We start from the raw sequence: 56,555 nt of genomic DNA, 5'->3' as shown, positions 1-56,555 counted from the left end.
GGGTCGCCGCCGGCCGGGCCCGCACCGCCAACGCGGCCCGCCGCCCGGCCCGCCGTTCCGCGGCCAAGGCGTCGAGCGGCTCGGCGGGGACCTCGCTGGCCTCCCCCATGCAGGGCACCATCGTGAAGGTGGCCGTCGAGGAGGGCGCCCAGGTGGCCGAGGGCGATCTCGTCGTGGTGCTGGAGGCGATGAAGATGGAGCAGCCGATCCTGGCGCACCGTGCCGGCACCGTCCGTTCCCTGACGGCGGCCCCGGGCGCCGGCGTGACCGCGGGTGCGGTGCTCTGCGAGATCGTCGACTGAGCAGGTGCTGAACCGGACGGTCGCAGACATCTCCCGGCCCGACCTGACAGACTGAGGCCGTGCCGAACCCGATCCTGCCCCCGCCCGACCTGCACCGGCACGACGGCGACGGGTGGGTCACCTGCGGGGACCACCGGCACTGGGGCCTGTTCGGGGCGGCGGGCCTGCTGCTCGCCCGCCGGGACGACGACGGGGTGCCGTCGCACCTGGTGCTCCAGCACCGGGCCCTGTGGTCCCACATGGGCGGCACCTGGGGCATCCCCGGCGGCGCGCTGGCACCGGACGAGGAGCCGTCGGCCGGTGCACTGCGCGAGGCCGCCGAGGAGGCCGCGATCGACCCGGCCGCCGTGCACGTCGTGGGTACGCACGTGCTGGAGCACCCGGCCTGGTCGTACACCACGGTGGTGGCCGACGTCGCCCCCGGGTACGGCGTCGAGCCGCGGGCGGCCGACCCCGAGAGCCTGGAGGTGCGCTGGGTGAGCCTCGCCGACCTGGACCGCCTGACCCTGCTGCCGGCGTTCGGCGAGTCCCTGCCGCGGCTGCTCGCGCTGCTGGGCTGACGACCGGTCCGGCCGGCCCAGACCCGGCTGACCTGCGGCAAGACATCTCGCCGTGACCGGACCGCAACCAGATTTCATCCGCTCCCCGCACCACGAGGTACCCCGGACGGCACAAGAATGTGACCCGTGCCCCCTCTCCCCGCCGGCACGGCTTCGCGCCCCGGCGTCCGGCTAGCCGAGATCCACGGGCTCCGCGGTCTCGCCCTGGTGCTCGTCGTCCTGTTCCACCTCTTCGGCGCAGGACGGGTCTCGGGCGGCGTCGACGTCTTCCTCGTGGTGTCCGGGTTCCTGGTGACGCGCTCGCTCGTGCGGCGGGCCGACGACGGGTCGCTCCGGCTCGGTGCCGTCTGGGCCCGCAACGCGGCACGGCTGGCGCCGTCGGCCCTCGTGGTGCTCGCTGCGGTCGCGGCCGCCACCTGGCTGCTCCTGCCCGAGTCGCACTGGGAGAGCATCCTGCGCCAGGTGGTGGCCTCCGCCCTGTACGTGGAGAACTGGGACCTCATCGCGAACGAGCTCAGCTACGGCGCGGCGGGCCCGGCCGCGAGCCCCCTGCAGCACTTCTGGTCGCTGTCGGTCCAGGGACAGTTCCTCCTGGTGTGGCCGCTGGTCGTCCTGCTGGTCGGCGTGGCGGTGCGGCGTGCCCGGCTGCGGGTGCGCACCGTGCTGCTGCCGCTGGTGGCGCTCGCGACGGCGGCCTCCTTCGCCTACGCCGTGCACCTGAGCGCCGTGCAGCAGCCCGTGGCCTACTTCCACACGGCCACCCGGTTCTGGGAGCTGGGTGCCGGAGCCCTGCTCGGGCTCGTCCCCCTCGGTACCCCCGGACGGGTGCGCGCCGTCGGCGCCTGGCTCGGCCTGGGCCTCGTGGTGGCCTCGGGCTTCGTGCTCGACGGCGGCACCCTGTTCCCCGGCCCGTGGACCCTCTGGCCGGTGGCCGGCGCCCTGCTCGTCATCGCGGGGGCCGGGACGCCGTCGTCCTGGGGGCCGCGCGGCACGCTCGCCTTCCGCCCGCTGCGGTTCCTCGCCGACATCTCCTACGAGCTGTACCTGTGGCACTGGCCGGTGCTGATCTTCCTCCTCGCGCTGACCGGGGCGCACGCCGTCGGCTGGCGCGAGGCCGCCCTCGTGCTCACGGCCTCGGTGGTCCTGGCGTGGCTCACCCGGCGTCTGGTGGCGCGGCCCGCGGCGCGCGCCGTCCCCCGCGTGCTCCCGGCCGGCCGGGCACTGGTGTCGCTCACGGCCGCGGTGGCCGCCACGGCGCTCGTCGTCGTACCGGTGCTGGGCCTGCAGGCCGACCTGCGGGAGCAGACGGCGGAGGCCGCCGAGGAGTTCGGCGTCGTCGACACGCGGCACCCCGGCGCGTCGGCGCTCGGCTCTGCCGAGGTGGTGCCCGCCGCGGACCTGCGGCCGGCGCTCGGGGCCGCCCAGGCGGACAAGGGGCAGTTCTTCACCGACGGCCGGTGCGTCCAGGAGCACGGCAGCGGACCGGGTCTCGACGAGGCCCTGTGGTGCGACCTGTACGCACCGGAGCAGCCGACGGCGACCGTGCTGCTCGCCGGCGGCTCCCACCTGTACCAGTGGTCCGAGACGTTCCTGGAGATCGCCCGGGAGCACGACTGGCGGCTCGTCCTCGCCGGCAAGGGGCAGTGCCGGGTCAAGCACGTCCCCGCGCCCGAGCACGGCTGCGTGCTGTGGGGCGACAACGTGATCGAGCTGGCGCGGGAGCTGCAGCCGGACGCGATGGTCGTCGACGGCACCCACACCCACTACGACGGCGAGCTGGAGACCGTCCCGCCCGAGCAGGTCGCCGCATGGCAGCTCCTGGACCAGGCCGGTGTCCGGCTGATCGGCCTCCGCGACAACCCGCGCGGCGGCCACGACCCCCTGGTGCTCAACTGCCTCGCCGAGCACGGCGTGGGCAGCGGTCTCTGCGACCTGACCCGGTCCGAGGTGTACCCCGAGGTCTCGCCCGCGCTGACCACGCCGGGGGTACCCACGTCGATGGTGCACGTCGACCTCACCCGGTGGTACTGCCGCGAGTCGGACGACCGCTGCCCGGCCGTGATCGGCAACGTGCTCGTCTACCGGGACGGCAGCCACCTCACCAACACGTTCCTGCGGTCGTTGCAGCCGATGCTCACCGAGGCGCTCCAGGCGGAGGCGCCGTGGCTCTTCCCGGCGGAGTCCGCCTCGCGGCCCTGAGCCCGGCCGCCTCCCGGACGAGGACCGCCCGCTGCTATAGGGTCGATTCGTGCACATCCGGATCGCTCCCGAAGAGGTGCTGGGCCTGGCGCGGATCGCCGGGCAGGCTCCGCCCGTCATCAGCTCCGTCGTCGGCGACCGGGACGTGATCCGCGTGGTCGCCGACCTGCGCCGCCTGGAGACGCTGCCCGGCCCGCTCAAGCTGGCCGTGAAGATCGCCCCGATCGTGCGGGCCGACGTGCGCCTGTCCGGGTTCGAGCGCGGCGTCGCCACGCTGACGGTCGAGGTGAACGCGGCCGGGCTCCCGGCGCACCGGCTGCTCAGCCTCGCGGCCGCGCCGATCGAGCAGGAGATCGCCAAGCAGGGTCTGCCGCCGGGCGTCGTCGACGTGCAGCCCGACGCGCGGATCGCCGTCGACGTCGAACGCCTTCTGGAGGTCAAGGTCCCGGGCCTCACCGTCTCGGGCGCGAAGGTGGAGGGCGGCCAGATCGTCCTCGACGCGTCCGTGGCCTGAGCCGCGGGCTCGGGCGGGCAACCGGCAGAGATGTAGCGCGGGGCACGAGCCGCGAGCCACGAGGCACGAGGCACGAGCCGCGGGGCACGAGGCACGAAGCACGAAGCACGAAGCACGAAGCACCCCAGGGAACCGCCCCGCGGAGGTGTGTTGCTCTCCGTAGAACATGTCTACTCAGAGCAACACACCCCCGAGGGGCAGGTGCACCCGGGCCGCGCAGGGAGGGCCCGCACACGCAGGGCCGGCACACGCAGGGCCCACACGCGCAGAGCAGGCACACGCAGAGCAGGCCCGCGCAGAGCAGGCACGCACGGAACGACGCCTACCGCACGAGGCCACGCGGAGAGGCCCGCCAGCGACGCCCTAGCTGCCCACCCGGGCGTCCAGCACGCGCGCACCCTCCGCGATCGACCCTGACAGCGACGGGTAGATCGTGAATGCCGACGCGACGTCCTCCACGGTGAGCCGGTGCTGGACCGCCAGGGTGATCGGGAAGATCAGCTCGGACGCCCGCGGCGCCACCACCACGCCCCCGAGCACCACGCCCGCCTCGGGGTGCGCGAACAGCTTCACGAACCCGTCCCGGATGCCGAGCATCTTGGCCCGGGGGTTGCGGGCCAGCGGCAGCGTCGTGGTGATGTACTTCGAGCTCTGGGCGCGCAGCTTCTCCTCGCTGTACCCGACCGTCGCGATCTCGGGCGCCGTGAAGATGTTCGACGCGACCGTGCGCAGCGCGAGCGGCTGGACGGCGTCGCCCAGGGCGTGGGCCACGGCGATGCGGCCCTGCATGGCCGCCACGGAGGCGAGCGGCAGCACACCCGTGCAGTCCCCCGAGGCGTAGATGCCGCGCACCGAGGTGCGCGAGACCCGGTCCACCACGACGTGCCCGGACTCCGACAGCCGCACCCCGGCCTCCTCGAGGCCCAGGCCGGACGTCGCCGGCACGCCGCCGACCGCCACCAGCACGTGCGAGCCGTGCACCACGCGACCGTCCGCCAGCGTGACCTCCACGCCGTCGTCGGTGCGCACGGCGCCCGCCGCCCGCGAGCGGGACAGCACCGTCATGCCGCGGGAGCGGAACACGCCCTCCAGGAGCTCGGCGGCGTCCTCGTCCTCGCCCGGCAGCACGCGGTCGCGGCTGGAGACGAGCACGACGTCGGACCCGAGCGCGTTGTACGCGCCCGCGAACTCCGCCCCGGTGACGCCCGAGCCCACCACGATCAGACGTTCGGGCAGCTCACGCAGGTTGTACATCTGCGTCCAGGTGAGGATGCGCTCGCCGTCGGGCACCGCGGTGGGCAGGGTGCGCGGGGTGGCGCCGAGCGCGAGGAGGATCGAGTCCGCCTCCAGCGCCTCGGTGCCGCCGCCGGGCAGCTCGGCGACCACGCGCGAGGGCCCGTCCAGCCGGCCCCTCCCCGCGATGATCCGGATGCCCTCGCGCTCCAGCCGGCCCCGGATGTCCGCGCTCTGCGCACGGGCCAGCGCGAGCACGCGCTTGTTCACGGCCTGCAGGTCCACGAGGTGCTTGCGCTTCTCGGCCGCCGACGCCGCGGCCTGCACCGCCGAGCCGCCCAGCGCGGGCACGCCGTAGGCGGACACCACGGGGATGCCGCCGGTGGCGAGCGAGACGTCGACGTCCGAGGCCGGGTCCACGACGTCGTCGGGCATCCGGATGCCGAGCTCGGGGGCACGGTCGGCGATCGTCATCCACTCGGCGGTGGCGATGAGGGTCTTGGACGGCACCACGTCGGTCAGGACTGCCGCGCCGCCCAGGCCCTGCTGCTCCACGACGGTCACCTGCGCACCGTGGCTGCGGGCCACGAGGGCCGCCTCGTACCCGCCGGGTCCGCCACCTACGACGACGACGTGGGGCGGGACTGCTGTGGGATCGAGGGGGGTCACGGCCCCATTCTCGCATCGCCGCCGGATGTCACGAAGTCGCCCGCCTCGTGGGCGCGTGCCACAGGGAAAGTGGCGATAACCTCGGACCATGAGCACGGAGCCAGACCTCGACGACCCGACCACCGACCCCTTCGACGTGGCCGCGGCCGCCGCGGAGTACATCGCCGCCAAGACCGGGGTCTCGGGGCACGACGTCGCGCTCGTGCTCGGCTCCGGGTGGGGCGGGGCGGCCGAGCTGATCGGTGACGTCGTCGCCGAGATCCCGACCGCCGAGATCCCCGGGTTCACCAAGCCCGCGGTCGAGGGCCACCGGTCCACCACGCGCTCGATCCGGATCGAGCGGCCCGACGGCGCCGTCCGGCACGCGCTCGTGCTCGGCTCCCGCACCCACCTCTACGAGGGCCGGGGCATCCGGCGCGTGGCCCACGGCGTGCGCACCGCGGCCGCCGCCGGCTGCGAGACGGTGATCCTGACCAACGGCTGCGGCAGCGTGCACATCGGCTGGCGCCCCGGGCAGGTCGTGCTCATCAAGGACCACCTGAACCTCACGGGGCAGACCCCGCTGGAGGGCGCCAAGTTCGCCGACATGACGAACATCTACACGCCGCGCCTGCGCGAGCTCGCCCGCAGCGTGGACCCGGACCTGCCCGAGGGCGTGTACGCACAGTTCCACGGGCCGCAGTACGAGACGCCGGCCGAGGTGAAGATGGCGGGCCTGCTGGGCGCCGACCTGGTCGGCATGTCGACCGCGGTCGAGGCCGTCGCCGCACGCCACTGCAGGATGGACGTGCTCGGGATCTCCCTGGCCACCAACCTCGCCGCCGGGATCAGCCCCAGCCCGCTCTCCCACGAAGAAGTGCTGGAGGCGGGCCGTGAGGCCGGCCCGCGGATCAGCGACCTGCTCGCCCGAGTGGTCAAGCAGCTCTGATGACCGAGCCCGCCACCCCGCCCACCGCGACCGGGACCCTCTCGGCGCCGGACCTGGTCGCGCGCGCCGAGGCCTGGATGGCGGCCGACGTCGACCAGGGCGACGTCGGCGAGCTGCACGCGCTGATCGCACGGACGTCGGACCCGCACTCGGGCCGCATCGCGCTCGCCGAGCTGGCCGACCGTTTCGCCGGCCCGCTCGAGTTCGGCACGGCCGGCCTGCGGGGCGCGATGGCCGCAGGCCCGAACCGCATGAACCGCGCCGTGGTGATCGCCGCCGCGGCGGGCCTGGGCAACTTCCTCGCCGCCGACGTGCAGGGCACCCCGCGCGTCGTGGTCGGGTTCGACGCCCGGCACCGCTCCGCGGACTTCGCCCGCGACACGGCGGCCGTGCTGGTCGCGGCCGGGGCCGAGGTGCTGCTGCTGCCGGAGCCCGGTCCGACGCCGGTGCTGGCCTTCGCCGTGCGTCACCTGTCGGCCGACGCCGGCGTGATGGTCACCGCGAGCCACAACCCCGCCGCCGACAACGGCTACAAGGTGTACCTGGGCGGCCGGGTGGTGACGGACGCGGGCCAGGGCGCGCAGATCGTGCCGCCCTACGACGCCCTCATCGCGGGCGAGATCGCCCTGGTCCGGGCCGCGAAGGACGTGCCGCGCGCCGAGTCCGGCTGGACCGTGCTCGGGCCGGAGATCACCGACGCCTACCACGCGGCCGTGGCCGGTCTGCACGACGGCGCCACGGGTCCCCGGCTGCGCATCGTCACCACGTCGCTGCACGGGGTGGGCGGCGAGGCGGTCGCCCGGGTGCTGGCCGAGGCGGGCTTCACCGACGTCGTCCCCGTGGAGGAGCAGGCCGAGCCCGACCCGGACTTCCCCACCGTCGCGTTCCCCAACCCGGAGGAGCCGGGCGCGATCGACATGGCCCTCGCCCTGGCGCAGGACTCCCACGCGGACCTCGTCATCGCCAACGACCCGGACGCGGACCGCTGCGCCGTCGCTGTGCTCGACCCGCAGTACGGCACCTATCAGGGTGCGGAGACGGCGTCGTCGCAGGGCTGGCGCATGCTGCACGGCGACGAGGTGGGCATGCTGCTCGGCTGGGACGCGGCCGAGCGGGCCGTGAGCGCCGGGACCGGCGGCACGCTGGCCTGCTCGATCGTGTCGTCGCGGGCGCTGGCGGCCATCGCCGCGGCCCACGGCCTGGAGCACGCGACCACCCTCACGGGCTTCAAGTGGATCTCCCGCACACCGGGCCTCGTGTTCGGGTACGAGGAGGCTCTGGGCTACTGCGTCGATCCTGAGCACGTCCGGGACAAGGACGGGCTGTCGGCCGCCGTCGCCGTCGCACAGCTCGCGCGCCGGCTGGCCGCGCAGGGCCGCACGCTCCTCGACCTGCTCGACGACGTGGCACGGGCCTGCGGTCTGCACGTGACCGGGCAGGTGTCGGCGCGGTTCGACGACCTGGACGGGATCGGGTCGACGATGGCGGCGCTGCGCACGTCCCCGCCGTCGGCGCTGGCGGGCTCGCCGGTGGACTCGGTGAGCGACCTCGCCGAGGGGATGGACGGCCTGCCGCCCACGGACGGCGTGGTGCTGCTGACCGCGGACGACACGCGCGTCATCGTGCGGCCGAGCGGTACGGAACCGAAGGTCAAGTGCTACATCGAGGTGGTCGCGCCGGTCGAGCCCGATGCCTCGGCGGCCGCGCTGTCCGAGGCGCGGGTCGCCGCACGGGACCGGCTGGCCCGGGTGGGTGCGGACGTGCGGGCGGCCCTGGGCCTGTGACCCGCCGGGTCACTCCACGACGTCGGACAGCATGTCGATGCCGTCCGGGGACTCGGCGAGGTACCCGGGCAGCCGGTCCTCGGCCACGGCCTGCATGAGCGGGTCGAACCGTTCCCGGTCGAGCACCACCGTCGACTGGCCGTCCGCGCTGCGCCCGGTGCCCGCGTAGGGGGCGGTCAGGAACGTCATGTCGCCCGTGGACAGGTCGCGGGCGCTGATCGCCAGCTCCAGCATCGTGTCGATGGTCAGGTTCTCGTCCACCGCGACGGACCGCAGCGCCACCTCGAGGAACCGGGACAGCTTGGGCAGGTCGTTCTTGTCGGCCGTGGCCTGGGTGACGATGGCCCGCATCCAGGCCTGCTGCCGCTGCACGCGCCCGAAGTCGCCGTTCGGCAGGGAGTACCGCTCACGCGTGAACTCCAGCGCCTCCTGGCCGGTCATCTCCTGGACCACGGAGCCGCCCGCGCCGTCGGGCACCGTGATCTCGACACCGCCGAGGGTGTCGGTCAGCGTCGTGAAGGACTCGAAGTCGCTGACCGCGAAGTGGTCGATGCGGACGCCCGTCAGGTCCTCGACGGTCTCGATCATGAGCGCGGGACCGCCGTAGGAGAACGCCGCGTTGATCTTCGCCTCGCCGTAGCCGGGGATCGGCACCCAGGAGTCGCGCGGGATGGAGATCGCGGCGGCCGACTTCCGGTCGGCGGACAGGTGGAACAGCAGGATGGCGTCGGTGCGCTGGGCGCCGAACTCCCACGCGGACGGGTCGCCGGCGGAGATCCGGCTGTCGGACCCGAGCACGAGGATGTTGACGGGGGCCGGCGCGCCCTGCGGTGCCGGGGCGGGCCGGTCGGCCTCGTCGAGGCCGGCGAACGGGTCGTCGATGCGCTCGATCTTCTCGTCGAGCGAGATCCGGTAGCCGAACCAGGCCGTGGCCCCGCTGGCGCCGACGAGCACGAGCGCGCCCGCGACGAGCGCCGCGACGAAGCCCTTGCCCCGGGGGCGGCGCTCGCTCGGGCGGACGCCGGGGGCCGGCTCGGCCGCGGTCAACAGGTCGTCGATCCGCTCAGGTGCATGCATACCCACGTACTTACCGCTGCGGGCAGGTCGGGCGCATCACCCCGAAAGAGACATCACCCCCGATTCACCCCCGCTCCCCGCGGGGCCGAGGAGACCTGCGCATGGCAAGATCCGCCCCATGCGCGGAATCATTCTCGCCGGCGGCTCCGGCACCCGCCTGCACCCGATCACCCAGGGCATCAGCAAGCAGCTCGTGCCGGTCTACGACAAGCCGATGATCTACTACCCGTTGTCCACCCTGATCCTGGCCGGGATCAGCGACGTCCTGGTCATCACCACCCCGCAGGACGCCGACCAGTTCCAGCGGCTGCTCGGCGACGGCTCGCAGTTCGGCATCTCGATCAGCTACACGGCTCAGCCGTCGCCCGACGGGCTCGCCCAGGCCTTCGTGCTGGGCGAGGAGTTCCTCGGTGACGACTCGGTGGCCCTCGTGCTCGGCGACAACATCTTCTACGGCCCCGGCCTGGGCACCCGGCTGACCCGCTTCGCGGACCTGGACGGCGGCGCCGTCTTCGCCTACCGCGTGGCCGACCCCTCCGCCTACGGGGTGGTCGAGTTCGACGACCAGGGCATGGCCCTGTCCCTGGAGGAGAAGCCGGCCCGGCCCCGGTCCCGGTACGCGGTGCCGGGGCTGTACTTCTACGACAACGACGTGGTCGCCATCGCCAAGGGGCTCAAGCCCTCGGCGCGCGGCGAGTACGAGATCACCGACGTCAACGCCGAGTACCTGCGCCAGGGCCGGCTCCAGGTCGAGGTGCTGCCGCGCGGCACGGCCTGGCTGGACACCGGCACGTTCGACTCGCTGCTCGAGGCGTCCGACTACGTCCGCACCGTCGAACGGCGCCAGGGCCTCAAGATCGGCGCCCCGGAGGAGGTCGCCTGGCGCCGGGGCTTCCTGTCGGACGACGACCTGCGGGTCCGCGCGGAGAAGCTCACCAAGTCGGGTTACGGCAGCTACCTGCTGAGTCTCCTGGAGCAGCAGTGACCTCGTAGCGCCGAACCGTCGCACGACACGCGACACGCGACACGCGACGCGGGACGCGGGACACGGGACACGCGACACGGGACACGGGACGCGGGCACCCGGTGCCCGGTGCCCGGTCCGGCTGGTGCCGCTGTCTCGTGCCGGGGGCCTCCGGGGGAAAGGTGCCCCGCGCAGTCGTGTTGCTGACCGTAGACAACGTCTACTCAGAGCAACCCGCCTCCGCGAGGCACCTTTCCCCGAGGCCGCCGTGGACGGCGCACCCGCACACGCTGCGCAGGCCCTACGGTGCGCAGGCCCTACGGTGCCCCCAGCACCTCCGGTGCCGCCGCCTTCCACCGCTCGGCCCAGTCGCCGATCGGCTCCACGCCGACCGCCCGGAGGCGGTCGTGCCCCAGCACCGAGTACGCCGGCCGCGGCGCCGGGAGCTGGTACTCGGCGCTCGTCGTCGTGTCGACGGGCGTGGCGTGCCCGGCCGACGCGACCACCTCCCGCGCGAAGCCCCACCACGTCACCCGGCCGGACGACGTGCCGTGGTAGATCCCGCCGGGCACCCGTGCGGCGACGAGCCGGACGATCAGGTCGGCCACGTCGGCGGTCCAGGTGGGCTGCCCGGTCTGGTCGTCCACGACGCTGAGCCGGTCCCGCTCGCCCGCGACGCGCGCGATGGTCCGGGGGAAGCACCTGCCGCCGGCCCCGTACAGCCACGCCGTGCGCACGACGACGGCGTCCGGCGCCTCCGCGCGCACCGCCCACTCGCCGGCGGCCTTGGTGCGGCCGTACGCCGAGCGAGGCACCACCGGCGCGTCCTCCGGGTAGGGCTCGGTCGCGACACCGTCGAACACGTAGTCGGTCGAGACGTGCACCAGCCGGGCACCCGCGGCGGCTGCGGCGCGCGCGAGGTGGGCGGCGGCCGTCGCGTTGACGGCGAACGCCTCGGCCTCGTGCTCCTCGGCGGCGTCCACGGCGGTCCACGCAGCGCAGTTGACCACCACGTCGTAGCCGGCCACCGCCGCGCGGACCGCCACCGCGTCCGTGACGTCCAGCTCGGCCCGCCCGGCGCCGGACACCTCGTGCCCCGCGCGGGTGGCCGCGGTCAGCACGTCCTGCCCGAGCATGCCCGCGGCCCCGACGACGAGCCACCGCTGCGCGGCTCCTGCGGGGTCGGTCGGTCCAGGTCCCTTGGTCACTCCGGCTCCAGCCACCCTAAGATCCTAGAGCCGCATCCGAACCCCGCGAGGAGAGCCATGAAGTACCGCGAGCTGGCCGTGCCCGGCGCGTTCGAGATCACCCCCCAGCAGCACGGAGACCCGCGGGGGCTGTTCCTGGAGGTGTTCCGGGCGGGCGCCTTCGCCGACGCCGTAGGGCACGCCTTCGACCTGCAGCAGGTCAACTGCTCGGTGTCGGCCGCCGGGGTGCTGCGCGGCATCCACTTCGCCGACGTGCCACCCAGCCAGGCCAAGTACGTGATGTGCGTCAGCGGCGCGGTGCTCGACGTCGTCGTCGACATCCGGGTGGGCTCGCCCACCTTCGGCGTGTGGGACGCCGTCCTGCTCGACGACGTGGACCGCCGCGCCGTCTACCTGCCTGAGGGGCTGGGCCACGCGTTCATGTCGCTGGAGGACGGCTCCACCGTGCTGTACCTGTGCTCGGCCGGGTACGCGCCGGGCCGTGAGCACGGCATCCACCCGCTGGACGAGGAGCTCGGCATCGAGTGGCCCGACACGGCCCGTGACGGCACTCCCCTGACCCCGCTCCTGTCGGAGAAGGACGAGGCCGCCCCGACGCTGGCCGAGGCCCGCGCCCAGAACCTCCTGCCCACGCTGGACGAGGTCCGCGCCTACGTCACGTCCCTGCCACCTCGTTGAGTGGGCTACTGGTTGGTGCGGGCGTACCTGGCCTCCGTCGCAGCCTTTGTCGGGCGCCACCAGGACTCGTGGGCGCGGTACCAGTCGACCGTGGCCTCCAGGCCCTCGCGGAAGTCCGTGTAGCGCGGGGACCAGCCCAGCTCGGTGCGCAGGCGGCTCGCGTCGATCGCGTACCGCAGGTCGTGCCCCGGGCGGTCGGTGACGTGGTCGAAGTCGTCGGCGTCGCGCCCGAAGATCTCCAGGAGCGTGCGCACCACGTCGAGGTTGCTCGTCTCGCCGTCGGCCCCGATCAGGTAGGTCTCCCCGGCCTGGCCCTTCTCGATGACGCTCCAGACGGCGGAGTTGTGGTCCTCGACGTGGATCCAGTCGCGCACGTTGCGGCCCGCGCCGTACAGCCGGGGCCGCACACCGTCGATCAGGTTGGTGATCTGGCGCGGGATGAACTTCTCGACGTGCTGGTACGGGCCGTAGTTGTTCGAGCAGTTCGAGATCGTGGCCCGGATGCCGAACGAGCGCACCCAGGCGCGGACCAGCAGGTCGGAGCCGGCCTTGGTCGACGAGTAGGGCGACGAGGGGTTGTACGGCGTCCCGGAGGTGAACCGTTCCGGGGTGTCGAGCGGGAGGTCGCCGTACACCTCGTCGGTCGAGATGTGGTGGAACCGGACGCCGTGCCGCCGCACCGCCTCCAGCAGCGTGAACGTGCCCACCAGGTTGGTCTGCACGAACGGCGTCGGGTCGTCCAGGGAGTTGTCGTTGTGGGACTCCGCGGCGAAGTGCACCACGAGGTCCGACTCCCCCACGAGGCGGTCCACGAGCGGACCGTCGGTGATCGAGCCCTCGACGAGCTCGACCCCCGTGCCGTCGAGCGAGGTCCGGTCGCCGGCGTAGGTCAGGGCGTCCAGCACCGTGACCCGTACGTCCGGCCGCTCGCGGACGGTCTGGCGGACGAAGTTCGCCCCGATGAAGCCGGCGCCGCCGGTGACCAGTACCCGCATCGTCAGTCCCGTCCGTAGATGTCGCGGGTGTAGACCTTGTCCGCCACGTCGTCCAGCGCCTCGGTGCGGCGGTTGGCGATGATGACGTCGGCCCGGGACTTGAGCTCGTCCAGGTCCCGCACCACCTCGGAGTGGAAGAACTCGTCCTCGGTCAGCGTGGGCTCGTACACGATGACCTCGACACCCTTGGCCTTGATGCGCTTCATGATGCCCTGGATGCTGGAGGCCCGGAAGTTGTCCGACCCCGACTTCATCACCAGGCGGTACACGCCCACGGTCCGCGGCCCGCGGCGCAGGATGTCGGCCGCGACGAAGTCCTTGCGCGTCGTGTTCGCGTCGACGACGGCGTTGATCAGGTTCTGCGGCACGTCGGCGTAGTTCGCCAGGAGCTGCTTGGTGTCCTTGGGCAGGCAGTACCCGCCGTAGCCGAACGACGGGTTGTTGTAGTGCGAGCCGATCCGGGGGTCCAGGCCCACGCCCTCGATGATCTGCGCCGTGTCCAGCCCACGGGTCACGGCGTAGGTGTCGAGCTCGTTGAAGTACGCCACCCGCAGCGCGAGGTAGGTGTTGGCGAACAGCTTGATCGCCTCGGCCTCGGTGGGGTCGGTCAGCAGCACCGGGACGTCCTTGGTGATCGCACCCTCCAGGAGCAGGTCCGCGAACCGCTTGCCCCGGTCGGTCCGGTCGCCCACCACGATCCGCGACGGGTGCAGGTTGTCGTACAGGGCCCGGCCCTCGCGCAGGAACTCCGGCGAGAACAGGACGGCCGCGTCGGGGTGCTCCGCGCGCAGACGCTCGGTGAACCCCACGGGGACCGTCGACTTGACCACGATCGTCGCCTCGGGGGCCCGCGCCAGCACGTCGCCGATCACCGACTCCACGGACGACGTGTCGAAGAAGTTGGTCTGCTCGTCGTAGTTGGTCGGCGTCGCCACGACCACGACCGAGGCGCCGGTGAACGCCTCGTCCCGGTCCAGCGTGGCGGTCAGGTCCAGCGGCTTGTCCCGCAGGTACTCCTCCAGCTCGGCATCGACGATCGGCGAACGGCGCGCGTTGACGAGCTCGACCTTGGCCGGGTCGATGTCCAGCGCCCACACCTCGTGGTTCTGCGCGAGCAGGACCGCGTTGGACAGGCCGACGTACCCCGTGCCGGCAACAGCGATCTTCACGACGGGACTCCTGACAGGAAAGGTCGATGACGGACCCCATGCTAGAGCGTGGGCGACCACGTGACGCACGCCACACCGGCGACCCGAGGCGCACGAGGTTAGGCTTGCCTCACCATGCCATTCACCCCGCCTCAGACCAGCCCCGCACCCGCCGAGAAGCCCCGCCGCGGAGTCCGCACCACGGCGACCGTGACGGCGGTCCGGCACGTCACCCCGCACATGATCCGGGTGACGATCGGCGGCACGGCGCTGACCGCCGTCGACCCGACGCCGTTCGCGGACCGCTACGTCAAGCTGGTCATGGCGGAGCCCACGGAACCCGAGGGCCGCCCCGTGCTGCGCACCTACACGGTCCGCGGCGTGACCGAGGCCGGCTGGGACATCGACGTCGTCACCCACGGCGACGTCGGCTACGGCGGCCCCTGGGCCCAGCGCGTGCGGCCCGGCGACGAGGTGGCCTTCGTCGGGCCGGGCGGCGACTACGCGCCGTCCCCCGACGCCCCGTGGCACCTCCTGGCCGGCGACGAGTCCGCCCTGCCGGCCATCGCGGCCGCCTGCGAGGCCCTGCCCGACGGCGCCGTGGCGCACGTCTTCGTCGAGGTCTCGGACGCCACTGAGGAGCAGGAGCTCGCGAGCGCCGCCGACCTGCACGTCACCTGGGTGCACCGGTCCGCCGGGGACGCCCTGGCCGACGCCGTGCAGGCCGCCGAGCTGCCCGACGGCGTACCGCACGCGTTCCTGCACGGGGAGGCGGGCTGCGTCCGCGACCTGCGTCGCTGGGCGCGGGCCACGCTGGGCGTCCCGCGCGACCTGCTCTCGGCGTCGGGCTACTGGCGCCGCGGTCGGGACGACGAGCACTGGCGCGCCGAGAAGGCCGAGTGGCGCGCGGCCGTGGAGCAGGACGACCTGGTCCTCAGCGCGCGGTAGGCCCGGCGCCCCGCGTCACAGCCCGTCGAGCACCGCGAACCAGCGTTTCGCCGTGGCGCCGTCGTAGGGCGGCTCACCGGCCCGCACGGCGGCGAGGAGGGCGTCGGCGTCGCTGCGCACCCGCTCGATCACGGACGGCGGGTACCCGTAGCGCACGCTGTGCTCGGCGAACTCGTCCTCGTCGTCGATGTACGTCTCGCCGTACCGGCGGGCGTCCCGGCTGCCCGGCTCCCGGGCGATCACGTCGAGGTCCATGTCGGCGGCGGTCACCACGAACTCCGGCCCGCCGTCGGCGTCCGGCACGGCGTGCCACTCGGGCACGGTCGTGAGGTCGATGTACAGGAGCGTGCCGCGCGGGTGGCCGCGGTGGAGCTCCGCGACCCAGCCGACGGGGCCGAAGACCACCAGGCCCGGGCTCTTCGCGTGGTAGGCCAGGCCGGGCCTGCTGAAGTACGTGCCGGGCCGGTAGCCGAGCCAGGTCCCGTGCTCGTCGCGGCCCAGGTACCTGGCGTCGAACCGCCAGTGGTCCCCGCCGTCCCACTTGTGCATCCGGCTGCCCACGAGGGTGCCGGGCACGGACGGCATCGACGACGATACGCCCTGGTCAGCAGGTTGTTGCGCAGACATGTCCGGCAGCCTACCGAGACGTCGCCGGGCCGTAACCCGGCACCACTACGCTCTGGCCACCGTCGGCCGGGCGTTGCACGCCGGACCGCTCACCGGGGCGACGGTACCCACCCTGACCGTCGACCCCCGAGGAGTCTTCATGTCCCCTGAAAGCCGCCGTCTCGCCGCGTCCGGTGAGGCTGCGCACCAGGTCCCGGCCGCTGACGAGATGATCGCCGAGGCGCTGCTCGCGGCCGCCGCGGACCCCCTGCACAACCCCCATCCCGACCACCCCGGTCCGCTCCCCGACGCCCGGCCGCTGCCGACGCCCGACCAGGAGACCTGGGCCGCGGCCAAGGAGGCGAACCGGCAGCCGCGCGGGGTCTGGTCCGCACCGGACCGCGCCGCGGACCGGCCGTTCCAGGAACGACCCGAGCCGCCCTCGGGCGATGCGGTGCTCACCGCGGCACTCCGCCGCGGCCTCCCCATCGACGAGGCCGTCACGACGTCGATCCGCGGCGCCCGCCGCCTCGACACCGCCCAGTGGCGGTCGCTGTGCCACGCGCTGATGACGCACCCCGGGACGCGCCGGGCCGGCGTCGCGGGGGCCGCGCTCGTCGCCCAGCGCGCGGGCCTGCGCGAGCTCGCGTGGGACCTGCTGCGGGAGCTCGGCCCCGACGACGCCGCCCGCCTCGCCCCGGCGGAGTACCTCCGGGCCGGCATCGCCATGGCGGACGACGACGTCTCCCGGACCGCGGCGGACTGGGTGCGGCACGGGGCCGTGACCGACGCCGCGACCCTGCTGGAGATCGCGCGGCTGCTGTTCGTGGCCGACGAGCCCGGACCGGCCGCCGAGGCCCTCGACGCGGCACGCCGTGGGCCCGGCCGCACCGACGAGGTCGAGGCCTCGATCGACCATCTGGCGCCCTGGATCGAGAAGGCCCTGCGGCCCGCCGCGCCGGCGCGGGTGCCGGCGGGGCACGTGTCGTTCGCCGTGCTCGACTACAAGGCGCCGGACGAGCACGTGTCGTCCAGCAACATCGGGGACACGGTGCAGACCGTGGCGAGCCTGGGCCACCTGCTGCGGCACGAGGGCCTGCGCCTGCACGGCGACGACGCCGTCGCCGAGCCGGTGCGCTACCTCGCCGGGCGCGTGCGCCCCGACCACGCCCTGCCCGGGCCGGGCGCCGACGTGCACCTCACGCTGGTGCAGCGCGACATGTCCCACCTGGATGCCGTGCCCCCGGGCACGTGGATGCTCGCGTTCGGCTGGTACATGCACAGCCAGTTCGACCTGCGCTTCGACTTCCCGTTCCACGAGAACCTGCTGCCGCTGTTCGTGTCGTTCCACGTGAACAAGCACGCGATCCTGACCCCCGCCGCCGTCGAGTACCTGCGGGCGCACGGTCCGATCGGCTGCCGGGACTGGACCACGGTGCACCTGCTGCTCAACGCGGGCGTGCCCGCCTTCTTCAGCGGCTGCCTGACGACGACGGTCGACACCCTGTTCCCGGACGCCCCGCCGCCCGCGGCCGGAGCTCCGGCCGTGTACGTGGACACCCCCGTGCCCGACCACGACACGGGCGCCGAGCTCGTCACCCACCTGCACCCCTCGGTGCGGCACGCCCCGTTCGACCGCAACGTGCGGCACGCCGTCGGTCTGCTGGACGCCTACCGCGGCCGGTACTCCCGGGTGGTCACCTCCCGTCTGCACGCGTTCCTGCCGTCGTGGGCCGTCGGGGCCGACGTGGACTTCCGGCCACGGAACGACGCCGACATCCGGTTCGCAGGCCTGCTCGACGCCGACGAGGCGGGCCGCCGCGCCATGCAGGAGCGGATCCGCTCCGTCGTCGCGCCGGCCATGGCCGCGATCCTCGCCGGCGCCTCCCGCGAGGAGGTGTACGCCACGTGGCGCCAGACCGTGGCCGACGAGGTCGCGCGGGCGAGGGCGGTGCACGACGCGCCGGTGCCGCCGCCGTCGGGCACGTGCTCGGTGGCCGAGATCGTGGCGGCCGTGCGGGCGACGCGGGTGGTGGTGGAGGCGTCCGCGCCCCGGCCGGGCCGCACAGCCGGCGCGACGGGACGGGGCCGAGGGGCCGTGAACGTCGCCGTCGCCCTCGACGGCAACCTGCGCACCCAGCTCGAGGTGGTCGTGGCCGGCGTGGTGCGGCACACGGACCGGCCGGTCCGGGTCGTGGCGCTCACCCGCGACCACACGCCCGCGGACCACGACCGGCTGGCCCGGCTGTTCCCCGAGGTGACGTTCGAGTGGTACGCGTGCGACGGGATCGGCTACGGGGCCGTGCTCGGCATGCTCAAGCACATCACGGTCGCCACGATGGACCGGCTGCTGCTGCCCGAGCTGCTGCCGCACCTCGACCGGGTCGTCTACCACGACCTGGACGCGCTGGCGGTGGCCGACCTGGCGGAGCTGTACGACACCGACCTGCGCGGGGCGCCCCTGGCGGCCCGGCCCTCGATCTCGTACAACTACCGGCACGGCATCGGGAACGTCATCCGTTCCACGCGCCTGCTGGGGCACGACGCCGGCGCCGCGCGGGACCTGGTGCGCGCCATGACGCAGCGCCACCGGTACGGGTACCACGGCTTCAACGCGGGCATCCTGGTGCTGGACCTGGCGGTCATGCGGGCCGACCGGTTCACCGAGGAGTTCGTGCCCTACGCCGAGCGGTACGGGCTCAACGACCAGGACGTGCTCAACGCGTACGCCGGGTCGCGCTACCAGCCCCTCGGACCGCGGTGGAACGCGTGGCCGACGCAGGAGGTCGTGACCGAACCGGGCCTGATCCACTGGGCGGGGCCGGTCAAGCCGTGGCACGAGGACCGCTACGTGCTCCTCAAGGAGCACTGGCAGGCCGCGGAGACCTGGCTGGCCACCCGCCGGTGACCCGTTGAGTGCTGGATGTTCGCCCTTTCTCGCCGGTCAGAAGGGCGAACATCCAGCACTCGACACCGGGGCTCAGTAGGTGTCGGACGGGGCGGGGGCGGCCCCGGACGCGTCGAAGCCCGCCAGGACCGATGCCGTGCCGGACAGGCCCAGGCGGGTGGCGCCCGCCTCGATCATCGCGAGCGCCGTGTCCAGGTCGCGGATGCCGCCGGAGGCCTTCACGCCGAGCCGGCCACCACCGGCCGCGCCCACCGTCTGCGCCATGAGCGACACGGCGTGCACCGAGGCGCCGCCCGCGGGGTGGAAGCCCGTGGAGGTCTTCACGAAGTCGGCGCCCGCCGCCTCCGCGGCCTTGCACGCGCCGACGATCTGCTCGTCGTCCAGCGCCGCCGACTCGATGATCACCTTGAGCACCCGGTCGGCCGGGACGGCCGCCCGGACGGCCGCGATGTCGGCCTGCACCACGTCGAACCGGCCGGACCGCGCGGTGCCGACGTCGATCACCATGTCCACCTCGTCGGCGTCGTCCGCGACGGAGCGGGCCGCCTCGAACGCCTTGACGTCGGTCATGTGCTTGCCCGACGGGAAGCCGCACACCGTCGCGACGGCGAGCCGCCCGGCGGCGACCTCGACGGCCAGCGAGACGAACGACGGCGAGACGCACACCGAGAACACCCCGAGCCGCGCGCCCTCCTCCACGAGGGTGGCGACGTCGGCGGCGGTGGCCTCCGGCTTGAGCAGCGTGTGGTCCACGTACGCGGCCAGGGCCGCCTTGTCGCGGGGCAGGTCAGCGGTCATACGAGGGCACCTTCGACTTTCTGGAATCCGGGCAGGATGACCTGCTCCACGAGGTCGCGCCGCTCGTCGTGGTGCATGAAGGCACCCCAGGCGGCCGTGACGGTCACGTCCACGAGGTCGTCGAGCGTCCAGCCCGCCTCGTCGACGAGGAGCTTCATCTCGTGCGTCATCGACGTGCGGGACATCAGGCGGTTGTCCGTGTTGAGCGTGACGGCGAAGTCCAGCTCCTTGAGCCGTGTGATCGGGTGCTTCGCGATCGACTCCGCCGCGCCGGTCTGCAGGTTCGACACCGGGCACAGCTCGAGCGGGATCTGGTGGTCGCGGACCCAGTGCGCGAGGCGCCCCAGGTCGGCCGCGCCACCGTGGCCGTCGCCCGAGAGACCGGCCTCGGCCGGGTCGCCGTCGACCACGAAGGCGATGTCGTCGATGATCCGGGCCCCGTGGCCGAGCCGGTCGGCCTGACCGAGGTGCACGGCCTGCCCGATGGAGTCCAGGCCGGCGGCCTCGCCCGCGTGGATGGTCACCGGGACGTCGTGCTCGGCCAGGAAGCGCCAGACCGCGAGGTGGCGCGACGGCAGGAACCCGTCCTCCGGCCCCGCGATGTCGAAGCCCACGACGCCGCGGTCCCGGTGCGCCACAGCGAGGTCGGCCACCTCCTGCCAGCGGTCCGCCTGCCGCATCGCGCCCACGAGCTGGCCCACCCGGATGAGGTGCCCGTCGGCCGCGGCGGCCGCGATGCCGTCGTCGATGCCGGCCTGCACGGCCTCGACCGCCTCGTCCAGCGACAGGCCGCCCGCCAGGTGCTGCTCGGGCGCCCAGCGCTGCTCGGCGTAGACGACGCCGTCCGCCGCCAGGTCGAGCACGGCCTCCCGGGCGACGCGCGCCAGGTTGTCCGCGGTCTGCATGACGGCGATCGTGTGCGTGAAGGTCTCGAGGTACCGGACGAGCGAGCCGGAGTCGGCGGCGTCCCGGAACCAGGCGGCGAGCGAGTCCGCGTCGGAGGCGGGCAGGGGGTGCCCCGCGGCGTCGGCGAGCTCGAGGACGGTCTGCGGGCGCAGGCCGCCGTCGAGGTGGTCGTGGAGCACCACCTTGGGCAGGGCGCGGATCAGCGCCTCGCCGGGGCGCGCCCCGGGGTCTTGCGTGGTCATGCTGACAACCTACCGTCCGCCACCGACACGTCGGACCCGGTCGGGCTCAGTCCGGTCCGGCCGCCTCGTCCTCGTCGGCCGAGGCGTCGAGCGCCTGCTCCACCACGTCCGCCTCGTCGGCGTCGCCGTCGTTGTCCGGGCGTGGGGCGTCCGGGACGTACTCGTCGGGTTCGTGCGTGCTGTCGACCTCGGCGTCCGCGGGCGGGTCCAGGCCTGCGTCACGCCAGGAGTCGGGGCCGGGGAGCGTGCTCATGGGGGCCTCCTCGTCAGTCGGCTTCCATCGTCACCCGGGCGGCGCCCGCCCGCCACCGGCCCGGACGTTCGGGCAGCAGCACCCAGGCGACGTGCGGCCAGCCGCCGAACGCGGCGGTCAGGGCCTTGCGCACGCGCGCCGCCGTGCGGTCCGCGGTGGACGGCGACACCGCGGAGGACGTCGCCGGCGGCGGGTCCAGGAGCGCCGACACCGGTACCGTGTGCAGCCCGGCGCCGGACGGCTCGTACAGGACCGCGCTGCCCTCGGCGCCCTCGCCGTCCGCCAGGGTGAGCAGCACCACGTGCCGTGGCACGGCCGACTCCCAGCCGCCGGTGACGTCGCCGCCCGTGTACAGCGGCACCGGGATCCCGGCGCGGGCGGCGGCGACCGCAGCCTCCACCAGGGCCCGCGGCCCGGCCACCCGGTGCGTGTACCGCACACCGCCGTAGCTGGCGAACCGCGCGGCGCCCCAGGGGGGCGTGCCGTACGTGCGCGGCCAGCCCGCCACCACCAGCCCACGCTTGTTGGTCGCGGCGTGCACGGCGTGCTGGAGCCGCGCGAACCGGGCAGCGGGGTCGTCGTCGCTCGCGAGCCGCAGGGCCGCGCGCGGGTCACCGGCCAGCCCCAGCATGGCCAGCACCGCGGCGCCGCAGGTGGTCTCGTCCACCTGCACGGCGGCCGCCGTCGCACCGTCGAGCGACGGCAGGTTCAGCCGCCGCGGGAACCCGACCGTCCCCGTGCCCCGCTCGCGCGCCAGCGGGTCCAGCACGGAGCGCCGCGCGCGGGTGGTCACGAGCTCCAGGCGACGCTCGACGTCGTCGGGCACCGCGGGCCGCTCGAAGCGACCGCGGGGCGGCGGGGCGGGCACCGGACCAGCGAACGCGCGCGCGGCACCGAGCAGGGACGAAAGGCGCAATGTCGACGGCACCTCGTCAGGCTATGCCGGGCCGGGCCGACTCGCCGGTGCGCCACGCTGAGCGGCGCGGGTGACCCAGCACCGCGAACACGCAGGTCAGACGATCCGGTCCAGGACCACCGGCCGGTCGTGCACCAGCCCGGCACCGGCGAGGGCGCCCGCGCCGCCGTCCATGCTCGCCAGCATGCCTGCGGCCCCGGCGAAGATGCCCTCCAGCACCGTCTCCGCGCTCTCGTGCTGCACGTCCCAGCCTCCCGCGAGCGCCTCGCGCGCCCGCTCGAACCGCTCGGGGGTGTCGGTGTGCATGGTCAGGACCGGCTGGCCCTCGGCCACGCGCTCGCCCGGCTTGACGTGGATCTCGATGCCGGCGGCGGCCTGCACCGCGTCCTCCTTGCGCGCCCGCCCGGCGCCCAGGCGCCGGACGGCCACGCCCACGGCGTACGCGTCCAGGGAGGTCAGCACGCCGGACCGCGGCGCCACGAGCGTCTCGGTCTCCTTGGCGACGGGCAGCGGCGCGTCGACGTCGCCGCCCTGGGCAGCGATCATGGCGCGCCAGCGGTCCATGGCCCGGCCGTCGGCCAGGGCCTCGCGCACGTCGGCCTCGGAGGTGGGGCGGCCCGCGGCGTCGAGCATCTCGACGGCCAGCGCGACGGTCAGGTCCACGACGTCGGCCGGCCCGCCGCCGGCCAGCACCTCCAGCGACTCACGGACCTCCAGGGCGTTGCCCGCCGTCAGGCCCAGGGGCACGGACATGTCCGTGACGAGGGCGACGGTGCGCACGCCGGCGTCGGTCCCGAGGTCGACCATGGTGCGGGCGAGCTCGCGCGCGCTGTCCAGGTCCTTCATGAAGGCGCCCGAGCCCACCTTGACGTCGAGCACCAGGGCGCCCGTGCCCTCGGCGATCTTCTTGGACATGATCGAGCTCGCGATGAGCGGGATCGCCTCGACGGTGCCGGTCACGTCGCGCAGGGCGTAGAGCTTCTTGTCGGCCGGGGCCAGGCCCGCGCCGGCGGCGCAGATCACGGCGCCCACGGACTCGAGCTGCGCCATCATCTCCTCGTTCGTCAGGTCGGCGCGCCAGCCGGGGATCGACTCCAGCTTGTCGAGCGTGCCGCCCGTGTGGCCCAGGCCGCGGCCGGAGAGCTGCGGCACGGCCACGTCGAACGTCGCCACCAGAGGTGCGAGCGGCAGCGTGATCTTGTCGCCCACGCCGCCGGTGGAGTGCTTGTCCGCGGTCGGCCGGGACAGGCCGGAGAACGACATGCGCTCGCCCGACTCGATCATCGCGTGGGTCCACCGCGAGATCTCCGGCCGCGACATGCCGTTCAGGAGGATCGCCATGGTCATGGCGGACATCTGCTCGTCGGCCACCACACCGCGTGTGTAGGCGTCGACGAGCCAGTCGATCTGCGCGTCGGTCAGCGACTCGGCGTTGTCGCGCTTGGTCCGGATGATGTCGACGGCGTCGAACGGCTCGGTCATGAGGTTGCCTCCCGCACGTGGTCCAGGTCGCCCGGCCCGAAGGCCTGGGGCAGTACTTCGGTCATCGGCAGCACGCCGCGCGGGGTGTCCACCAGCAGCTCCGGCCCGCCGTGCTCCCACAGGAGCTGACGGCACCGGCCGCACGGCATGATCGTCTCGCCGAGCGCGTTGACGCAGGTGAACGAGGCCAGCCGCCCGCCCCCCGACATCACCAGGGCGCTGACCAGCGAGCACTCGGCGCACAGGGTGACCCCGTACGCCGCGTTCTCGATGTTCGCGCCGGTCAGCAGGCGCCCGTCGGCGGCGTAGGCCGCCGCCCCGACCCGGAAGTCGGAGTACGGGGCGTACGCCTTGCCGACGGCCTCACGGGCGGCGGCGCGCAGGCCCGCCCAGTCCACAGAATCTGACACGGACCCTATCCTCAGCCCTTGACGTACGGTTCGCCCGACGCGGCCGGCGGCCGCGAGCGACCGACCAGGCCCGCCACGGCGAGCAGGGTGACGACGTACGGCACCATGAGCATGAACTGGCTGGGCACGGGCGAGCCCACGACGGACAGCACGTTCTGCAGGTTGGACGCGAAGCCGAACAGCAGACCGGCGAACGCCGCACGCACCGGGTCCCACTTGCCGAAGATCACGGCGGCCAGGGCGATGTACCCGGCGCCGCCGGTCATGTTCTCGCCGAACTGGCTGAGCTGGACGGTGGTGTAGAACGCGCCGCCGAGACCCGCCACGGCGCCCGCGACGAGCACCGCGTTGTACCGGGTGCGCACCACGTCGATGCCGACGGTGTCGGCGGCCTTGGGGTGCTCGCCCACCGCGCGCAGGCGCAGGCCCCAGCGGGTGCGGTTGAGCGCGTACCAGACGGCGGGGACGGCGAGGAACATCAGGTAGATGAGCAGCGGCTGCCGGAACAGGACCGGACCGAGCACCGGGATGTCCGACAGGACCGGGATCGCCACCGGCGAGAACCGCGTGGTGGAGTTGAGCGTCTCGGCGCCCGGGACGAGCACCTGCGAGTACAGGAAGCTCGTGAGCCCCACGACGAGCACGTTGAGCACCACACCGACGATCACCTGGTTCACGTGGTACGTGATCGCGAACAGGCCCAGCACCAGCGACACGAGCGCCCCGGCCAGGACGGCGGCCGCCAGGCCGATCAGGGCGCTGTTGGTGATCGACGAGACGATCGCCGCGGTGAACGCCGCGCCGAGGAGCTGCGCCTCGATGGCGATGTTGACCACGCCCGCGCGTTCGCCGATGACGCCGCCCAGCGCGCCGTACACGAACGGCACGGACCAGAGCACGGCACCGCCGAGCAGGCCGACGACCGACAGGTCGCGGGGGCTGCCGGCACCGGCCCAGGCCAGAAAGCCGAGCAGGCCCGCGAGGGAGAAGACGACGACCAGCCAGACCGACGTCCGGCGCCCCCGTGCCGTCAGCACGAAGGCCAGGGCGGTCACCACGAGCATGACCGCACCGCACACCCAGGCCACCGTGGCGGCGGGCACGACGATCACCGGGATCTGGAAGAAGTCGCTGCGCTGGGACAGCAGGAACCGGGTGTCGCCCGAGTGCGGCACCGCCACGAGCAGCAGCGCGTACAGGACGGTCACGGTGAGCAGCACGCCCGCCGTCTTCCACGACACGAGCGTGACCGTCCGCGTCGTCTCCGAGAGCGGCGCGTCCAGCTGGGTGGTCTTGTGGTCGGCGCTCACGCGGCCGCCTCCTTCCGGTTCCGGTTCGCCCGCGGCTTCCGCGCCGCCCGACGGCGGGCCGGGTCCGGCAGCCGGAAGATGGCGCGGACCAGTGGCGGTGCCGCGATGAACAGCACGATGAGGGACTGCACCACGAGCACGATGTCGCTGGGCACCCCCTCGGCGGCCTGCATGGTGGTGCCGCCCGCCTTGAAGGCACCGAACAGGATGCCGGCGGCGAGCACGCCCCACGGGCTGGAGCCGCCGAGCAGGGCGACCGTGATCGCGTCGAAGCCGATGCCGGCGTCGATGTCCGAGCTGAAGCCCGTGGTGACCGCGCCCAGCACCTGCGAGGCTCCGGCCAGGCCCACGAGGCCACCGGCGACGAGCATCGAGTTCACCGTGGCCCGGCTGGTGTCGATGCCGGCCACGCGGGCGGCACGCGGGTTCTCCCCGACCGCGCGGAACCCGAACCCGGTCGACGAGCGGTTGAGCAGCCACCACACGCCGACGACGGCGAGCAGCGCGAGCACGAAGCCCCACGTCAGGTTGAACCGGTCGCCCAGCAGGGTGGGCAGCTGCGCCGACTCGGGCGTCGGCGGGGTCTTCGGGTTGGACGACCCGGGCGCCTGGAGCAGGCCGGGCGTCGCCAGGAAGTACGAGATCAGGTAGAACGCGACGTAGTTGAGCATGATCGTGACGATCACCTCGTGGGCGCCGGTCCGGGCCTTGAGGAAGCCGGCGATCCCGGCCCACAGCGCACCCGCGGCGATCCCCGCGACGAGCGCGAGCAGCAGGTGCAGCGGGAACGGCACGCCGCTCACGCCGAAGCCGACCCAGCCGGCCGCCGCCGCGGCCACGAGCATCTGCCCCTGACCGCCGATGTTGAACAGGCCCGCGCGGAACGCGAGCGCCACGCCGAGACCGGCCGCGATGAGCGGCGTCGCATAGCTGAGCGTCTCCGTCAGCGGACGGATCGCCGTGACGAAGTCCGTCGCCTGGAGGTTCACGACCGAGCCGCGGAACAGCGCCGCGTAGGCACCGCCGACGGCCTGCCCGACCGCGACGAAGGTGTCGCTCGGCCGGGCGAAGAAGTAGCTCGACGCCTCCTTCACGGCGTCGTTCGTGAACACGATCATGACCGAACCGACCAGGACCGCGAGCACCACGGCGCCCACGGACACGGTCCAGGAGCTCGTCATCGCCTGCTGCAACGCCGTGGCCATGCGGCCGGCCGTGTCGGGACCTGGCTCGGCGGCCGGCGCGCCGGACACGCGTGCGCGCTCCTGCTCCAGCTCCTCCGCCTCGCCGGGCTCGAGGCCCGGCTCCTGCTCGGGGTTCGTCCCCGACTCGGGCGTGCTCACGCCGTCTCCTCTCCGCGCGAACCTGCGCTGCTCGTCCGGCTCACGCGACCTCTCCCTGGGCTTCCTGCGGCGAGATCCCCGCCATCATGAGTCCGAGCACGTCGCGGGGGGTGTCCGCGGGCACGATCCCGACGACCTTGCCGCGGTACATGACCATGATCCGGTCGGCCAGCGCCACGGCCTCGTCCAGCTCGGTGGAGACGACCATCACCGGCACGCCCGCGTCGCGGGTCTCCACGATCCGCTTGTGGATGAACTCGATGGAGCCAACGTCGACGCCGCGCGTCGGCTGCGCGGCGACGAACAGCCGCAGGTCGCGCGACAGCTCGCGGGCCAGGACGACCTTCTGCTGGTTACCGCCCGACAGGCGCCCGACGGGCGTGGTGATGCCCTGGGTGCGCACGTCGAACTCGGCCACCTTCTCCTGCGCGAACCGGTCGCGGTAGCCGAGCTGCAGCGCGCCGCCCTTGACGAACGGCGGGCCGTCGGAGCGGTCGAGCATGAGGTTCTCGGCGATGGTGAACTCGCCGATGAGCCCGTCGAGCGTGCGGTCCTCGGGCACGAAGCCCACACCCTCGTCGAGGATGCGGCGCACCGTGCGGCCGACGAGCTCCTTGCCGTCGAGCCGGATGCTGCCCGACACGTCGCCCTCCAGGCCGATGAGGGCCTCCGTGAGCTCGGTCTGGCCGTTGCCTTGCACTCCGGCCACGACGAGCACCTCGCCGCCCCGGATCTCGAAGCTCACGTCGTCCACCACGACGGCGCCCGACGGACTGGTGACCACCAGGTTGCTGACCTGCAGGCCGTTGTCACGCAGCACCGGCGCGCCCTTCTGGACGGTCAGCTCGACGGAACGGCCCACCATGAGCGAGGCGAGCTCGGCGTCCGACGCCGTCGGTGAGGCCTCGCCCACCACCTTGCCGTGGCGGATCACCGTGATGCGGTCCGCCACGGCACGCACCTCGCGCAGCTTGTGGGTGATGAACACGATGGCCGCGCCCTCGTCGCGGAGCTGGCGCATGATCGCCATCAGCTCGTCGGTCTCCTGCGGCGTGAGCACCGCGGTCGGCTCGTCAAAGACGAGCACGTCCGCGTTCCGCGACAGCGCCTTGATGATCTCCACGCGCTGCTGGACGCCCACCGGCAGGTCCTCGACCACGGCGTCGGGGTCGACGTGGAACCCGAACCGGGCGGAGATCTCGCGCACCTGCGCGCGGGCCGCCTCGAGGTCGAGCCGCCCGCCACCGCGGGTCTGCTCGTGGCCGAGCATGACGTTCTCGGCGACCGTGAAGACGGGCACGAGCATGAAGTGCTGGTGCACCATGCCGATGCCCGCGCCCATGGCGTCGCCAGGCCCGGCGAAGTCCTGGACCACGTCGTCCAGGAGGATCTCGCCCTCGTCGGCCTGGTAGAGGCCGTAGAGCACGTTCATCAGGGTGGACTTGCCAGCCCCGTTCTCGCCGAGGAGCGAGTGGATCTCGCCTGGCTGCACGACCAGGTCGATGTGGTCGTTCGCGACGAGCGCGCCGAAGCGCTTGGTGATGCCGCGCAGCTCGAGCCGCATTGGAATCCTTCCCGAAATGGGGTCCTGCTCATGACAGGTCCCGGGGCACACGGCGCGCGCCGTGCCCCCCGGGACCATCTTGCGTCAAGTCTCGGTCATTCGACCGACGGGCCCTGACGGGCCCTCACCCGGCGATCACTTCGCGAGGTAGGACTCCACCTCGACGTCGCCCGCGATGATGGACTCCTTGAGGGTCTGGACCTCTTCCCACAGGGCCGGGTCGACCTTGTCCTCGAAGTTGTGCAGCGGCGCGATGTCCACGCCGCCGTTCTCGAGGGTGCCCACGTACGGGGTCGGGTCGAACTCGTCGTTGCCCGAGGCCAGGACGGCCTCCTTGGTCGAGACGTCCATCCCCTTGAGGATCGAGGTGAGCACGACGTCCTGGGTGGTCGGGTCCGACTCGTAGAAGTCGGCGTCCACGCCGATGAGGGCGACGTCCTCGCCCGAGTCGGCGATGGCGTCCATCGCGGACTGGTAGATCGGGCCACCGACCGGCAGGATCACGTCGACGCCCTGGTCGAGGACGTTCTGCGCGGTCTGCTTCGCCGCCGGGTCGGCCGCGAAGCCGCCCGTGAACGAGCCCTTCTTGCCGTCCCAGCCGACGAGCTCGACGTTCTCGCCCTTGGTCTCGTTGTAGTAGTCGACGCCCTGCTTGAAGCCGTCCATGAAGATGGTCACGGTCGGGAAGTCCATGCCGCCGAAGGTGCCGACCTTGCCGGCCTCCGAGTAGCCCGCGGCCAGGTAGCCCGCGAGGAACGCGGCCTGCGCCGTGTCGTACAGCAGCGGCTTGATGTTCTCGGCGTCGGCGGTGCCGTCGAAGTCCGCGTCCGCGGCGTCGTCGACCAGGATGTAGTCGATGTCGGGGTTGGCCGTCGCCGACTCGACGGTGGCCGCGGACAGCGCGAAACCGACGGTCACGATGGCGTTGCAGCCCTCGCCGACGAGCGACTCGACGTTGCCCTTGTACTCGCTCTCGGACGTCGACTGCACGTCGACGAGCTCGGTGCCGAGCTCCTCGGCAGCCGCCGTCGCCCCCTCGAAGCTGAGCTGGTTGAAGCTCTTGTCGTCGAAGCCGCCGGCGTCCGACACGATGCACGGCTTGAAGTCACTGGCGGCGGCAGACCCGTCGCCGGTGCTCTCGGTGGGGGCCTCGCCGCATGCCGCGAGCGCGAGCGCCGCTGCTCCCGCAAGCGCGGTAAGCCGAACAGCCTTCTTCACTGGTGCTCCTTCGATGATCCAGACGGGCCATGGTACAGACAGGTCTGAGGCCCTATACCGCATCGAGGGTAGCCAGCGCATCTCGCGTTTCGCGTTTCGAGACGGTAACCGGAGTAAGTCGTTACCGAAGCGTCACCGACAGGAACATCCCCGCGTCGGCGCGGTCAGCGCGCGGCGAACTGCGCCAGCGCCCGCACGCCCACACCGATCGCCCGCTCGTCGACCACGAGGTCGCCCTGGTGCAGGTCGTACGTGCGGCCGCCGGGGGTGCGCACGCCGAGCCGCGCCATGGTGCCCGGGACCTTGCGCAGGTACCACGCGAAGTCCTCGCCGCCCATGGACTGTTCGGTGAGCTGCACGGCGTCGGGGCCGACGGCGTCGCGCACCGCGTCCTCCAGGTCGCAGGTGGCCTCGGTCTGGTTCTCGACCGGCGGCACGCCGTGCGTGACGGTCACCGAGACGCCCACCTGGTAGGGGGCCACGACCTGCTCCACGGCCTCGCGCACCAGCTCGCCGGCCTTCTCCCAGGCGCGCACGTCGAGGCAGCGCAGCGTGCCCTTGACCACGCCCGTCGAGGGGATCGCGTTCGGCGTCGAGCCCGCCTGCACGGCGCCCCAGGTGAGGTTCACGCCCGAGCGCGGGTCGAGGCGCCGGCCCAGCACCGCCGGGGTCTGGGTGATGACCTGGCCGAGCGCGAACACGACGTCGCCGGTCAGGTGCGGGCGCGAGGTGTGCCCGCCGGCCGACGTGATGGTCACGATGACGGAGTCGCTGGCCGAGGTGATGGGCCCGATGCGCGTGCCCACGTGCCCGACGTCGAACTTCGGGTCGCAGTGCAGCGCGGCCATCCGGTCGACGCCGTCGAGCTCGGAGGTGCGGTTGATGATGTCCTCCGCGCCGCCGGGGAAGACCTCCTCGGCGGGCTGGAAGAAGAGGCGGACGCCGCGGCGCAGCCGCCCCTCGGCGTGCAGCCGGGCGAGCACGAGGCCCGCGCCCAGCACCACGGTGGTGTGCACGTCGTGGCCGCAGGCGTGGGCGACGCCCGGCACCGTCGAGGCGAACTCGACGCCGCTGGTGTCCTGCAGCGGGAGGGCGTCCAGGTCGGCGCGCAGACCCACCCGGCCCTCGCCGTCGGGGCCGCGGTCGGGGCCGATGTCGCAGACCAGGCCCGAGCCGATGGGCAGCAGGCGGGGCTCCAGGCCGGCGGCCCGCAGACGGTCGGCGACGGCCTGCGTGGTGCGGGTCTCCTTGCGGGACAGCTCAGGGTGCGCGTGGACGTCGCGGCGGAACGCGACGAGCTCCGCGTCCAGGCCCTCGGCCAGCTCGCCCACCCGGGCGGCCAGCTCGGCGACGACGTCCGTCGTGTTGCCCCCGGGCACGTCGCCGACCGGCATCTCGTCGTTCGAAACGATCAGATCGAAATCGGCGAGACTGACGGGCGGCTGGGTCGGGTTCACCATCTCAAGGTAGCGCTGTCCGCCCCGCGAGACACGGCCAGGGCGCATACGTCCCACCATTCGGACAAGCCTGATACGCACCCCCGGCCCGTCGCACGAGAACCGGGTGGGCGGCTCAGAGCAGGTCCTCGCGCCCCCGCTCGCGCACCGCCGCCACGACGTCCTTGACCTGCTGCGCCCGGGCCCGCGTGGTGACCAGCAGCGCGTCGGGGGTGTCCACCACGACGACGTCGTCCAGCCCCAGCACCGTCACGAGCCGGCCCGACGCCGGGACCACCACCGACCCCGCGCTCTCGATGCGCAGCACGTCGCCGGGGTCACCGAGCACCTTGGCGCCGCGGTCGTCGTCGGACGGCAGGAGCACGGCGAGCGAGTTGTAGTCCCCGACGTCGTCCCACCCGAAGGTGCCCGGCACCACGGCCACGCCGCCCGCGGCGGCCACCGGCTCGGCCACCGCGTGGTCGATGGCGATCTTCTCCAGGCCCGGCCACTCCTGCGCCAGCACGGTGGACCGCCGCGGCGTGTCCCAGGCGTCGGCGACGCGGCGCAGCGCGTCGTGCAACGCCGGTCGCTGCTCGCCGAGGTGGCCCAGCAGCACGGAGGTGCGCGAGACGAACATGCCCGCGTTCCACCGGTACTCCCCCGAGGCGAGGTAGGCACGCGCGGTCGCGGCGTCGGGCTTCTCCGTGAACCCCCGCACGTGCAGCGTGTGCGGGGCACCCTCGACGCCGAGCGGTTCGCCCGAGCGCACGTAGCCGAACGCCGTGGACGGGCGGGACGCGGCGATGCCGACGGTGGTGACGTACCCGGCCCGCGCGGCGGCCACGGCCTCACGGACGGCGAGCTGGAACGCGCGCGTCCCGTTGATCACGTGGTCGGCCGCGAACGAGCCGATCACCACGTCGCCGTGCCGCCGTTCCAGCACCGCGGCCGCCAGGCCGATCGCCGCCATGGACTCGCGCGGGGCGGGCTCGGCCAGCACCGCGGTGTCGGACAGCCCGGGCAGCTGCGCACGGCAGGCGGCGACGTGCTGCTCGCCGGTGACCAGCACGACGCCGTCGGGGCCCGCCAGCGGCCGCAGCCGGCGCTCCGTGGCCTGGAGCAGGGACTCGCCCGCACCCACCAGGTCGTGCAGGAACTTGGGCTCCCCGCCGCGCGAGAGCGGCCAGAGCCGGGTACCGGACCCACCGGCCGGTACCACTGCGAAGAAGTCGTCGATCGGGGACGATAGGTCGGCGGCCGAAGTCATGCCCCGCAGGATGTCAGCCGGACACCGTTCCCGCAGCCAAAGATCGCCGAATTCCGGGCGAACCCTGGCTGATCCCAGGGTCGGGCCCGGGCGGAACGCACGAGCAACCTGACGGGTGCCCGAAGCGGCGACATCTCCCCTGTGGGATCAGTCACAAAGGCCGCGTCTTGATGCCCGTCAGGGCTGCCGGGCGGCGATCGAGGCGACCAGTTGTCATTACAGTGGGGACCAGCCACCCCCCAGCCGGACAGCCATAGGAGGCTCCCGAAGTGCCCACCGCACCAGCAGGCACGTTGTACCGCGGCCGAGAAGGCATGTGGTCGTGGGTCGCGCACCGCGTGACCGGCGTGCTCATCTTCTTCTTCTTGCTCGTGCACGTGCTCGACACCGCGCTGGTCCGCGTGTCCCCCGAGGCGTACAACGCAGCGATCGGCACGTACCAGACCCCGATCATGGGTCTCGGCGAGGCCGGCCTCGTCGCGGCGATCGTCTTCCACGCCTTCAACGGCATCCGCATCCTGCTGGTGGACTTCTGGGCCAAGGGCCCGAGGTACCAGAAGACGATGCTCTGGGTGGTCGTCGGTCTCTTCGTCGTGACGATGGCGGGCTTCCTGCCGCGTCACCTCATCAACGTCTTCTCGGGGGGTCACTGATGACACACGGCACCGCAGCGGTCGCGAAGGTCGACTCCCCGCGCTCCCCGTACGCACGCCGCAAGACGACGCGCGGCAACTACGAGCTCTACTCCTGGGTCTTCATGAGGGCGTCCGGGGTGGTGCTGCTCGTCCTCATCTTCGGCCACCTCTTCGTGAACCTGATGGTCGGCGACGGCGTGCACGCCATCGACTTCGGCTTCGTGGCCGGCAAGTGGTCCAACCCGATGTGGCAGGTCTGGGACCTGCTGATGCTGTGGCTCGCCATGATCCACGGCACCAACGGCGTGCGCACCATCATCAACGACTACGCCACCCGGGACCTGACGCGCGGCATCCTCAAGGGCCTGCTCTTCCTGGCGTTCACCGTCGTGGTCGTGCTGGGCACCCTCGTGATCTTCACGTTCGACCCGTGCCCGCCGGACGCGCCCGCAGAGCTGCTCGCCTCCTTCTGCACGGCCTAGCGCTCCCGCACGACCGGCACACCCCCAGCCCCACACTCCGAACCTCATAGCAGGAGGCATCGAGCCCGATGCAGACCCATCAGTACGACGTCGTGATCGTCGGCGCCGGCGGCGCAGGTATGCGAGCCGCCCTGGAGTCGTCGAAGGAGGCCCGCACCGCGGTGATCTCCAAGCTGTACCCCACCCGCTCCCACACGGGTGCCGCCCAGGGCGGCATGGCCGCGGCCCTCGCCAACGTCGAGGACGACAACTGGGAATGGCACACGTTCGACACCGTCAAGGGCGGCGACTACCTCGTCGACCAGGACGCGGCCGAGATCCTTGCCAAGGAGGCCATCGAGTCGGTCCTCGACCTGGAGCGGATGGGCCTCCCGTTCAACCGCACCCCCGAGGGCAAGATCGACCAGCGCCGGTTCGGCGGGCACACCCGGGACCACGGCCAGTCCGCCGTGCGCCGCGCGTGCTACGCCGCCGACCGCACCGGCCACATGATCCTCCAGACGCTCTACCAGAACTGCGTGAAGCAGGACGTCGAGTTCTTCAACGAGTTCTACGTGCTGGACCTCATCACCGACCACGACCTCACCACCGAGGAGATCGCGGACGGCGAGGAGGTCAACGCCACCGGCGTCGTCGCGTACGACCTGGCCACCGGCGAGATCCACGTGTTCCAGGCCAAGGCGATCATCTTCGCCACCGGCGGCGCGGGAAAGATCTTCAAGACCACCTCGAACGCCCACACCCTCACGGGTGACGGCATGGCCCTGGCGTACCGCCGCGGCCTGCCGCTGGAGGACATGGAGTTCTTCCAGTTCCACCCGACAGGCCTCGCGGGCCTGGGCATCCTCCTGTCGGAGGCCGCCCGCGGCGAGGGCGGCATCCTGCGCAACTCCGAGGGCGAGCGCTTCATGGAGCGCTACGCCCCCACCATCAAGGACCTGGCGCCGCGCGACATCGTGGCCCGGTCGATGGCGAACGAGGTGCGCGAGGGCCGCGGTGCCGGCCCGAACAAGGACTACGTGCTGCTCGACCTGACGCACCTGGAGCCGGCGCACATCGACGCCAAGCTCCCGGACATCACGGAGTTCGCGCGCACCTACCTCGGCATCGAGCCGTACACCGAGCCCGTCCCGGTCTACCCCACGGCCCACTACGCGATGGGCGGCGTGCCGACCAACGTGCAGGGCGAGGTGCTGCGCGACGGCGTCAACGTCGTCAAGGGGCTCTACGCCGCCGGCGAGGTCGCGTGCGTGTCGGTGCACGGCTCCAACCGCCTCGGCACCAACTCGCTGCTGGACATCAACGTGTTCGGCAAGCGGTCCGGCCGGGCCGCCGCCGCGTACGCGAAGACGGCCCAGTTCCACGACCTGCCCGAGGACCCGACGGCCCGGGTGGTGGCGCAGCTCGACGAGATGCGCAACCGGCCCGAGGGCGAGCGCGTGGCGGACATCCGCAAGGCGCTGCAGGACACCATGGACCTCAACGCCCAGGTGTTCCGTACCGGCGAGTCGCTGAACCAGGCCCTGTCGGACATCCGCGAGCTGCAGAAGCGCTACCGCAACGCGTCGGTGCAGGACAAGGGCAAGCTGTTCAACACCGACCTGCTGGAGGCCATCGAGCTGGGCTTCCTGCTGGACATCGCCGAGGTCACGGTGGTCGCGGCCATCAACCGCAAGGAGTCGCGCGGTGGTCACTACCGCGAGGACTTCCCCGACCGCGACGACAAGAACTACATGCTGCACACGATGGCCTACCGACGTCCGCCCGAGGCGTCGGACCAGGCCGAGGGCCACGTGGAGGGCTACTTCGACCACGTCGAGGAGTTCGACGGCTACAAGGTCGTCCTGGGCTCCAAGCCCGTCATCCAGACCCGGTACGAGCCGATGGAGCGTAAGTACTGATGACTGCCACACTCGAAGCCGCCGCACCGACCCCCGCGGGCGAGATCCCCTCGTTCACGGTCACGCTGCGGATCCGGCGGTTCAACCCCGAGGTGTCCGACGAGGCCACCTGGCAGGACTTCACCGTCGAGGCGCACGGCACCGACCGTATCCTCGACGCCCTGCACAAGATCAAGTGGGACGAGGACGGCTCGCTCACGTTCCGCCGCTCCTGTGCGCACGGCGTGTGCGGCTCGGACGCGATGCGGATCAACGGCCGCAACCGCCTGGCCTGCAAGACGCTCCTGAAGGACGTCAACCCCGACAAGCCGATCACCGTCGAGCCCATCAAGGGCCTGCCGGTCGTCAAGGACCTCGTGGTCGACATGGAGCCGTTCTTCGCCTCCTACCGCGAGATCATGCCGTTCCTCATCACCACGGGGAACGAGCCCTCCAAGGAGCGCTACCAGTCCCCCGAGGACCGCGCGCGGTTCGACGACACGACCAAGTGCATCCTGTGCGCCGCGTGCACGTCGTCCTGCCCGGTGTTCTGGACGGACGGCCAGTACTTCGGCCCGGCCGCGATCGTGAACGCGCACCGCTTCATCTTCGACAGCCGTGACGAGGGTGGCTCGCAGCGCCTGGAGATCCTCAACGACAAGGAGGGCGTGTGGCGCTGCCGCACGACCTTCAACTGCACCGAGGCCTGCCCCCGCGGCATCGAGGTCACCAAGGCGATCCAGGAGGTCAAGCGCGCGATGATCACCCGCGCGTTCTGATCCCACCCCGCCGCAGAAGCAGCAGGACCAGGGCGCTCAGCCCTGGTCCTGCTGCTTCTGCGGCGGGTCCGCCATCCAGGCGCTGGCCATGAGCAGCACACGGGCCAGCAGGTTGACCAGGATCAGGATGGTGGCGACCACCGCGAAGGACGCCAGCAGGGCGTTGCGGGACGCCGCCCCCGCGACCACCTCGGTGCCGAGGTAGCGCAGCGCCCCGGCGACGACGCCGACCGCCAGTGAACCCACCACGAGGTCCCGGCGCACGGGGCGCGCACCGCCCACCCAGCGCACCACGGCGGCCACGACCGCGGCGTCGAGCACGAGCGTCACCAGGGCACCGCCCGCGCGCACCGCGAACGAGACCGCGCCGCCGTCGAGCCCCAGCGCCTCCAGCAGCCACGGCACCGCCGCCGAGACCGCCACGCTCGCGGCGGCGGTGACCAGCACGCCGGCCCCCAGCAGCACGAAGCCCAGGAGCTGCCGCAGCCGCTCCGTGACGGGGTTGCCCGCACTGTCCGTCTCGCCGAACATGGCGCGGACCGAGCTGCGCAGCGCGCCCATGAACCCCGTGGCCGACCAGAGCAGCACCACTGCCGCCACGACCGACGTCCAGCTCAGGCCGGTGGAGAGCACGAGGTCGGACGGCGACAGCACGCCGCCGTCGCCCGTGTCCACGAGGCCCGGCACCCAGGCGTCCACCTGGGCCAGCACCGCGTCCCGCAGCCCGGCGTCGCCGCCGAGCACGCGGACGAACACCGTGTACCCGATGGCCAGGGCCGCGAACAGCGAGAACAGGGCCGCGTACGCCATGCCCCCGCTCAGCACCGACCCGTTCGCCGTGTTGAACCGGTCCAGCGCACGGGCGGCTCTCGTCGCCTCCCAGCGTGTCCAGGCCGTCCTGCCGAGCTCGATCAGCCGCTTCATCGGGTCAGAGCCTATGCGTCCCCCGGGGTTGCCGCGGCGTGAACGCGGCGTGACATGTCGGCGGCCACGCCCGACTTCAGGGGCGCCCCCGTGGCCGCGCGAGCTAGCATCTGGCCTTGCCGGAGGGACGGCGACGACGTCGGCGGTCCACATGGGGGGACGAACGGAGCTCGGCCATGCGCGTCAGGATCCTGGGACCTTTGGAGATCAGCGACGGCCGGACGTGGCACCCCGTGACCGGCCGGGGCCGCGCGGTGCTGGGCAGCCTGGTCGCGCGGGCGCCCCGGCCTGCCCCCGTGGACCAGATCATCGACGACGTCTGGGCGGGGCGCGCACCCAAGTCGGCCCCGACCCAGGTGTACGGCAGCGTCCACAAGCTCCGCCAGCTCCTGCACGACGACGACGGCGCCGCGCTGCGGCGGTCCACCGACGGCTACCTGCTGTCGCTCGGTCCCCTCGGCGTCGATGCGGACCGGTTCGCGTCCGGCGTCGAGGCCGGGCTCGACCTGTTCCGCACGGGCGCGCTCGACGGCGCGCGGCAGGCGCTGGACGAGGCGCTGGCCATGTGGCGTGGCGCGCCGTTCGACGGGTACCCGCCCGGCGGCGTGGCGACGGCGCTCGCCCTGCGGCTGGAGAACCTGCGCGCGACCGCGGAGCAGCACCGGCTGGAGGCACGCATCGAGTGCGGCGAGCACGCGGCGGTCATCGACGAGCTGCACGAGCAGGTCGCCCGGCACCCGTTCCGCGAGGACCTCCGGCGCCAGCTGCTGGTCGCCCTGTACCGCTCCGGACGCGAGGCGGAGGCGCTCCAGGAGTACGGGCGGCTCCGCGAGACCCTGGCCGAGGAGCTCGGGACCGACCCGAGCCAGGCCACCCAGACGGTCTACCAGCAGATCCTGGACCGGAACCTGCCGCCTGCCGCCGCGGGGTCCGCGGCCGGGGCCGACGCGCCCGCCACCGCCGTCGGCCCGGCGGCCCGGGCCGTGCCCGCCACCGGTGCGGGGACCACGGCCGCTCCGGTCCGGCAGCTCCCGCCCGGCGTGGCGGACTTCGCGGGACGCACCCAGGAGGTGGCCGAGCTGGAGTCGTTCGTGCGCGAGCACGAGTCCTCCGACGCACCGCTGGTCGTCGTGCTGAGCGGTGCACCCGGGACGGGCAAGTCGACGCTCGCGGTGCACCTGGCCCGGTCGATCCGCGACCGGCACCCGGACGCGCAGCTCTACCTCGACCTCGCCGGCACGTCGACGAGCCCGGGTGAGCCCACCGAGCTCCTGGCGACCATGCTCCACTCGCTCGGCCGGTTCGGGCACCCCCTGCCGAGCTCCGTCGACGCACGCTCGGCGCTGCTGCGCTCGATGCTCGCGGACAGCAGCACGCTCCTCGTGCTGGACGACGCGGCCACCGCCGCCCAGGTGCTCCCGCTGCTGCCGCCCACCGGCACGTCCACGGTGATCGTCACGAGCCGTTCCACGCTCACCGACCTGCCGGGCGCGCGCCACCTGCACATCGACGCGCTGCCCCCGGACGACGCGGAGCAGCTGCTCGCCCGGATCGTAGGCCGGGAACGGATCGAGCAGGAGCCTGCCGAGGCGCGCGCGATCGTCCGGCTGTGCGGTTACCTCCCGCTGTCGATCCGGATCATCGGCGGCCGGCTGGTCGGGCGTCCGTCCTGGCCGCTGCGCCAGCTCCGGCTGCGGCTCTCGGACGAGTCCCGCCGCCTGGCCGAGATGCGCCTGGGCGACCTCGACCTGCGGGCCAGCCTCGACCTCTCCGTCACCTCCCTGGCGCCGGACGCGCAGCTCGGGTTCGACCTGTTCGGTCTGCTCGGCCCCCACGACGTGCCCGGCTGGGTGCTCGGCGCGCTGACGGACGACCCCGACCACGAGCGGGTCCTCGACCTGCTGGTCGACGCCGGTCTGCTGCAGCCGGCCCGGCACGACGCCGTGGGCCAGGCCCGCTACCGGATGCACGACCTCGTCCGGGCCCACGCCCGCGAACGGGCGCTGGACCGTGGTGAGGACGTGTGCCGCGCGGCCGCCCGGCGTGTCGTGGGCACATGGGAGCACCTCGTGCGGCACCAGCGCGAGGGCGGCCCGCCCAGCCTGTTCGACCCGCTCGACGCGCCCGGCTCGCAGGACCCCCCGGGGGCGGTGGCGCGCCTCGCGGAGCAGGTCGACCCCGACGCGCCGGCCTGGCTCGCCGCGGAGCGCCAGGCGCTGCTCGCGGCCGTCCGGCTGGCCCGCGAATGGGCGCTGGCCCGACCGGGGCGGCGCCTGGTCAGCACCCTCGCTCCCCTGTACGACGAGCAGGCGCTCTACGACGACTGGCGCACCAGCCACGAGCTCATGCTGTCCTGCCCCGGCCTGGACGCCACCGACCGCGGAGAGCTGCTGCGCGGGCTGGGCCAGGCCCTGCTCTACACCGGCGGGCTCGAGAAGGCCGCCCGGCACTTCGGGGACGCCGCGGCCGCCCACGAGTCCGCCGGGCACACGAAGGGCGCCGCCCTGGCGCTCGCCGGGCTGGGCACCGTCCACCGGCTGCGCGGCCGCCTCACCGAGGCGGAGGAGTGCGCACGCACCGCGCTCGCCGTGATGGTCGAGACCGGCGACGTGCCCAAGGAGTCGCTGCTCCGGGGCTCGATCGGGCGGATCCTCGTGGCGAAGGGGCGGCCCGCCGAGGCACGACCGTGGTACGACGCGGCGCTCCGGCTCGCCCGGGAGACCGGTGACCTGCACCGTGAGGCCGTCACGCTGCGCGACCTCGGCTCGCTCGAACGCGAGTCGGGCCGTCCGCGGGAGGCAGCGGCGCACCTGGAGCGGTCCCTCGAGCTGTTCCGGGACCTGCACGACGAACGGTGCACCGCCATGGCGCTGCTGCAGACGGGGCCGGTGCTCGCCGACCTGGCCGACGCCGCCGGGGCCGGGTCCGCGCTGACCGAGGCCGCCCGGCTCTTCCACCTCGCCGGCCTGTGGGACGAGGAGGACCGCTGCCGCACGCTGCTGAACGACCTCGACGGCGAGCTGGTCGCCCCACCCGCACCCTGAGCCTCGCGACGCCCGGGCCATGACCGACGCGGCCACGGTCACCCGGCGGGCACCGTGATCGCCAGCACGTCGAGGTGACGTCGCAGCTCGTCCGCGATCTGGTCCTGATGCATGGTCAGCGGCAGGTCGGTCATCCGGGCCACGCGCAGCGTGCGGTCGTCGGCCCACGCCATCCCCAGGTAGCCGGCGAGCGCCGGGAACTGGCAGCTGTCGCACGCCCCGACCGGGACACCCACCTCGCGCGTGCCGACCACCGCGAGGTCCGCGAGGCGGACGATCGACACCTGCATCTGCGGCGGAGCCTGCGTCTGGAACGCGACGGCCGCCCACCGGCTGTCGGGCGAGACCCTCAGTCCGTGGACCATCTCGCACCCGGGGAGCGCGCCGGTCGTGCTCCGGGCGCCCCGCTGCGCCCGGTCGCGCACGACGTCGGTCCGCAGCACCTCGAGCCAGCACGGGATCATCCGTTCCCCGTCGAACGACTGGCCACCACCGGCCAGCACGAGCCGGTTCCCGGCGACGGCGCCGGCCGCCACCGGATCCTGCCTCGTCGCCAGCACCGCCTCGTCCGTCGCGGTGCGCACCGTCACCTCGACCGGTCCGGCCGGCAGGCCGTCGCCGTCCTTCCCCACCCGTTGCAGGATCGTGGTCGAGGTATCGGGCGCGCCGAGGAGCCCGGTCCCCCGGCCCGCCAGCGACACCTCCTCGCGCGAGCGCACGGCGCCGTCGTCGTCCAGCGCCACGAGCTCGCGCCGCAGCCCTCCGTCCGCGTCCTCGCCCGCTGTCCCGTACAGGACCACCCCGTCGGACGTCGGCTGGACGCCGTCCACCACCAGGCCCTCGACCTCGCCGGTCGGCAGCAGCCGCACGTCGTCGTCGGGCAGGACCTCGAAGAGCGGTACGGGCGTGGCCGTCGATCCCTCGGGCTGCCGAGCCTGGAAGAAGATCTGGGGCACCAGTCGGTCCGCGCCCGATGGCGCGGTCCAGGACACGGGGGCGGCGGCGGGCAGGCGGGTGTCCCCCGGCTCGGCCGACGGGGGCGCGGAGCAGGCCGGGACCCCGAGCACGATCAGGCAGGTGAGGACGGCGGACCACCGGGGACCTCGCAGACGCATGGACGACTCTCCCTTCGTCGGGCCGGGCGCGGACGGCGTCGGCTGCCGGAACCCGCAGACCCCGGCAGCCGGCGCCCTGGGGTCAGAAGCCCGTGTTCAGACCCCGGCCACCGTTGCCCCAGCCCCGTGCGGAGTTGCTGCCGAACCCGCAGTACGGCGTGCCGGTCTCGGTCACCATGCAGAGCTGCTCGTAGGCGGCGCTCGTGTTGTCGGTCGCGACGAACCCGACGGAGGTGCCCGTGGAGGCCTCGGTCGTGTAGTTGCCGTCACCGTTGCCGTCCCACCGGAACCGCACGGTGTTGCCGTCCGAGTAGGAGTCCTTCAGCGTGGCGTGGTACTCGCCGTCGCTGTTGCACGTCCCCGAGTTCGGGATCTCCCGCGCCCGCTCGACACCGTTGTAGGACATGGTGCTGGTGATCCCGTTGCCCGCGCCGTTGCACCGGGCCTCGGCGGACGTTGCGCCGACGGCACCGAGCAGCGTCGTCAGGAGCAGCACCGACGCCCCGCCGGCGACAAGTCGCGATCGAATTCGCATGATGTTCCTCTTCTCTCGGGTGTGCCCGGGACCTCGCCGGGCCTCTTCGTCCGACGTCTCCTGGCCGGGCCAGTCGCGCACCGGCCCATGGCCACGCCGGGGCAACGCCCAGCCTGCGGCGACCACCTACGTCCGCCCTGTGCCCCGTCTTCGCCCCAGGAGTGAGACCGCGCATAGGTGTCGCATAGACCGCGGGCGCACGCTCGCGACGAGAGATCCCTTCACGAGCGAGGAGCCAAGTGATGGAACGGACAAGGATGCGCGCCGCCAAGGCGCTGGCGGTGGTGCTGGCGCTGCTGGGCAGCCTCCTGGTGGGCACCGTGGCGGCGGCCCCGGCGCAGGCCGCCACCCGCGACGGTGTCTGCGACGAGGGCGAGATCTGCTTCTACTACAACAGCGACAACGCCGGGTCGATCTCCGACCACGGGAAGGCCGACGTCAGCAGCTACGGCACCGACCCCGCCACGTGCTACGTCTTCCGCACCGCGGGCAAGGCCGGGTACAACCAGTGCATCAAGAACAACGTCGCCTCGGTGTGGAACCGCACGGGCGTGCAGGTGCGGGTGCACTACAACTCGGGCTTCGGCGGGGCCTGGGACACGGTGGCGGCGGGTGCCAAGCGCGACCTGACGGCCGCGGTCAAGAACAACAACGCCTCGCACGACGTCACGCCGCTGCGCACCACCGGGACGTTCCAGGTGCCGTTCCCCTGCGGCGAGACCTGGTCCGCCCAGACCCGCACGAACCACAGCCCCCAGCTCGCGGTGGACTTCAACCACGACCCGGACGAGGGCTGGAAGGTCTACGCGTCGGCCGCCGGCGAGGTCACCACGGTGCGCGACCTCGGCAACACCTCCTACGGCAAGTACATCGTGATCACCCACGCGGGCGGCTACCAGACCCTGTACGCCCACCTGCAGAGCTTCAACGTCTCGGTGGGCCAGGACGTCAGCGCCACCACCTGGATCGGGCGCGTCGGCTCGACCGGCGGCTCGACCGGGCCTCACCTGCACTACGAGCAGAAGAAGGACGGCTCCGTCATCCGGGCCACCTTCGCCAGCGGCAACCCCATCTACTACGGGACCAAGAACCTGGCCCGGACCAGCAGCTGCCCCTCCTCGTGAACCCGAGCCAGGCCCCTGGACCCCGCCCCCTGAACCCGACGACGAGAGCGAGACGAGCATGGAACAGCTGAGAAAGCGCCTCACCACAGGACTCGTGGCGGTGCTGACCCTCGCGAGCAGCCTCGCGGTCGGCACGCTGACCGCCGCGCCCGCGCAGGCCGCCACCCGCGACGGCGTCTGCGACGCGGGCGAGTTCTGCTACTACTACAACAGCGACAACGCCGGGTCGATCTCCGACCACCCGGCGGCCGACCTCGCCGACTACGGGACCGACCCGGCCACGTGCTACGTCTTCCGTACCGCGGGCAAGGCCGGGTACAACCAGTGCATCAAGAACAACGCGGCCTCGGTCTGGAACCGGACCGGCGGCCAGGTGCGGGTGCACTTCAACTCCGACTTCGGCGGCACCTGGGACACCGTCGCGGCGGGTGCCAAGCGCGACCTGACGGCCGCGGTCAAGAACAACAACGCCTCCCACGACGTCACGCCGCTGCGGACGGAGACCTGCAAGAACTCCTTCGACAACCCCCGCACCTGCGCCGGTGCGGTGTCCTGGGCCAACAGCAAGGTGGGCGCGACGGGCTGGGGCGGTCTCTGCGACCGCTTCGTGGCCAACGCCTACGGCCACGCCAACAGCGGCTCGGTGAGCGCCATCGTGCACTGGGGCCAGATCCCCTCGACCCACCGGAACGCCGGTGACCGGAGCGTCCCCGCCGGGGGCCTGGCGTTCTTCCGTGGCGGCGAGTACGGCCACGTGATGATCTCGGTCGGCGGCGGAACCTTCGTCTCGAACGACATCGACGGTTACAACAGGATCTCCACGGCCACGATCGCAGAGGTCGAGAGCGAGTGGGGCTACACCTACCTGGGCTGGGCGCAGCCCTGGTTCCAGGTCAACCACTGACCTGACGGAGACGGTGCCGGGGGCGCGCCCGCTCGGGCGCGCCCCCGGTGCTGCCAGGCCACCCACGACCCGTACCCCACGACCGGGAGAGAACATGTCACGCACCATGAGGCGCCTCGCCGCCCTGGTGGCCACCGCCGCCGCAGTGGCCGCAGCAGTCGTCGTACCGGGAACCGCAGCCCAGGCGGCGACCCGCGACGGCATCTGCGACGCCGGGGAGTTCTGCTACTACTACAACAGCGACCACGCAGGGTCGATCTCGGACTTCGACGTCTCCGTGGGCGACTACGGCACGGAGCAGCCGTCGTGCTACGACTTCAAGGGCGCGGGAGCGGGCCAGGGCCTGTGCCTCAAGAACGACGCCGCCTCGGTCTGGAACCGCTCGGCGAAGCCGGTCCGGGTCTACTACAACTCGGAGTACGGCGGCACCTACCAGGAGGTCGCCGCGGGCGCGAAGGTGAACCTCAACAGCACCCTGAAGAACAACAACGCCTCGCACCGCTTCGGCCCGTTCGTCACGGCTCCCCCGTCGCACGCGAGCTACTACGTCTCGGTCCAGGACACGAGCTGGGCGTACGACACGGGCTGCACGATGGGCACCCGGGACGCGAGCCGGGCCGGCACGCAGACCACCGTGGTCGTCCTGGCCTTCGGCAAGACCACCCTGGGGTCGGACGGCGTGCACGTGCTGTCCTACTTCGGCGGGGCCGACCGGCAGTTCTCCGCCGCCCGGCAGATGGTCGTCGCGATGGGCAAGGGGTACGACGACTGCACCGGGTCGGACACCGCCTCCCGCCTGCGCATCGGCCTGGGCACGAACAACACGCCCGGCAGCGCCCTGACGGGTGCCGCGGGCGCCGCGCTCGCCACGGCCGCCAAGAACGCCGCCGCCGACCTGGCGGGCTACCCGCAGGCCACCGCGTGGGGCGCGAACGACTTCGAGGCCTGGGGTTCGACGTCCGGGCTCAACTCCCAGTCCCGCGCCTGGCTCAACGGCTACAACGGGGTGTCGGGCCGTCCCCCGCTGGTCAACTTCGGCAGTGCCGACGGGTGCCCGACGACGTCGGTCCCCTCGGCGGGATCCTGCAACCCGGGACTGACCGCCGACACCATCTGGTACGTCTCGACCAGCGGCGCCGCCCAGCCGCTGCCCGAGATCTACACCACCTCCGGGTCACAGGCGAAGCAGTGGAAGTTCCTGTCGCTCTACGCCTACGGCAAGGGCGCCAAGCTGACGTTCCCCGGCGTGATGTCCCAGCGTGGTGCCTGTGACCAGCGCGGCTGCGAGGGAACGGACAACTCCCCGACGGCGTCGTGGCTCCAGCTCGACGAGCAGGTGGACAGCGACAGCCGCACCGCGACCACGCCGGGAGCGCCGACCAGCATCTACTGGCAGGAGGACCTGGTCGCTGCGGCCGGGCAGGACGAGACCGGGGCTGTCGCGTCGGCGGCGGCACGGACCGCGGCCTGGCCGGCCGGCATCTTCGACGACGCCGAGGCGCCGGTGCGCGGCGCCGAGCTGCTCGGGAGCAACAGGTGGGTCGGTCACGCCGGCGGCCGGACGCTGATGGTGTGGGCAGGGCGCTCGGGCGAGGACCGGACCCTCGGACGCGTGCTGGTCGCCACGACGGGGACCGGTCTGATGACCGCCTCGCACCGGACCGTGGACCTGCCGGGTACCGGGGCGCTGCGCGTGGTCACGGCACACGGTGCCGTGCTCGAGCTGGTCGACGAGCACGGCACCCGCCACGTGCTCGACGCCGCGTCGGCGACGGTCCGCTGACGCCTCGCCCCGCCGCCCCGGCCTCGACGTCGGCGCGGCGGGGCGGCGGGCGCACGGCTTCCGCGCCGTGCTCCCGAGGCTCGCGTCAGCCGAGGGGGAACGCCGCCTGCGGGCGCCAGATCCCGTCGTCGCCGTGCTCGTACTGGAAGAAGCGGTCCACGTCGAACTCGGCGGAGTAGTCCGCCATCGCCTCGAACGCCTTGTCGAGGGCGCTGTCGGGCACCTCGTGGGCGATGGTCACGTGCGGGTGGTAGTTGAACCGGAGCTCACCGTCGAGGATCCCGGAACGCACGCTCGACTCGAGCTGCTCGCACTCGGCGATGCCCTGGGACAGGGCCACGAACACCACGGGCGAGATCGGCCGGAACGTGGCCGTACCGCGCAGCTGCACCCGGAAGGGCGGTGCGGCGGCCGCCACGGCCGCGAGGTGCTCGCGCGCCTCGGCGAGCTGGCCGGCCTCCAGCACCGTGGGACCCAGCAGCGTGATGTGCGGAGGGATGAACCTCGCGAGCGGGTCGTCCGCGGCCACCCGCGCCGCGCTCAGCTCCGCGGCGTAGGGCTCCGGGATCTCGATGGCGATCCCTATGCGGATCTGGCCTGGTCCCCGCTCGGGGAGGTTCACCGTTCGCCTCGCGCGGGCAACAGCCCGAACCGCTCGTACATCCGGTCCAGCACGGGGCGGGCGATCGCGCGGGCCCGGTCGGCGCCGTCGGCCAGCACCTTGTCGAGCTGCGCGGGGTCCGCGAGGTAGGTGTTCGCCCGCTCCTGGAACGGCTCCAGGAAGGCGACGACGGCGTCGGCCAGGTCCACCTTGAGGTAGCCGTAGCCGCGGCCGTCGTACTCCTTCGCGATGGTGTCGACGTCGCGGCCGGTCACGGCCGAGAAGATCGTCAGCAGGTTCGAGATGCCGGGCTTCGCGGCCGGGTCGAACCGTACGCCGTACGACTCGTCGGCGTCCGTCACGGCCGACTTGATGGCCTTGACCGCCTTCTTCGGGTCCTCCAGCAGCCAGACGACGCCCTTGCCGCCCGTGCTGGACTTGCTCATCTTGGCGCTCGGGTCCTGCAGGTCCTGGATCTTCGCGACGGCCTTGACGATGTGCGCCTCGGGGACGACGGCGGTGCCCTCGCCGAAGCGGGCGTTCAGCCGGGTCGCGAGGTCCCGGGTGAGCTCCAGGTGCTGGCGCTGGTCCTCGCCGACGGGGACCAGCGCGGCGTCGTACAGCATGATGTCCGCCGCCATCAGCACGGGGTAGGTGAAGAGACCGACCGTGGTCCCGTCGTTGCCCTGCTTGGCGGACTTGTCCTTGAACTGCGTCATCCGCCCGGCCTCGCCGAACCCGGTCTGGCAGCTCAGCAGCCAGGCGAGCTCCGCGTGCGCCGCCACGTGCGACTGCACGAAGAGGACGGACCGCTCGGGGTCGATGCCCCCGGCCAGGTACTGCGCGGCCGTGCGGCGCGTGCGCTCCCGCAGCAGTGCGGGGTCCGGGTTCACCGTGAGGGCGTGCAGGTCGACCACGCAGTACAGCGCGTCGTAGGAGTCCTGCAGCGCGATCCACTGCGACAGGGCGCCGATGTAGTTGCCCAGGTGGAGCGAGCCGTCGGTGGGCTGCATCCCGGAGAAGATGCGCGGCGCGGCACCGCGGTCGGCGCCTGCCGGCGTGCCGGCCGTGGTCGGGGATTCGGTGGACATGGCCAACATTCTGGCAGGTCCATGCGCGCTCACCGAATCGTCAGGTCGCCTCGTCGTCGTACGGCGCCTTCCCGGGTTCCGCGAACGCCTCGGCGGGCGACGCGGGTGTTCCGTTCGCCGCACCGGCCGCGGCCGCCGCCGCAGACGGGCGCGACCAGGTCGACGGGCCGTCGTCCAGCAGGGCGTCGCGCACGATCTTGCGCGGGTCGTACTGGCGCGGGTCGAGCTTCGACCAGTCGACGTCGCTGAACTCGGGCCCCAGCTCGTCGTCCACGCGGGCCTTCGCGTTCTGGAGCATGTCGCGTCCACGCCGCACGAAGGACCCGAGCTGCTCCGCGTAGCCGGGCAGTCGTTCCGGGCCGATGACGAGCATCGCGACCACGATGATGATCACGAATTCCCAGCCGTTGATGCCGAACACGGTCAGAGCCTACTCGTGTCGCCGGAAGCGCCGGAGAACACCCGGTGAACCCCGCTCACTGGCCGCTCGACCGCTCTTCGAGGACGACGCGCAGCTCGCGCTCGTCGCCACCGGACCGCACCTGGAGCGTCACCGGGTCGCCCGGCGCCTTCGCGCGGATCGCGACGATCAGCTCGTCCGCCACCGACACGGGACGCCCGTCGATCGCCAGGATCACGTCGCCGGGCTTCACGCCCGCCTGGTCGGCCGGGCCACCCGGCGTGACCGCGGGCGTGCCCTGCTGCGGCTCCTCCGACACCTGGACGCCCTCGCCCTGGTAGGTGGGGTCGAGCAGCACGCCGATGACCGGGAACGTCGCCGTGCCCGTCTCGATGAGCTGCTCGGCGGTGTGCCGGGCCTGGTTGGACGGGATGGCGAAGCCGAGCCCGATGTTGCCCGTGGCCGCGGCGGTGCCCGGCCCCTGCGCGATGGCGGAGTTGATGCCGATCACCTCGCCCGCCGTGTTGACCAGCGGGCCGCCCGAGTTGCCGGGGTTGATCGCGGCGTCGGTCTGGATCGCGTCGATGAACGCCGCCTCGGCCGCCTCGCCGGCCTTCACGGGGCGGTGCAGCGCGCTGACGATCCCCGTGGTGACCGTCGCCTCCAGCCCGAGGGGCGAGCCGACGGCGAGCACGGAGTCACCGACCACGACGTCGTCCGAGTCGCCCAGCACGAGCGGCGTCAGGCCGGTCTCGTCGACGCGGATCACCGCGAGGTCGTAGTCCGGCGTGGTGCCGACCAGCTCGGCGGGCTGCTCGTGGCCGTCGGCGAACGTGACGGTGACGTCCGCCCCCGACGCCGCCTCGGCCACCACGTGGTTGTTGGTGAGGATGTAGCCCTCGGCCTTGAGGATCATGCCGGAGCCCGTGGCGACGCCCTGCTCGGCACGCACCTCGATCGACACGACGCTCGGCAGCGCGGCGGCGGCGATGGCCGCCACCGACCCCTCGGGCCGGTCCACGTGGGTGGCACCGGCGGCGGGCTCCGGGAGCGCGGCGTCCGCCGGGCGGGCGGAGTCCTGGGCGTCCAGCAGGCCGTAGGCGGCCACCCCGCCGCCGGCCCCCGCGACGAGGCCCAGCAGCACGACGGCCGCCACGGAGCGGGCACCGAGCCGCCCGCGACGGGTGCGCGGCGACGGCGCCGGGTGCGGGGCGTCGGGATGCGAACCCTCGGGGTGCGGCGTGGCCGCGTCGGCCGGCCCGGCCTCGTCCGGCGCCGCCGGGGACGGCAGGGGGACCGTGGCCAGGAGCTGCTCCGTGGGTCGCTCGGCCGGCCGCGCCGGGAGCTGTGCGGTGCCCTGCGCCTGCCCGTGCTCGCCCTCGGCGCCCGCTGCCGGTGCACCGGGCGCCGGGACATCGGCGTCGGACCGGGTGGCCGGGGCCGACGGTTCCTTCGGCGGAGGCACTGCTGCTCGCGGCGTGGGCGGCGCGAACGGGTTCTCGTCGGTCATGGGCTCTCGATGGCTCCTGTCACGGTGTGCCACCCGCGGGCGATGCGGGGCAGGACCCCGGCATCGTAGCCATGCTCACCGAACGACGCCACGAGCTCGCTCAGCACCTCCTCCGGTGCCTCCGCGACGACGTCCACCACCATGTCGTCGGACTGCCACGCCACATGGGCGGGCTCGGTGGCCAGCACCTGGACACCGCCCACCGTCGTCGCGCCGTCCTGGGCGAGCTGACCCGGGCGCTCCCGGACCACCGCGCGGCCCGACGGGCCCGTCAGGTCGATCTCCAGCGTCTGGCCCTGGTCGCCCACGAGGCGCATGGCCGAGACCGTGTAGCCGTCGGGCAGGTCGGACGGAGCCACCCAGCCGTTGTCGGCCACCCAGTCGAGCGCCGCGGAGGTCCGTCCGCCGGAACCGCCCTCCAGCGTGGCGAGCACGTCCTGGCCCGCCGCCGCGGTGTCGGGCCCCGTGCGGCCGAGCATCGTCATGCTGGTCTGGGCAGAGAGCTGCGGGGACACCACGGGGACGTCACCGAGCGTGAAGAGGGCCAGGCCCAGCACCCCGACGCCGCCCACGCCGAGCGCCGCGATCCGGGTGGTCCGGCGGCGGCGCGCCGGCTTGTCGAGGCTGCCGTCGAAACCGCCGCCACCGGTGAACGAGGCTGTCTGCCAGGCCGGGACCGAGAGCGGGTCCGGCCCCAGCAGCGGACGCCGCAGCGGGTCCTCGTCGGTGGGCGGGATGCTCGCCTGCAGCGCCATGAGACGTGCGGTGAGGGCCGGGTCCGGCACGACGTCGGCGGCGGAGGACAGCGCACGCCGGGCCGCGCGAGCCGTGTCCAGCTCGCGGGCGCACAGGCGGCACGTCGTCACGTGGGAGAGCGCCTTCTCGGTGTCCGCGGGCGACAGCTGCCCGTCGGCCAGCGCGCTGATCAGGTCGCCGAGGTGCCCCATCAGGCACCCCCGCGGGTCGGCGCGAGGTGCTCCAGCGCGTCGCGGAGCTGGGCCCGGGCCCGGTGGATCCGGGAGCGCACGGTGCCGAGCTTGACGCCCAGGGTCACGGCGATCTCCTCGTAGCTCAGGCCCTCGATGTCGCACAGCACGACGGCGGCGCGGTACTCGGGGCGCAGCGCGTCGAGCGCCCGCTGCACGTCCTGGTCGAGGTTCGCGTGCTCGTACCCGCGCTCCGGGCGGCCGAAGTCACCGGTGTCGGCGACGTGCCCGTCGTCGTCACCCATCGCCTCCATGCGGATGCGCTTCTTGCGGCGCGCGCCGTCCAGGAACAGGTTGGTGGTGATGCGGTGCAGCCAGCCCTCGAACGTGCCCGGGGTGTAGCTGGACAGCGACCGGAACACCCGGATGAAGGTCTCCTGCGTGAGGTCCTCCGCGTCCTGCTTGTTGCCCGTGAGCCGGTACGCGAGGCGGTAGACGCGTGCGGAGTGCTCCCGCACGATCTCCTCCCACGTGGGCGGCTGCCAGGGCATGTCGGCGGCGCCGGCCCCGGTCGGGGTCGACGCACCTGGATCTGCTGCGCGAGTACTCACAGAAGTCATCGTCCTCTCAACGTACGTGTCGGCCCAGTCGTTCCCACGGGCTGTACCCTGACGCCGCACGTGATGCACACATCTGGACAGGTCCAGCGGAGGAAGCCATCAGCACAGCGGAGCCGTCCGGCCACGGCAGGGTCGCGGCCTGGGTCTACAGCGAGGCCTTCGTCCCCGAGGACGAGGTGCTGCTGCGTGCCCGCGAACGGGCCGCGGAGCTCGGTACGCCGGCCGTGCTCCCGGGTGTCGGCGCGGTGCTGCGCGTGCTGGCCGCCGCGACCGGGGCGCACGCGGTGGTCGAGGTCGGCACGGGTGCCGGCGTCGCCGCGCTCTGGCTGCTGCGGGGCATGCCCCACGACGGTCAGCTCACCACCATCGACCGCGAGGTGGAGCACCAGCGGGCCGCGCGGGTCGCGTTCGCGGAGGACGGCGTCGCGCCGCAGCGCACCCGCATCATCCCCGGGCGGCCGGGGGACGTGCTGCCCCGGCTGGCGGACGGCGCGTACGACCTCGTGCTCGTCGCGAGCGACCCGCTGTCGTACCCGGAGTACGTCGACGAGGCGCTGCGGCTGCTGCGGCCGGGCGGTGTGCTCGCCGTCGACGGAGCCCTGCTGCGGGACCGGGTGGCCGACCCCGCACGCCGCGACGAGCTCACCACCGTGGTGCGTGAGGTGGGCCGGACGCTGCGGAACGACGAACGGGTGCTGCCTGCCATGCTGCCGAGCGGGGACGGACTGCTGCTGGCCGTCCGCCGCTGACCCGCGGCGGACGACCGGGACGAGAAGGATTCAGGCGACGACGGTCTGGAGAGCGTCGCCGAGCTCGCTCGCCTCGGTCGCGTTGAGCTCGACGACGAGCCGGCCGCCGCCCTCGAGCGGCACACGCATCACGATGCCGCGCCCCTCCTTGGTGACCTCGAGCGGTCCGTCACCCGTCCGCGGCTTCATCGCAGCCATGTGTGGCTCTCCCATTCCGTTGTCCGGTGTGTAGCAGCATTCATGTTCCCGGCGAATGCCGAGGGCACGGACCCATTCTAGTTCAATTGGCGCCCCTTACTTTCCACCTGTCCCGCGCGGGTCCGGGCGAACACCGCCTGTTCGTCGCGGGACCCGTCCACCGCCGGGTCAGCCGAGACCGCGCAGCGCGGCGGCCGGCGGGGCCTCGTCGCGGACGGCCGCCACGAGGTCCAGGACGCGCCGCGTCGCCCGCACGTCGTGCGCCCGGAAGACGCGTGCGCCGAGCCAGGCCGCCACGGCCGTCGCGGCCAGGGTGCCCTCCAGCCGCTCCTGGGGCGGCAGGTCCAGCGTCTCGCCCACGAAGTCCTTGCGGGACAGCGCCATGAGCAGCGGGAACCCCAGCCCCGCCAGGGTTCCCGTACGGCGCAGCAGCTCCAGGGAGTGCCAGGTGTTCTTGCCGAAGTCGTGGGTCGGGTCCACGAGCACGGACGCGCGCGGCACACCGCACGCCACGGCGCGCTCCGCGCTGCGCCGCAGCGTCTCCACGACGTCGGCGAGGAGCCCGCCCTCCCCCGCCCCGGACCCGTCCGGAACCCTGCTGACCTGCGGTTCCGCTGCCGCGGGGTACTCCACGCGGTAGGGGTCGGTGCGCGGCAGCGCGCCGCCCGTGTGGGAGCAGACGACGCCGACGCCGGCCGCGCCCGCCACCTCCACCAGGCGCGGGTCGTGACCCGCCCAGGTGTCGTTGACGAGGTCTGCCCCCGCGTCGATCGCGGCGCGGGCCACCCCCGCGCGCCAGGTGTCGACCGAGACCAGCAGGTCCGGCACGGCCGCCCGGACCGCCGCCACGAACGGCACCACGCGCCGGATCTCCTCCGCCTCGTCGACCGGCGCCCCGGTCCCGGCCCGCACGCCGCCGACGTCGAGGATCTCGGCGCCGTCCGCGTACGCGCGCTCGGCGGCGGCCAGCGCCGCGGCGTCGTCGGGCAGGCGGGCCGGGGCGTAGAACGAGTCGGTGGTGCGGTTGAGCACCGCCATCACGACGGGGCGCACGGCGTGCCCGTCCCGGCCCAGCTCCCGGCCGCGCAGCACGAGCGGGGCGGACGGCGGCGGGACCACGCCCTGCCTCATGCCCTGCACCGCACCCTGGCCGGCCCCCTGACGCGCTTCCTGACGCGCTTCCTGACCCACGACCCGACCGCCGGCGTCCGGGTCGCCGACCCTGCCGCCGTCGCCCGGACGGTCCACCTACGAGCCGCCCAGCGAGCGGGGCAGCACCGGCTCGGCCGCGTCCTCGGTGGCCCGCTCGGCGGCCGCGGCCGCCTGGAGCGCCGCCTTCTCCGCGGCGATCTGGTGCGCGCGCTGCACCACGTGCCGCACCGCCTCGGCGGGGTCGTCGGTCAGGTGCACGATGTCGAGGTCGACGTCGCTGATGGTGCCGTGCGCGAGCGCGGTGGACCGCACCCACTCCAGCAGGCCGCTCCAGTACTCCGTGCCCACCAGGACGATCGGGAACTGGGTGACCTTGTGCGTCTGCACCAGGGTGACGGCCTCGAACAGCTCGTCAAAGGTGCCGAAACCACCGGGAAGGACGATGAATCCCTGTGCGTACTTCAGGAACATCGTCTTTCGCGCGAAGAAGTACCGGAAGTTGATTCCCAGGTTCACGTACTCGTTCACGCCCTGCTCGAAAGGCAGCTCGATACCCAGGCCCACCGAGGTGCCGCCCGCCTGCGCGGCACCCTTGTTCGCGGCCTCCATGACGCCCGGGCCGCCGCCCGTGATGACGGAGTACCCGGCCTCCACCAGGAGCCGGCCGACGGTCTCGCCGGCCTGGTAGTCCGCGTGGTCCGGCTTGGTCCGTGCCGAGCCGAACACCGACACCGCCTTGCCGAGCTCGGCGAGCGCCCCGAACCCCTCCACGAACTCGCTCTGGATGCGCAGCACGCGCCACGGGTCGGAGTGCAGCCACTCCGTGTCCTGGTCGGGCGCCAGGAGCCGCTGGTCCGTCGTGGTGCGGGGGATCTGCTTGCCGCGCAGCAGCACCGGACCGCGGCGGTACCCGCGGCCGGACTGTGGGATGCCTTCGTCGCTCATGCGACCAAACTAGTCGTCCAGCAGCCAGGCCCGCAGCGCGTCGCGGCACTGCGCGAGCTGCGCCACGGGCAGCCGTTCGTCGTCCTTGTGGGCGAGCAGCGGGTCCCCGGGGCCGAAGTTCACGGCGGGCACCCCGAGCTCGGCGAACCGGGCGACGTCCGTCCACCCGTACTTGGGCGCCGGCTCCCCGCCCGTGGTGTCCAGGACCGACCGCACGAACTGCGCGGCCAGCGGGTCGTCGAGGCCCGGCCGGGCGCCGCCCGCGGCGTCGGTCACCACCACGTCGAACCCCTCGAACACCTCGCGCAGGTGCGCCTCCGCCTCCGCGACGGAACGCTCCGGCGCGAACCGGTAGTTCACCTCGACCGTGCAGGCGTCCGGGATGACGTTGCCCGCGATGCCGCCCTCGATCCGCACGGCGTTGAGGCCCTCCCGGTAGACGAGGCCGTCCACCTCGACCGCACGCGGTTCGTAGGCGGCGAGCCGCGTGAGCACGGGCGCCACGGCGTGGATCGCGTTCTCGCCGGTCCACGCGCGCGCCGAGTGCGCCGCGACCCCGCGGGTGCGCACCTCCACGCGCATCGTGCCGTTGCACCCGCCCTCGATGCCCGCGTTCGAGGGCTCGCCCAGGATCGCGAAGTCGCCCCGCAGCAGGTCAGGGTGGTTGCGCGCGAGGCGACCCAGGCCGTTGAGGGCCGAGTCGACCTCCTCGTGGTCGTAGAAGATCCACGTCAGGTCGTGCGCGGGCGTGGTGCCGGGGGCACCGAGCTCGGTGGCGAGCGCGAGGGCGACGGCCACGCCGCCGAGCATGTCGACGGTGCCCCGGCCCCAGAGCACGGCGTCCTGGCCCGTGCCCTCCAGGCGCGTCGGCAGGTTGTCGGCGATCGGGACGGTGTCGATGTGGCCGGCCACCACCACGCGCCGGTCGCGGCCCAGGTCCGTCCGGGCCACCAGCGCGTCGCCGTCGCGCACCACCGCCAGGTGCGGGCAGGCGCGCAGGGTCGCCTCGATCGCGTCCGCGAGGGCCTTCTCGTCGCCGCTGACGGAAGGGATGTCGCACAGGGCCCGGGTGAGCCCGACGAGGTCCGACGGGTCGAGGGGCGCGGGGTCGGTCAGGGTGTCCACAGGGCAACCCTAGGCGCTGGTCACGGACGTTAGGCTGGAGGCATGACGACCGCATGGGGCTTCGGCCTGGCCACGATCGCCGACGACGGCACCACCCTCGACACCTGGTACCCCGCGCCGGCCCTCGGCGACGCCCCGGCCGACGCCACGCCGCCCGAGTCGCTGACGGCCCTCACCGGCAGCGACGAGCTGCGGCGCGTCCGGCTCGAGGTCGTGACCACGTCGATCGACCTCGCCGACCCGCCGAAGGACGCCGCGGACGCCTACCTGCGCCTGCACCTGCTCTCCGCCCGGCTCGTCCGGCCGCACGGGCTGAACCTGGACGGCATCTTCGGCGTGCTGACCAACGTGGTCTGGACCAGCGCCGGCCCGTGCGCCGTCGAGGGCTTCGAGGAGACGCGCGTGCGCCTGCGCGCCCGGGGCCTCGTCACCGTCTACGGCGTGGACAAGTTCCCGCGCATGGTCGACTACGTGCTCCCGTCGGGCGTCCGCATCGCCGACGCCGACCGCGTCCGGCTCGGCGCGCACCTGGCCCCGGGCACCACGGTGATGCACGAGGGCTTCGTCAACTACAACGCCGGCACGCTCGGTGCCTCCATGGTCGAGGGCCGCATCTCGGCGGGCGTCACCGTGGGCGACGGGTCCGACGTCGGCGGCGGGGCCTCGATCATGGGCACCCTGTCCGGTGGCGGCAAGGAGGTGGTGTCGCTCGGCGAGCGCTGCCTCCTGGGCGCCAACGCGGGCCTGGGCATCCCCCTCGGCGACGACTGCGTGGTCGAGGCCGGCCTGTACCTCACCGCGGGCACCAAGGTGACGGTGCTCGGGGCCGCTGCCGACCCGTACGGCGACGGCACCGCCCCCGTCAAGGCGCGCGAGCTCGCGGGCCGCAGCAACCTGCTGTTCCGCCGGAACTCGACCACCGGCGCCGTCGAGGTGCTCGACCGGACCGGCGTGGGGATCGAGCTCAACGAGGCGCTGCACGCGAACTGACCCCCTCGTCCGACGCCCCGCACCACAGGGAGCACGCAATGGCACTGCTGGCCGCGGCCGAACCGCCGGCCCCGCCCGCGCCGCGGCGCCCGTTCCGGCGCGCCCTCACGTACCTGGTCGCCATCGGGTCGGTGTGCGCCGTCGCAACCGTCGGCGTCGTCGTCGGGCTGAACCGCCTGACCGGCGGCGGACCCGTGACCGAACGCTGCACCGCCGAGCTGGACGGTTCGGACTGGTTCCTGTCACCCGCCCAGGCCGACAACGCCGCGCTCGTGGCGGGCACCGCGGTCGCGCGCGGGCTGCCTGCCCGGGCCACGACGATCGGCCTGGCCACGGCCCTGCAGGAGTCCAAGCTCATCAACATCGACCACGGTGACCGCGACTCGGTGGGCCTGTTCCAGCAGCGGCCCTCGCAGGGCTGGGGCACGGTGGAGCAGATCATGGACCCCGTCTACTCGACCAACGCGTTCTACGACATGCTCGTGGAGGTCGAGGGCTACGAGGACATGGCGGTGACCGACGCCGCCCAGACGGTCCAGCGCTCGGCCTTCCCGGACGCGTACGCGCAGCACGAGATGCGGTCGCGGGCCTGGGCGTCCGCGCTGACCGGCAACTCCCGCGGGGTCCTGTCCTGCGAGCTCGCCCCGGTGGCCGACGGCGACCAGCGGGCCCCGGACGCCGCGCGCGACGTGGTGGCGGGCCGGCTGGGCCGGGACCTGGGGCTCGCGCCGGCCACCGAGGCGACCGACCCGAGCCGGCAGGACCCGGCGTCGGCCACGGTGACCGTGGACGCGACACCACTCACGCCGGACGACCCGGGCCGTGGCGCCTGGGCGACCGGCCAGTGGGCCGTGGCGACCGCACAGGCCACGCAGGCGATCGAGGTGCAGGTGGCCGACCAGGTCTGGCTCCGCGAGAAGGCCGACTGGCTCCCGGCGGAGACCCGCCTGCCCCCGGGCGAGGTCGCCATCACGGTGGACGCCGCGGAGTAGCCCTCCCCCACGGTGGAACGACCCCGTGGTGGGGGGGGGGGGGGGGGGGGGGCGGGGGGGGGGGGGGGGGGGGGGGGGGGCCGGCCCGGCGCCCGTGGGTCAGAGGGACGACGCCGTGCCGTACAGCGTCTGCGCGACGTCACCCAGGTACGGGCCGAACATGTAGTTGCGCATGCTGCCGC

Annotated in this window: 52 protein-coding genes (1 of these 52 running past the window's edge); 21 read left to right on the top strand and 31 right to left on the bottom strand. The window is 73.2% G+C overall.

The window, feature by feature from the left end; all coding sequences use genetic code 11:
• The 4 genes from ACIBBF_RS19870 to ACIBBF_RS19855 all read left to right on the top strand — a co-directional run.
• Positions 1–302 carry the 3' end of an acetyl/propionyl/methylcrotonyl-CoA carboxylase subunit alpha gene (locus ACIBBF_RS19870; RefSeq protein ID WP_397416902.1) on the top strand. It extends 1,471 nt beyond the left edge of the window, so the window shows 302 of its 1,773 coding nt (coding positions 1,472–1,773); the start codon falls outside the window, past its left edge; it ends in the stop codon at positions 300–302.
• A gap of 59 nt (positions 303–361) precedes the next feature.
• Positions 362–862, top strand: coding sequence for an NUDIX domain-containing protein (locus ACIBBF_RS19865; protein ID WP_397416708.1), 501 nt, complete (start codon positions 362–364; stop codon positions 860–862).
• A 126-nt stretch (positions 863–988) separates the two neighbouring features.
• The gene (locus ACIBBF_RS19860) at positions 989–3,061 is read left to right on the top strand and encodes an acyltransferase family protein (RefSeq protein ID WP_397416706.1); all 2,073 of its coding nucleotides are present in this window, start codon (positions 989–991) and stop codon (positions 3,059–3,061) included.
• Positions 3,062–3,110: 49 nt separating this feature from the next.
• A complete protein-coding gene (locus ACIBBF_RS19855; protein ID WP_397416704.1) occupies positions 3,111–3,575 on the top strand; it encodes a hypothetical protein in 465 nt (154 codons plus the stop codon).
• 363 nt (positions 3,576–3,938) lie between these two features.
• On the opposite strand, the gene ACIBBF_RS19850 is transcribed toward ACIBBF_RS19855, so the two are convergent.
• Positions 3,939–5,477 carry an NAD(P)H-quinone dehydrogenase gene (locus ACIBBF_RS19850; protein WP_397416702.1) on the bottom strand — a complete coding sequence of 513 codons (1,539 nt, stop codon included), beginning with the start codon at positions 5,475–5,477 and terminating at the stop codon, positions 3,939–3,941.
• 88 nt (positions 5,478–5,565) lie between these two features.
• Between ACIBBF_RS19850 and ACIBBF_RS19845 the strand changes: the two genes are divergently transcribed.
• Entirely contained in the window at positions 5,566–6,405 is an 840-nt protein-coding gene (locus tag ACIBBF_RS19845; protein WP_397416700.1) for a purine-nucleoside phosphorylase, read from the top strand.
• Positions 6,405–8,189 carry a phospho-sugar mutase gene (locus ACIBBF_RS19840; RefSeq protein ID WP_397416698.1) on the top strand — a complete coding sequence of 595 codons (1,785 nt, stop codon included), beginning with the start codon at positions 6,405–6,407 and terminating at the stop codon, positions 8,187–8,189. The genes ACIBBF_RS19845 and ACIBBF_RS19840 overlap by 1 nt, the downstream gene beginning before the upstream one ends.
• Before the next feature lie 9 nt (positions 8,190–8,198).
• On the opposite strand, the gene ACIBBF_RS19835 is transcribed toward ACIBBF_RS19840, so the two are convergent.
• Positions 8,199–9,266: an LCP family protein gene (locus ACIBBF_RS19835; protein WP_397416696.1), complete on the bottom strand. Its 1,068-nt coding sequence runs from the start codon at positions 9,264–9,266 to the stop codon at positions 8,199–8,201.
• Between the two features lie 118 nt (positions 9,267–9,384).
• Between ACIBBF_RS19835 and rfbA the strand changes: the two genes are divergently transcribed.
• Entirely contained in the window at positions 9,385–10,251 is an 867-nt protein-coding gene (gene rfbA / locus ACIBBF_RS19830; protein WP_397416693.1) for a glucose-1-phosphate thymidylyltransferase RfbA, read from the top strand.
• Between the two features lie 296 nt (positions 10,252–10,547).
• On the opposite strand, the gene rfbD is transcribed toward rfbA, so the two are convergent.
• Entirely contained in the window at positions 10,548–11,453 is a 906-nt protein-coding gene (gene rfbD / locus ACIBBF_RS19825) for a dTDP-4-dehydrorhamnose reductase (RefSeq protein ID WP_397416691.1), read from the bottom strand.
• A 42-nt stretch (positions 11,454–11,495) separates the two neighbouring features.
• Here rfbD and ACIBBF_RS19820 point away from each other — a divergent pair, with 42 nt between their 5' ends.
• Positions 11,496–12,116, top strand: coding sequence for a dTDP-4-dehydrorhamnose 3,5-epimerase family protein (locus tag ACIBBF_RS19820; RefSeq protein WP_397416689.1), 621 nt, complete (start codon positions 11,496–11,498; stop codon positions 12,114–12,116).
• Between the two features lie 5 nt (positions 12,117–12,121).
• Here ACIBBF_RS19820 and rfbB read toward each other — a convergent pair whose 3' ends face one another.
• Both rfbB and ACIBBF_RS19810 read right to left on the bottom strand, forming a co-directional pair.
• Entirely contained in the window at positions 12,122–13,111 is a 990-nt protein-coding gene (rfbB, locus tag ACIBBF_RS19815) for a dTDP-glucose 4,6-dehydratase (RefSeq protein WP_397416687.1), read from the bottom strand.
• Positions 13,112–13,113: 2 nt separating this feature from the next.
• Complete coding sequence (locus tag ACIBBF_RS19810) at positions 13,114–14,280, bottom strand: nucleotide sugar dehydrogenase (protein ID WP_397416684.1); 1,167 nt, start codon at positions 14,278–14,280, stop codon at positions 13,114–13,116.
• 114 nt (positions 14,281–14,394) lie between these two features.
• Here ACIBBF_RS19810 and ACIBBF_RS19805 point away from each other — a divergent pair, with 114 nt between their 5' ends.
• Positions 14,395–15,207, top strand: a complete 813-nt coding sequence (locus ACIBBF_RS19805) for a siderophore-interacting protein (RefSeq protein ID WP_397416682.1) — start codon at positions 14,395–14,397, stop codon at positions 15,205–15,207.
• Positions 15,208–15,222: 15 nt separating this feature from the next.
• Here ACIBBF_RS19805 and ACIBBF_RS19800 read toward each other — a convergent pair whose 3' ends face one another.
• The gene (locus tag ACIBBF_RS19800) at positions 15,223–15,834 is read right to left on the bottom strand and encodes a hypothetical protein (protein WP_397416680.1); all 612 of its coding nucleotides are present in this window, start codon (positions 15,832–15,834) and stop codon (positions 15,223–15,225) included.
• Between the two features lie 139 nt (positions 15,835–15,973).
• On the opposite strand from ACIBBF_RS19800, the gene ACIBBF_RS19795 reads away from it, so the two are divergent.
• Positions 15,974–18,721, top strand: a complete 2,748-nt coding sequence (locus tag ACIBBF_RS19795; protein WP_397416678.1) for a glycosyltransferase — start codon at positions 15,974–15,976, stop codon at positions 18,719–18,721.
• Between the two features lie 72 nt (positions 18,722–18,793).
• On the opposite strand, the gene deoC is transcribed toward ACIBBF_RS19795, so the two are convergent.
• The 12 genes from deoC to ACIBBF_RS19735 all read right to left on the bottom strand — a co-directional run bounded on the left by deoC (position 18,794) and on the right by ACIBBF_RS19735 (position 31,869).
• Positions 18,794–19,519: a deoxyribose-phosphate aldolase gene (gene deoC, locus ACIBBF_RS19790; protein ID WP_397416676.1), complete on the bottom strand. Its 726-nt coding sequence runs from the start codon at positions 19,517–19,519 to the stop codon at positions 18,794–18,796.
• Positions 19,516–20,667: an adenosine deaminase gene (locus ACIBBF_RS19785; protein WP_397416674.1), complete on the bottom strand. Its 1,152-nt coding sequence runs from the start codon at positions 20,665–20,667 to the stop codon at positions 19,516–19,518. The genes deoC and ACIBBF_RS19785 overlap by 4 nt, the downstream gene beginning before the upstream one ends.
• Positions 20,668–20,713: 46 nt before the next feature.
• Positions 20,714–20,920: a hypothetical protein gene (locus ACIBBF_RS19780; protein ID WP_397416672.1), complete on the bottom strand. Its 207-nt coding sequence runs from the start codon at positions 20,918–20,920 to the stop codon at positions 20,714–20,716.
• 13 nt (positions 20,921–20,933) lie between these two features.
• On the bottom strand, positions 20,934–21,848 hold the full coding sequence (locus tag ACIBBF_RS19775) for a hypothetical protein (protein WP_397416670.1): 915 nt from the start codon (positions 21,846–21,848) through the stop codon (positions 20,934–20,936).
• Between the two features lie 84 nt (positions 21,849–21,932).
• Positions 21,933–23,318, bottom strand: a complete 1,386-nt coding sequence (locus ACIBBF_RS19770; protein ID WP_397416668.1) for a thymidine phosphorylase — start codon at positions 23,316–23,318, stop codon at positions 21,933–21,935.
• Complete coding sequence (locus tag ACIBBF_RS19765; protein ID WP_397416666.1) at positions 23,315–23,728, bottom strand: cytidine deaminase; 414 nt, start codon at positions 23,726–23,728, stop codon at positions 23,315–23,317. Before ACIBBF_RS19765 ends, ACIBBF_RS19770 begins: the two co-directional genes overlap by 4 nt.
• Positions 23,729–23,739: 11 nt before the next feature.
• The gene (locus tag ACIBBF_RS19760) at positions 23,740–25,038 is read right to left on the bottom strand and encodes an ABC transporter permease (RefSeq protein WP_397416664.1); all 1,299 of its coding nucleotides are present in this window, start codon (positions 25,036–25,038) and stop codon (positions 23,740–23,742) included.
• Complete coding sequence (locus ACIBBF_RS19755) at positions 25,035–26,381, bottom strand: ABC transporter permease (RefSeq protein ID WP_397416662.1); 1,347 nt, start codon at positions 26,379–26,381, stop codon at positions 25,035–25,037. Before ACIBBF_RS19755 ends, ACIBBF_RS19760 begins: the two co-directional genes overlap by 4 nt.
• Positions 26,382–26,421: 40 nt before the next feature.
• On the bottom strand, positions 26,422–27,945 hold the full coding sequence (locus ACIBBF_RS19750) for an ABC transporter ATP-binding protein (protein WP_397416660.1): 1,524 nt from the start codon (positions 27,943–27,945) through the stop codon (positions 26,422–26,424).
• A gap of 135 nt (positions 27,946–28,080) precedes the next feature.
• On the bottom strand, positions 28,081–29,163 hold the full coding sequence (locus tag ACIBBF_RS19745; RefSeq protein ID WP_397416658.1) for a BMP family protein: 1,083 nt from the start codon (positions 29,161–29,163) through the stop codon (positions 28,081–28,083).
• 164 nt (positions 29,164–29,327) lie between these two features.
• Complete coding sequence (locus tag ACIBBF_RS19740) at positions 29,328–30,557, bottom strand: amidohydrolase (RefSeq protein WP_397416899.1); 1,230 nt, start codon at positions 30,555–30,557, stop codon at positions 29,328–29,330.
• Between the two features lie 178 nt (positions 30,558–30,735).
• Positions 30,736–31,869 carry a mannose-1-phosphate guanylyltransferase gene (locus ACIBBF_RS19735; RefSeq protein WP_397416656.1) on the bottom strand — a complete coding sequence of 378 codons (1,134 nt, stop codon included), beginning with the start codon at positions 31,867–31,869 and terminating at the stop codon, positions 30,736–30,738.
• Between the two features lie 269 nt (positions 31,870–32,138).
• On the opposite strand from ACIBBF_RS19735, the gene sdhC reads away from it, so the two are divergent.
• From sdhC to ACIBBF_RS19715, 4 genes are all read left to right on the top strand, one after another.
• On the top strand, positions 32,139–32,522 hold the full coding sequence (sdhC, locus tag ACIBBF_RS19730; protein WP_397416653.1) for a succinate dehydrogenase, cytochrome b556 subunit: 384 nt from the start codon (positions 32,139–32,141) through the stop codon (positions 32,520–32,522).
• A complete protein-coding gene (locus ACIBBF_RS19725; RefSeq protein ID WP_397416651.1) occupies positions 32,522–32,986 on the top strand; it encodes a succinate dehydrogenase hydrophobic membrane anchor subunit in 465 nt (154 codons plus the stop codon). Before sdhC ends, ACIBBF_RS19725 begins: the two co-directional genes overlap by 1 nt.
• A 68-nt stretch (positions 32,987–33,054) precedes the next feature.
• Entirely contained in the window at positions 33,055–34,887 is a 1,833-nt protein-coding gene (sdhA, locus tag ACIBBF_RS19720; RefSeq protein ID WP_397416649.1) for a succinate dehydrogenase flavoprotein subunit, read from the top strand.
• Positions 34,887–35,645: a succinate dehydrogenase iron-sulfur subunit gene (locus tag ACIBBF_RS19715; RefSeq protein ID WP_397416647.1), complete on the top strand. Its 759-nt coding sequence runs from the start codon at positions 34,887–34,889 to the stop codon at positions 35,643–35,645. Before sdhA ends, ACIBBF_RS19715 begins: the two co-directional genes overlap by 1 nt.
• Before the next feature lie 36 nt (positions 35,646–35,681).
• Here the strand turns inward: ACIBBF_RS19715 and ACIBBF_RS19710 are convergent, their stop codons facing one another.
• Entirely contained in the window at positions 35,682–36,569 is an 888-nt protein-coding gene (locus ACIBBF_RS19710) for a YihY/virulence factor BrkB family protein (RefSeq protein ID WP_397416644.1), read from the bottom strand.
• Between the two features lie 176 nt (positions 36,570–36,745).
• Here ACIBBF_RS19710 and ACIBBF_RS19705 point away from each other — a divergent pair, with 176 nt between their 5' ends.
• Positions 36,746–39,613, top strand: coding sequence for an AfsR/SARP family transcriptional regulator (locus ACIBBF_RS19705; RefSeq protein ID WP_397416642.1), 2,868 nt, complete (start codon positions 36,746–36,748; stop codon positions 39,611–39,613).
• A 38-nt stretch (positions 39,614–39,651) separates the two neighbouring features.
• Here ACIBBF_RS19705 and ACIBBF_RS19700 read toward each other — a convergent pair whose 3' ends face one another.
• Positions 39,652–40,728: a hypothetical protein gene (locus tag ACIBBF_RS19700; protein ID WP_397416640.1), complete on the bottom strand. Its 1,077-nt coding sequence runs from the start codon at positions 40,726–40,728 to the stop codon at positions 39,652–39,654.
• A gap of 82 nt (positions 40,729–40,810) precedes the next feature.
• Complete coding sequence (locus ACIBBF_RS19695) at positions 40,811–41,263, bottom strand: hypothetical protein (RefSeq protein ID WP_397416638.1); 453 nt, start codon at positions 41,261–41,263, stop codon at positions 40,811–40,813.
• A 242-nt stretch (positions 41,264–41,505) separates the two neighbouring features.
• On the opposite strand from ACIBBF_RS19695, the gene ACIBBF_RS19690 reads away from it, so the two are divergent.
• The 3 genes from ACIBBF_RS19690 (at position 41,506) to ACIBBF_RS19680 (ending at position 45,074) form a co-directional block, all read left to right on the top strand.
• Entirely contained in the window at positions 41,506–42,387 is an 882-nt protein-coding gene (locus tag ACIBBF_RS19690) for a peptidoglycan DD-metalloendopeptidase family protein (protein WP_397416635.1), read from the top strand.
• A 58-nt stretch (positions 42,388–42,445) separates the two neighbouring features.
• A complete protein-coding gene (locus ACIBBF_RS19685) occupies positions 42,446–43,291 on the top strand; it encodes a peptidase inhibitor family I36 protein (RefSeq protein ID WP_397416633.1) in 846 nt (281 codons plus the stop codon).
• Positions 43,292–43,385: 94 nt separating this feature from the next.
• On the top strand, positions 43,386–45,074 hold the full coding sequence (locus tag ACIBBF_RS19680; protein WP_397416630.1) for a peptidase inhibitor family I36 protein: 1,689 nt from the start codon (positions 43,386–43,388) through the stop codon (positions 45,072–45,074).
• A gap of 85 nt (positions 45,075–45,159) precedes the next feature.
• On the opposite strand, the gene ACIBBF_RS19675 is transcribed toward ACIBBF_RS19680, so the two are convergent.
• The 6 genes from ACIBBF_RS19675 to sigE are packed head-to-tail and all read right to left on the bottom strand — an operon-like array spanning position 45,160 to position 50,222.
• Positions 45,160–45,696 (bottom strand): 2'-5' RNA ligase family protein, encoded by a 537-nt coding sequence (locus ACIBBF_RS19675; protein WP_397416627.1) that lies wholly within the window; start codon positions 45,694–45,696, stop codon positions 45,160–45,162.
• A complete protein-coding gene (trpS, locus tag ACIBBF_RS19670; protein WP_397416624.1) occupies positions 45,693–46,766 on the bottom strand; it encodes a tryptophan--tRNA ligase in 1,074 nt (357 codons plus the stop codon). The genes ACIBBF_RS19675 and trpS overlap by 4 nt, the downstream gene beginning before the upstream one ends.
• 40 nt (positions 46,767–46,806) lie before the next feature.
• The gene (locus ACIBBF_RS19665) at positions 46,807–47,187 is read right to left on the bottom strand and encodes a twin-arginine translocase TatA/TatE family subunit (RefSeq protein ID WP_397416621.1); all 381 of its coding nucleotides are present in this window, start codon (positions 47,185–47,187) and stop codon (positions 46,807–46,809) included.
• 55 nt (positions 47,188–47,242) lie between these two features.
• Positions 47,243–48,676: a trypsin-like peptidase domain-containing protein gene (locus ACIBBF_RS19660; RefSeq protein ID WP_397416618.1), complete on the bottom strand. Its 1,434-nt coding sequence runs from the start codon at positions 48,674–48,676 to the stop codon at positions 47,243–47,245.
• Entirely contained in the window at positions 48,673–49,623 is a 951-nt protein-coding gene (locus ACIBBF_RS19655) for a zf-HC2 domain-containing protein (protein WP_397416616.1), read from the bottom strand. The genes ACIBBF_RS19660 and ACIBBF_RS19655 overlap by 4 nt, the downstream gene beginning before the upstream one ends.
• Entirely contained in the window at positions 49,623–50,222 is a 600-nt protein-coding gene (gene sigE / locus ACIBBF_RS19650) for an RNA polymerase sigma factor SigE (RefSeq protein ID WP_397416613.1), read from the bottom strand. Before sigE ends, ACIBBF_RS19655 begins: the two co-directional genes overlap by 1 nt.
• 176 nt (positions 50,223–50,398) lie before the next feature.
• Here sigE and ACIBBF_RS19645 point away from each other — a divergent pair, with 176 nt between their 5' ends.
• A complete protein-coding gene (locus ACIBBF_RS19645) occupies positions 50,399–50,971 on the top strand; it encodes an O-methyltransferase (RefSeq protein ID WP_397416610.1) in 573 nt (190 codons plus the stop codon).
• Positions 50,972–51,001: 30 nt separating this feature from the next.
• On the opposite strand, the gene ACIBBF_RS19640 is transcribed toward ACIBBF_RS19645, so the two are convergent.
• The 4 genes from ACIBBF_RS19640 to dapE form a co-directional block, all read right to left on the bottom strand.
• Positions 51,002–51,169, bottom strand: a complete 168-nt coding sequence (locus ACIBBF_RS19640) for a DUF3117 domain-containing protein (RefSeq protein WP_119138860.1) — start codon at positions 51,167–51,169, stop codon at positions 51,002–51,004.
• A 168-nt stretch (positions 51,170–51,337) separates the two neighbouring features.
• On the bottom strand, positions 51,338–52,300 hold the full coding sequence (gene folP / locus ACIBBF_RS19635) for a dihydropteroate synthase (protein WP_397416606.1): 963 nt from the start codon (positions 52,298–52,300) through the stop codon (positions 51,338–51,340).
• Positions 52,301–52,417: 117 nt separating this feature from the next.
• Complete coding sequence (locus ACIBBF_RS19630) at positions 52,418–53,266, bottom strand: TIGR00730 family Rossman fold protein (protein ID WP_397416604.1); 849 nt, start codon at positions 53,264–53,266, stop codon at positions 52,418–52,420.
• Positions 53,267–53,275: 9 nt separating this feature from the next.
• Positions 53,276–54,391, bottom strand: coding sequence for a succinyl-diaminopimelate desuccinylase (gene dapE, locus ACIBBF_RS19625; protein ID WP_397416602.1), 1,116 nt, complete (start codon positions 54,389–54,391; stop codon positions 53,276–53,278).
• 42 nt (positions 54,392–54,433) lie between these two features.
• On the opposite strand from dapE, the gene dapD reads away from it, so the two are divergent.
• Together dapD and ACIBBF_RS19615 are read left to right on the top strand one after the other, a co-directional pair.
• Positions 54,434–55,381, top strand: coding sequence for a 2,3,4,5-tetrahydropyridine-2,6-dicarboxylate N-succinyltransferase (gene dapD, locus ACIBBF_RS19620; RefSeq protein ID WP_397416600.1), 948 nt, complete (start codon positions 54,434–54,436; stop codon positions 55,379–55,381).
• A 38-nt stretch (positions 55,382–55,419) separates the two neighbouring features.
• Positions 55,420–56,373: a hypothetical protein gene (locus ACIBBF_RS19615; RefSeq protein WP_397416598.1), complete on the top strand. Its 954-nt coding sequence runs from the start codon at positions 55,420–55,422 to the stop codon at positions 56,371–56,373.
• Positions 56,374–56,555 lie beyond the last annotated feature (182 nt).

It is taken from the genome of Promicromonospora sp. NPDC050880 (assembly GCF_044456525.1).
Taxonomy (GTDB): Bacteria; Actinomycetota; Actinomycetes; order Actinomycetales; family Cellulomonadaceae; genus Promicromonospora.
This window is presented reverse-complemented; position numbering and strand designations above follow the sequence as displayed.

What these genes read in the sequence shown, in the direction of transcription:
- ACIBBF_RS19740 (WP_397416899.1), bottom strand. Translation starts at nt 30,557, where the DNA reads ATGCCGGTCGGCGACGTGCCCGGGGGCAACACGACGGACGTCGTCGCC.
- ACIBBF_RS19795 (WP_397416678.1), top strand. Translation starts at nt 15,974, where the DNA reads ATGTCCCCTGAAAGCCGCCGTCTCGCCGCGTCCGGTGAGGCTGCGCAC.
- dapD (WP_397416600.1), top strand. Translation starts at nt 54,434, where the DNA reads ATGACGACCGCATGGGGCTTCGGCCTGGCCACGATCGCCGACGACGGC.
- ACIBBF_RS19690 (WP_397416635.1), top strand. Translation starts at nt 41,506, where the DNA reads ATGGAACGGACAAGGATGCGCGCCGCCAAGGCGCTGGCGGTGGTGCTG.
- ACIBBF_RS19655 (WP_397416616.1), bottom strand. Translation starts at nt 49,623, where the DNA reads ATGGGGCACCTCGGCGACCTGATCAGCGCGCTGGCCGACGGGCAGCTG.
- ACIBBF_RS19705 (WP_397416642.1), top strand. Translation starts at nt 36,746, where the DNA reads ATGCGCGTCAGGATCCTGGGACCTTTGGAGATCAGCGACGGCCGGACG.
- ACIBBF_RS19780 (WP_397416672.1), bottom strand. Translation starts at nt 20,920, where the DNA reads ATGAGCACGCTCCCCGGCCCCGACTCCTGGCGTGACGCAGGCCTGGAC.
- ACIBBF_RS19695 (WP_397416638.1), bottom strand. Translation starts at nt 41,263, where the DNA reads ATGCGAATTCGATCGCGACTTGTCGCCGGCGGGGCGTCGGTGCTGCTC.
- ACIBBF_RS19710 (WP_397416644.1), bottom strand. Translation starts at nt 36,569, where the DNA reads ATGAAGCGGCTGATCGAGCTCGGCAGGACGGCCTGGACACGCTGGGAG.
- folP (WP_397416606.1), bottom strand. Translation starts at nt 52,300, where the DNA reads ATGAGGCAGGGCGTGGTCCCGCCGCCGTCCGCCCCGCTCGTGCTGCGC.
- ACIBBF_RS19685 (WP_397416633.1), top strand. Translation starts at nt 42,446, where the DNA reads ATGGAACAGCTGAGAAAGCGCCTCACCACAGGACTCGTGGCGGTGCTG.
- ACIBBF_RS19680 (WP_397416630.1), top strand. Translation starts at nt 43,386, where the DNA reads ATGTCACGCACCATGAGGCGCCTCGCCGCCCTGGTGGCCACCGCCGCC.
- ACIBBF_RS19725 (WP_397416651.1), top strand. Translation starts at nt 32,522, where the DNA reads ATGACACACGGCACCGCAGCGGTCGCGAAGGTCGACTCCCCGCGCTCC.
- ACIBBF_RS19785 (WP_397416674.1), bottom strand. Translation starts at nt 20,667, where the DNA reads ATGACCACGCAAGACCCCGGGGCGCGCCCCGGCGAGGCGCTGATCCGC.
- ACIBBF_RS19735 (WP_397416656.1), bottom strand. Translation starts at nt 31,869, where the DNA reads ATGACTTCGGCCGCCGACCTATCGTCCCCGATCGACGACTTCTTCGCA.
- ACIBBF_RS19800 (WP_397416680.1), bottom strand. Translation starts at nt 15,834, where the DNA reads ATGTCTGCGCAACAACCTGCTGACCAGGGCGTATCGTCGTCGATGCCG.
- ACIBBF_RS19820 (WP_397416689.1), top strand. Translation starts at nt 11,496, where the DNA reads ATGAAGTACCGCGAGCTGGCCGTGCCCGGCGCGTTCGAGATCACCCCC.
- ACIBBF_RS19845 (WP_397416700.1), top strand. Translation starts at nt 5,566, where the DNA reads ATGAGCACGGAGCCAGACCTCGACGACCCGACCACCGACCCCTTCGAC.
- trpS (WP_397416624.1), bottom strand. Translation starts at nt 46,766, where the DNA reads ATGTCCACCGAATCCCCGACCACGGCCGGCACGCCGGCAGGCGCCGAC.
- ACIBBF_RS19660 (WP_397416618.1), bottom strand. Translation starts at nt 48,676, where the DNA reads ATGACCGACGAGAACCCGTTCGCGCCGCCCACGCCGCGAGCAGCAGTG.
- ACIBBF_RS19615 (WP_397416598.1), top strand. Translation starts at nt 55,420, where the DNA reads ATGGCACTGCTGGCCGCGGCCGAACCGCCGGCCCCGCCCGCGCCGCGG.
- sigE (WP_397416613.1), bottom strand. Translation starts at nt 50,222, where the DNA reads ATGACTTCTGTGAGTACTCGCGCAGCAGATCCAGGTGCGTCGACCCCG.
- ACIBBF_RS19805 (WP_397416682.1), top strand. Translation starts at nt 14,395, where the DNA reads ATGCCATTCACCCCGCCTCAGACCAGCCCCGCACCCGCCGAGAAGCCC.
- ACIBBF_RS19770 (WP_397416668.1), bottom strand. Translation starts at nt 23,318, where the DNA reads ATGACCGAGCCGTTCGACGCCGTCGACATCATCCGGACCAAGCGCGAC.
- ACIBBF_RS19715 (WP_397416647.1), top strand. Translation starts at nt 34,887, where the DNA reads ATGACTGCCACACTCGAAGCCGCCGCACCGACCCCCGCGGGCGAGATC.
- ACIBBF_RS19630 (WP_397416604.1), bottom strand. Translation starts at nt 53,266, where the DNA reads ATGAGCGACGAAGGCATCCCACAGTCCGGCCGCGGGTACCGCCGCGGT.
- rfbA (WP_397416693.1), top strand. Translation starts at nt 9,385, where the DNA reads ATGCGCGGAATCATTCTCGCCGGCGGCTCCGGCACCCGCCTGCACCCG.
- rfbB (WP_397416687.1), bottom strand. Translation starts at nt 13,111, where the DNA reads ATGCGGGTACTGGTCACCGGCGGCGCCGGCTTCATCGGGGCGAACTTC.
- ACIBBF_RS19700 (WP_397416640.1), bottom strand. Translation starts at nt 40,728, where the DNA reads ATGCGTCTGCGAGGTCCCCGGTGGTCCGCCGTCCTCACCTGCCTGATC.
- deoC (WP_397416676.1), bottom strand. Translation starts at nt 19,519, where the DNA reads ATGACCGCTGACCTGCCCCGCGACAAGGCGGCCCTGGCCGCGTACGTG.
- sdhA (WP_397416649.1), top strand. Translation starts at nt 33,055, where the DNA reads ATGCAGACCCATCAGTACGACGTCGTGATCGTCGGCGCCGGCGGCGCA.
- ACIBBF_RS19840 (WP_397416698.1), top strand. Translation starts at nt 6,405, where the DNA reads ATGACCGAGCCCGCCACCCCGCCCACCGCGACCGGGACCCTCTCGGCG.
- ACIBBF_RS19835 (WP_397416696.1), bottom strand. Translation starts at nt 9,266, where the DNA reads ATGCATGCACCTGAGCGGATCGACGACCTGTTGACCGCGGCCGAGCCG.
- ACIBBF_RS19750 (WP_397416660.1), bottom strand. Translation starts at nt 27,945, where the DNA reads ATGCGGCTCGAGCTGCGCGGCATCACCAAGCGCTTCGGCGCGCTCGTC.
- ACIBBF_RS19640 (WP_119138860.1), bottom strand. Translation starts at nt 51,169, where the DNA reads ATGGCTGCGATGAAGCCGCGGACGGGTGACGGACCGCTCGAGGTCACC.